This window comes from Streptomyces laurentii (assembly GCF_040635425.1).
Lineage (GTDB): Bacteria > Actinomycetota > Actinomycetes > Streptomycetales > Streptomycetaceae > Streptomyces > Streptomyces laurentii.
Genome location: NZ_JBEYHT010000045.1, coordinates 1 through 56,901 on the forward strand (window position 1 = coordinate 1; position 56,901 = coordinate 56,901).

A 56,901-nucleotide genomic window follows, 5' to 3' on the forward strand; every position below is an offset into this window, starting at 1 on the left:
CGGCGTTCCCGGGTTGTCGGTGCGCGCCTATAACCTCGTATACGTGTCGTCTCTCGCGCTGTACCGCCGCTACCGCCCCGAGTCCTTCGCCGAGGGCAGTTCGAACCACACCACCTTGCCGCCCGACAGACGCGTCGCGCCCCACCGGCGGGCCAGCCGGTTCACCAGGAACAGCCCCCGGCCGCCCTCGTCGGTGTCCCGTGCCCGCCGCTGCCGGGGCAGCTGCGGCGAGTCGTCGCCGACCTCGCAGCGCAGCACGTCGGTCCGCAGCAGCCGCAGTGTCACCGGCCGTTCCGCGTACCGCACGGCGTTCGTGACGACCTCGCTGACCAGCAGCTCGACCGAGTCGGTCAGCTCCTCCAGGCCCCAGCGGGTCAGCGCCCGCCGGGCGTGCCGCCGGGCCCGGCCCGGTGCCGAGTCCTCCGGCTCCAGGAACCAGTACGCCACGTCGCTCGGCGCGATCCCGTCGAAGCGGGCCGCGAGCAGCGCGATGTCGTCGTCCCGGTCGCCCGGACCCAGCATGTCGAGCACGTCGTCGCACAGCGCCTCCAGCGGAGGCGCGTGGTCCGGCCCGGTGAGCTGCGCCGTCGCCGCGAGGCGCTCCCGCAGCAGCTCGATGCCGCTCGACACGTCCCGCAGCCGCGACTCGACCAGACCGTCCGTGTACAGCAGCAGCGTGGCCCCGGCCGGCGCGTCCAGCTCCACCGCCTCGAAGTCCACCCCGCCCACGCCGATCGGCGCGCCCGAGGGCACCCGCAGGACCTCCGCCTGGCCGCCCAGGTGCAGCAGTATGGGCGGCGGATGCCCCGCGTTGGCGATGGTGATCCGGTGCGCGACCGGGTCGTACACCGCGTACATGCACGTCGCCATGCGGTTCTCGCCGAGCCGCTGCGCCTGCTCGTCCAGGTGGTGCAGCACCTCCTGCGGCGGCAGGTCGAGCCCGGCGAGGGTCTGCGCCGTGGTCCGCAGCTGGCCCATGATCGCCGCCGACGTCATGGAATGGCCCATGACGTCGCCCACGACCAGCGCCACCCGGCTGCCGGGCAGCGGGATCGCGTCGTACCAGTCGCCGCCGACCCGCGCCGTCTCGGCCGCCGGAAGGTAGCGCGAGGCGAGCCGTACGCCGGTCGGCTGCGGCAGCGAGTCCGGCAGCATGGTGCGCTGGAGCTCGTCCGCGATGTACGCCTCCCGCCCGTACAGCACCGCCTTGTCGATGCCGAGCGCCGTGTGCGTCGCCAGCTGCGCCGCGACGAGCAGGTCGTTCGGCTCGAAACCGGCCCGCTCCGGGCGTCGCAGGAACACGGCGGCACCGATCACCCGGCGCCGCCCGCGCAGCGGCGCGAGGATGGCCCGCTGACCGCCGGGCAGCGGATGGTCCGGGCCGAGGAGTTCGGGCAGCGCGGTTCTGGCCGCGTCCGTGTCGCCGGACACCGGCCGTACCCCGCGCAGCACTTCGGCGAGCGCGCCGCCGGAGCGGACCTCGCACAGCTCCGCCGCGGGCGTCGGGTCCGGGTCGGGGACCAGGACCAGCTCCTCGCCTTCCAGATCCGTTAACCGCAGCCGGTCCGTGCGCCGCAGCCGCAACACGAACGGCTCGGCCGGCCGTTCGTCGCCGACCGGCAGCGGATCTCTCAGATAGACCAGGATCGCGTCGGAGAACGTCGGTACCGTCGCCCGGCACAGCCCGAGCACGATCTCGTCGAGATCGAGGCCGCGTGCGATGCGCCGCGTCGCGGCGCCCACGAACCGCAGCCGGTCGCCCTCGCGGCGCGCGCCGCCGCCGGCGGCACCGGCTCCGTCGGGGCCGGACCGGGAGCCGTCACCGGCGCCGCCGGGCGCGGGCACGGAAGCGGACACGGCGACGCCGGCCGCCGCGGCCGCCGTCGCGCTCGACACCGCACTCTGCGCGACGCCGTGCGCCGCGCCCTGCCCCGGTGCCGTCTCCTGGCGGGGGCGGGTGCGTTCCTGCGGCCGTTCGGCCATCGCCTTGCGGCCTTCGTGGGAGGTGGGATGCTCCGTCACGCCTGGGATTCCGTCCGTCCGGGCCGGTGGTGCGTTGCACGCGCTCTTCTCGCCGATGCCGCTCCATCGGCAGGGCTAAACCCCCGGCACGAGGTCGATGTGGGGAAGGCGGTGAGGGCACCCGCGCACGGCTTCGGCACTGCTCTCCCCCTCGGGTGGCCTTCATGGAGGACCGGTGGCCGGCCGACGGCCGGTCAGTGGTCCGGTACTGCTCGGTTCCTGCGGTGCTGCTCTTCGGTTTCGGTTCGTGACCGGGTCTGTGACGTGCGGTTCAGTCGCCGAAGGCCTGCGGAGGACGATCCTACGGTTGCCCCCCGGGTGCGCATCAAGGGGCACGTGGTGCCGTGTGGACGGCGACCCGGTCCCAGTCGTCGGGCAGGACGGGAACCGGCCAGCCCGGGTCGGGCCGCCACGCCTCCCAGCCCGCCGAGAACGGCGCGCCCCACTCCCGGATCAGCTCGACGGCCGCCCGGCCCGCCCGCCGGACCCGCTCCGCCTGCGCGGTGTCGAGCAGTCCGGTGCGCTGGGCCTCGGCGAACTCGTCCTCGTCCCGCCACAGCCAGCTGTGGTCAGGGAAGACGGAGATGTCGAGGTAGTGGTCCTCGGAGTCGACGCCGCCGGCCCAACGGGTGCGGGGCGTCTCCAGGTTCACGTACCAGCTGCGGAACAGCCAGTCGCCCTCCCAGAACAGCCACACCGACCACGGCTCGTCCGGCCGGGCCAGCTTGAGCACGCCCGTGCCGTGCCAGGGCGCCCGGACCGTGGTACGGGGCGCGGTGTAACGGGTGGCCAGCGGTTCCTCGTGTATCGGGGTGCCGTCGGCCAGCACCGGTTTGACGCATTCGGTGCCGGGCGCCATCCAGACCGCGAGCAGCTCCGGGGTGTCCTGGACCACGGTCACCGGACGGCAGATGTGCACGTCGCCGGTGCCGTTGTCGCGGTAACGCCAGAGGATGTGGTCCCCCGGCGCCCAGCGCGGTGGGCGGCCGGATGAGCCGGATGCTGTCATGGGCAGAGTTTAGGGGGTGCCGGGCCGATCGGAACCCCGTGCCGACCGGCGCGCCACCCTCCGCGCCACCACGCGCGCCACCCCGGTCCGGGGGCGCGGACCGGGGTGGGAGCACGGCCCGCCGGCCCGGTACGCGGGCCCGGACCTCGCACGTCAGAGGCCGGTCAGGGGCGGGTCATCCGGAGCACGTCGAGGGCCTCGTCGAGCTGAGCCAGGGTCAGGTCGCCCCGCTCCACGTACCCGCCCTCCAGGACCACCTCGCGGATCGTCCGGCGCTCGGCGAGCGCCTTCTTGGCGACCTTGGCGGCCTCCTCATAGCCGATGTAACGGTTCAGCGGAGTCACCACGGACGGCGAGGACTCGGCGAATTCGCGGGCCCGTTCGACGTTCGCGGTGATGCCGTCGACCGTGCGGTCCGCGAGCAGCCGGGAGGCGTTCGCGAGCAGCCGTACGGACTCCAGCAGGTTCTTCGCCATCACCGGCAGCATCACGTTGAGCTCGAAGTTCCCGGCCGCGCCGGCCACCGCGACGGTGGTGTCGTTGCCGGTGACCTGGGCCGCGACCATCAGTACCGCCTCCGGGATCACCGGGTTGACCTTGCCCGGCATGATCGACGAGCCGGGCTGGAGGTCCGGCAGGTTGATCTCGCCGAGGCCGGTGCGCGGGCCGCTGGCCATCCAGCGCAGGTCGTTGGCGATCTTCGTGAGCGACACCGCGATGGTCCTGAGCTGGCCCGATGTCTCCACCAGGCCGTCCCGCGCGCCCTGCGCCTCGAAGTGGTCGCGGGCCTCGGTCAGCGGCAGTCCGGTGGTCCGCGCCACCTCGGCGATGACGGCGGCGGAGAAGCCGTGCGGGGTGTTGATGCCGGTGCCGACGGCGGTGCCGCCGAGGGGGAGTTCGGCGAGTCGCGGCAGGGCCGCGCGCAGCCGCTCCGCGCCGTACCTGATCTGGGCCGCGTATCCCCCGAATTCCTGCCCGAGGGTGACGGGTGTGGCGTCCATCAAATGGGTGCGACCCGATTTGACGACCCTCACGAATTCGGCTGATTTCCGTTCCAGCGCCGACGCCAGGTGTTCCAGCGCCGGGACCAGGTCCTGGCTGACCGCGGCGGTGGCGGCGATGTGGATCGAGGACGGGAAGACGTCGTTGGACGACTGCGAGGCGTTGACGTGGTCGTTCGGATGCACGTCACGGCCCAGCCGCTCGGCGGCGAGGGTGGCGAGGACCTCGTTGGTGTTCATGTTGGACGAGGTGCCGGACCCGGTCTGGAAGACGTCCACCGGGAACTGGGCGTCCCAGCGGCCCTCCGCGACCTCGGCCGCCGCCTCCTGGATCGCCTCGGCCACGTCCTTGTCGAGCACCCCCAGCTCCGCGTTCACCTTGGCGGCGGCGCCCTTGATCCGGGCCAGGGCCGCGATGTGGGCCCGCTCCAGGCGCTGGCCGCTCACGGGGAAGTTCTCCACCGCGCGCTGGGTCTGAGCCCGCCATTTGGCGTCGGCCGGCACGCGGACCTCGCCCATGGAGTCGTGCTCGACGCGGTAGCCGCCGGCCGGGGCCTCGTGATTGCTCTCGTTCATCATCCTCAACCTCCTGCAAAAGTTGAGCACTTGTCGTGTTCGACCTATTCCCAAGTCGCTTACCGGCCAGTAAAAACCGTGGGTAACCCCACTTCCAGGAGGCGCAATGCAGCGCACCGGGTACAGACTCCGCTGGCCCATCGCCGTCGCCGCCGCGGCGGCCGCCGCACTCGGCTCGTTCTCCGCCGCCACCCCCGCCGGAGCGGCCGACACGACCACGGTCACGGCGAGGACGGTCACGGCCGCGGCCGGCCAGGCCGTCGTCCCGCTCTCGCCCGAACTGGAGGCGATCCGGGCGGCCGAGGCCACCAAGATCTACGGCAGCCCCGAGGAGCGCCCGCTCACCCAGCGCAAGACCGGCCTGATCTCCCTCGGCGACAGCGAGATCTCCGGCGAGGGCGTCGGCACCTACGAATCGCCGACCAACGGCCCTGACAACTGGTGCCACCGCTCACCCGACGCCGCCATCCACCGCACCGGAATCCCCGCGGACCTCACGTTCAACGTGGCCTGCTCCGGCGCGTACACCGGCAACATCCGCGTCGGCGGCTCGAAGCAGTACGCCGACGAACTCGTCCAGAGCGACAGCCTGGCCGTCAAGGCCCGCAACACCCGCATCAAGATGGTGCTCCTGGTCGCCGGAGCCAACGACGACCTCCAGTTCGGCCCCGTCATGACCGACTGCGTCGAGCGCTACCTGCTCTCCCAGGGCGCCTGCAAGGACAAGTACTCGCCCGGCTGGCAGGCCCGCGTCGACGGGCTCGTACCCAAGGTCGAACAGACCGTGGGCGACCTGCGCGGCGTGATGCGCGACGCCGGATACGCCGACGCCGACTACAAGCTCGTCCTCATGGGCTACCCGAGCCCGATCGGCCCCGACTTCCGCGACAACCCGGACTTCCCCGGCAAGCTGATCTGCGGCGGCATGGGCTACGACGCCGACACCCAGTGGGGCCGCGACGTCGCCGTACCCGCCTTCGAACGCGGCATGCGCAAGGCCGCCGCCGACACCGGCGCCGTCTTCCTCGACAACTCGCGCCTCTTCCACGGCCACGAGGTCTGCACCGAGAACACCTGGGCCCGCGGCCTCTACATCGACCTCTCCAAGCCCGGACTGCCGGACGCCAACTCCGTACGCCAGTCCTTCCACCCCAACGCCCGCGGCCACGCCGCCTTCGCGTCCTGCCTCACCCAGATCTACAACGCCGGCGTGCGCGAGGCCGGCTGCGCGGACGTGAACTCCTCCGGCAGCCCGGTGCTCTTCCCGCTCGCCTGGGACGACGTCTATCAGCCGCTGAAGAACGCCGCCACCGGCAACTGCCTCGACGTCGACGGCTCCAGCTCCGCCAACGACACCGCCGTCCTCGGCTGGGACTGCCACGGCGGCCGCAACCAGAACTGGTGGTACGACACCGCCCGCGCCACCCTGCACACCGGGCTCACCCAGGACCGCTGCCTGGACGTGCGCGGCGGGACGTACGCGGCCGGCACCCCGCTCGTCATCTGGAACTGCCATGGCGGCGCCAACCAGAAGTTCGTCCGCGACGGCGCCACCCTGCGCCCGGCCTCGGCGACCGGCCTGTGCCTGACCCAGGGCGCGGCCAAGGAGCCGGTGCGGTTGCGGAACTGCGACGGCTCGGCGAACCAGCGCTTCGTCTGAGCCGGTGAGCCGCTGAGCCGCCTGATCCGTCTGAACCATCTGATGCGTGTGGTACGCCTCGCCCCTGCCCCTGCCCCTGCCCCTCGCCCCTGCCCGCGCCGTGTCGTCGGCGTGGGTGCGGGGGTACGTGTCGTGGCGGGCCGTCAGGGGAGCGTGACGCTCGTCCGCGCCAGCTCGTACGCGGGAAGCGTCTCCCGGTGCTCCTGGGCGTCGAGGCCGCCCAGGTGGACGATGACCGCGCCCTGCGGGGAGTCGACCGCGAAGGCCCGCCTCGGCATGGTGCCGTCGTCGAGGTCGGGGAGGGCGTACGTGACCTCCACGGCGGGCAGCGCACCACCCTTGACGTCGCGGTAGACGATGTCCGAGGGCTTCTGCTCCGCGCCCACGAATCCTTCGAGGGCCGCGCGCGCCGTCGTGCCCTTGGGGGCGGTCCACACCCGCAGGAAGCCGATGTGCCCGGCGGGCTTGGCGTCCACCTCGCAGCGCATGGTGGCCGGGCCCTTGCGCGCGAGCTCCGCGAACTCGGAGTCCTCGGGCACCTCGACGGCCTTCGGCTCCCAGTCGGTGGCGAGGGTGAAGGACACGGGCAGCTCGCACGCGGTCTTGGGGCCGCCGAGGGAGCCCGCGGCCTTGACGGCGGGCGCGGCCGGGGCGGCGGAGGCGGGCGCCTTGGTGGTGGCGGGCGTCCCGGCGGCGGGTGTGTCCGCGGCGGTGTCCGTCCCGCAGGCGGTCAGCAGACCAGCCGTGAGCAGGGCGAACGCGGCGGGAGCCACGGCCGCCCGGATGGATCTGTCTGGCATATGCCCATCATCCCCGAACGCCCCGGGAGCGCCTTCCGGTTTGTTCGGGGACTCATCGGGGAGCATCGGGGACGCGTCCGGGATGCTCGGCGCCGGCCGGGTCAGGACAGCTTGCCGCCGTAGTCCGGCAGCTTGAAGGTGCGCTCGGCGTGGCCGCCCTCCAGGTCGGTCGTGTTGTTGCCGATGTTCGCGACGATCGTGTAGCCCTTGGCCTCGATCTCCGCGCGCTTGGCCGTCTTGTACGCGCCGACCCCGGTGAACAGGTCGGGCAGCGAGCGCACGTACAGCCCGTCGACCGGGTAGCCGACCTCCTTCAGGTTCCACTCCGTCAGGGACTGGATGATGCCGGGCCGCGCGGTCACGAAGAAGACCGCCGTCCCGCGCGCGTCCGCCTCCCGCACCAGCTCGCGGATCTCCGGGATGGCCGGCGTCGGCAGCTCCCAGAAGGGGTGGAAGTCCGTCTCCAGGGAGGAGTTGTCGATGTCGAGGACGATCGCCTGCTTCTCGCCGGCCTTGGCGTTCTCGGCGCGCTGCTTCAGGTACGGACGCGCCTGCGCGGTCACGGCGGCCACGTCCTGGCGCCAGGACGTGTAGTCGATGTCCGCGAGGGCGGCGGTCGTGGCCACGTGGGTGTCGGGCGCGGAGGTGGTGGCGGCGGACGCGGACTGCGCCGGGACGACGAGCAGGAGGGCGGTGATGCCGAGTGCGGCGGCCGCTTTGGCCTTGACGGCGGTGGAGGGCATGGAGGGCATGGGGGGCTCCCGGGAGTCGACCGGCTCGGTGCGGACACGTGCTTGTCATGCTCGCGCCCTATCCTGGCCACCAGGCGACGGGAGGGCTACCGGTCGGTAGCGACTTTCTGAGCGATCATCGACGACGCCCCCCGGTCCGGTGACGGAACGAGGGGCGTACACGCGCTCCCGACCGCCCCGCCGGGGAGGTCGGGAGCGCGGAACGGGCAGAGCCCCGGCGAGGCGCCGGGGCTCTGGACGGATCAGGGGGTGTCGCAAGCGAGACCCGGACCCCGCACCGGTATGTGAGTGCGGCGATCCTCGGCCACCCGAAGGCAGCCGCCCGGCGTGGATCAGCCGAGGTTGGGGCCCCGGACCGGGATGGTCGTGAACGTCGGCTCCGGGGCCGGGTTCTGGAAGAAGTCGTTGCCCTTGTCGTCCACGACGATGAACGCCGGGAAGTCCTCGACCTCGATCTTCCAGACCGCCTCCATGCCGAGCTCCTCGTACTCGACGACCTCGACCTTCTTGATGCAGTCCTGCGCGAGGCGCGCCGCCGGGCCGCCGATCGAGCCGAGGTAGAAGCCGCCGTGCGCGTCGCACGCGTCGGTGACCTGCTTGCTGCGGTTGCCCTTGGCCAGCATGACCTTCGAGCCGCCCGCCGCCTGGAACTGCTCCACGTACGAGTCCATCCGGCCGGCCGTCGTCGGGCCGAAGGAGCCGGACGCGTAGCCCTCGGGGGTCTTCGCCGGGCCCGCGTAGTAGACCGGGTGGTCCTTCAGGTACTGCGGCATCTCCTCGCCCGCGTCCAGGCGCTCCTTGATCTTGGCGTGCGCGATGTCGCGCGCCACGACCAGCGGGCCGGTCAGCGAGAGGCGGGTCTTCACCGGGTACTTGGTCAGCTCGGCGAGGATGTCGTCCATCGGCTGGTTGAGGTCGATCTTCACGACCTCGCCCGCGTCCAGGTGGGAGTCCTCGGTGTCCGGCAGGAAGCGCGCCGGGTCTGTCTCCAGCCGCTCCAGGAAGACGCCCTCGGCGGTGATCTTCGCGACGGCCTGGCGGTCGGCCGAGCAGGACACGGCGATCGCGACGGGCAGCGAGGCGCCGTGCCGGGGCAGGCGCACCACGCGCACGTCGTGGCAGAAGTACTTGCCGCCGAACTGCGCGCCGATGCCGATCTTCTGCGTCAGCTCGAAGACCTTCTCCTCCAGCTCCTTGTCGCGGAAGCCGTGGCCGGTCTCGGCGGAGCCCTCGGTGGGCAGCTCGTCCAGGTAGTGCGCGGAGGCGTACTTGGCGGTCTTCAGCGCGAACTCGGCGCTGGTGCCGCCGACCACGATCGCCAGGTGGTACGGCGGGCAGGCCGCCGTGCCGAGCGAACGGATCTTCTCCTCCAGGAACTTCATCATGGAGGCCTCGTTGAGGACCGCCTTGGTCTCCTGGTAGAGGAACGACTTGTTGGCCGAGCCGCCGCCCTTGGCCATGAAGAGGAACTTGTACGCGCCGCCGTCGGTCGCGTACAGCTCGATCTGCGCGGGCAGGTTCGAGCCGGTGTTCTTCTCCTCCCACATGGTCACCGGGGCCATCTGCGAGTAGCGCAGGTTGAGCTTGGTGTACGCGTCGTAGATGCCGCGCGAGAGGGCTTCCTCGTCGCCGCCCTGGGTGAGCACGTTCTGGCCGCGCTTGCCCATGACGATCGCGGTGCCGGTGTCCTGGCACATGGGCAGCACGCCGGCGGCGGCGATGTTGGCGTTCTTGAGGAGGTCGAGCGCCACGAACTTGTCGTTCGCCGACGCCTCCGGGTCGTCGATGATCCGCCGCAGCTGGGCCAGGTGGGCCGGGCGCAGGTAGTGCTGGATGTCGTGGATCGCCTCGGCGGCGAGCGTGCGCAGGGCCTCCGGCTCGACCTTGAGGAACGTCCGGCCGTCGGCCTCGAAGGCGGAGACGCCTTCGGAGGTCACCAGGCGGTACGGCGTGGTGTCCTCTCCGACCGGGAGCAGATCGGAGTACGCAAACTCGGGCATGGGGTGGCCATTCCTCACTCGGCGACAGCTGCGCCGCCTCCGTTGGCGGCGCGCCCTCCAGCGTATGCCGCGCCGGCGGCGGGCGAGGGCGCGGCCCCGGTGCGGTGTGCGGCAGCTCACGGGGAGAGCAGGTGGGGGAGTCTCAAGGACAAGGCGTCACGGGATCGTCCGTACCAGGGGCGGCTTCCCTCTGGTCGCGATCTATCGCGTTTCGCTAGGCTGGGTCCGTGGACCTCGAAAAGCAGCCCCAGCAGCCGGCCGCCCCCGCCGAATCCGCGCCCGCGGCCCGGCCCGACTACGCCGATCCGCAGGGGGCGTTGCGGGCCTCGGACGCCGACCGCGACCGGATCGCGGACATCCTCCGGGAGGCCCTGGCGGAGGGGCGGCTCGACGCGGAGGAGCACTCCGAGCGGGTCGAGGCCGTCTACCGGGCCAAGACCGTCGGCGAGCTGGAGCCGATCGTGCGCGATCTGCCCGCCGCCCATCCGCCGCGGCCGGACGCCGCGTCCTCGGCCGCGTACGGCTACGGGACCGGTACGGACCTGGAGGAGGGCGACGGCCCGGCGGAGACCATGGTCGCGATCTTCTCCGCCTCCACCCGCAAGGGCCGCTGGCGGGTCAGCCGCCGCACCAACGCCTTCGCGCTCTTCGGCAACATCGAGATCGACCTGACCGAGGCGCTCTTCGAGCAGCGGCTCACCACCATCAACGCCACCTCGGTCTTCGGCAACGTCGAGGTCCGCGTCCCGGAGAACGTGACCCTGCGCGGCAGCGGCACCGGCGTCTTCGGCAACTTCGAGGTGACCACGCTGGAGGGCGCCGACCCGCAGGCCCCGGTGATCGTGGTCAACGGGTGGTCGGTCTTCGGCAATGTCGAGGCCCGGCCCAAGCGCGGCAAGTGGATCACCGACCTCCAGGCTCAGGTTCAGGACAAGCTGCGGAAACATCTCGGCCACTGACGCCCGCGATCCGCTTCTGACGGTGACCGGATTTCGCCATCGCCTGTCCGTGCTCCGGAACGCCGGCGCACGCAGTGCATAGGCGCGCGCACAGCGGGTAGGCCTCGTTGCATCGTCGCTCGCCCGCTCGCGGAAGCCGTCGTCAGGAGTAGACCGTGCTGCAGATGCCGCATCAGCCCCTCCGGGTCGCCGCCGTGCCGACCCAGCGCGCCCCCGTCCGGGAGGACGAGGCGGGGCCCTGGCACGCGGAGGCGGTCTGCCGCAGGGACGAGGCCGGTCTCTTCTTCGCTCCCTCCAAGGAGCCCACCGCGGCCCGGCTGTCGCGCGAGGAGGCCGCCAAGCGGGTCTGCGCCCGCTGCCCCGTGATGGTCGAGTGCCGCGAGCACGCCCTGCTGCAGCCGGAGCCGTACGGCGTGTGGGGCGGGCTCACCGCCGCCGAGCGCCGGGTCGTGCTCGCCCGGCGGCGCCGCCGCGAGGTCGAGCTGCGCAAGGCCGCGGCGGCCGAGCGCGTCGCACAGGCCGGCTGACGGTCTGGCCATCTGACCGTCTGAGCAGCCACCCGACGGACCGTACGGGCCGAACGCGCCGTACGGTCCGAACGCGCCGAACAGGCCGTACGGGCAGGGCCTTCGAACACGCGAAGGGCGCCCCACCGCACAGGGGGCGCCCTTCCTCGTACCGCCGCGCGCCGTCCCGAGGGGGTCCGGCGGCCGGGCGGGTGGTGCTACTTCGCCCGGTCGAAGTCCAGGTTGCTGTACGCGCGCAGCTTCGACAGGCGGTGCGTGGAGTCGATCTGGCGGATCGTGCCCGACTTCGAGCGCATGACGAGCGACTGGGTGGTCGCCGTCTCGCCGCGGTAGCGCACGCCGCGCAGCAGCTCGCCGTCGGTGATGCCGGTGGCGACGAAGAACACGTTCTCGCCGGAGACCAGGTCGCTCGTGGTGAGCACCCGGTCCAGGTCGTGGCCGGCGTCGAGGGCGCGCTGGCGCTCCGCGTCGTCCTTGGGCCACAGCTTGCCCTGGATCACACCGCCCATGCACTTTATGGCGCAGGCCGAGATGATGCCCTCGGGCGTGCCGCCGATGCCCATCAGCAGGTCGACGCCGGTGCCCTCGCGGGCGGCCATGATCGAGCCGGCCACGTCGCCGTCCGAGATGAACTTGATCCGGGCGCCGGTCTCGCGGATCTCCTTGACGATGCCCTCGTGGCGCGGGCGGTCCAGGATGACCACGGTGACGTCCTCGGCCGTCATGCCCTTGGCCTTGGCGACCCGGCGGATGTTGACCGAGACGGGGGCGTTGATGTCGACGAAGTCGGCGGCCTCGGGGCCGGTGACCAGCTTGTCCATGTAGAAGACCGCGGACGGGTCGAACATGGTGCCGCGGTCGGCGGCGGCGAGGACGGCGATCGCGTTCGGCATGCCCTTGGCGTTGAGCGTGGTGCCGTCGATCGGGTCCACCGCGATGTCGACCTCGGCGCTGGTGCCGTCGCCGACGTGCTCCCCGTTGAAGAGCATCGGGGCTTCGTCCTTCTCGCCCTCGCCGATGACGACGACGCCGTTCATCGAGACGGTGGAGATCAGGGTGCGCATGGCGTTCACCGCCGCGCCGTCCGCGCCGTTCTTGTCACCGCGGCCGACCCAGCGGCCCGCGGCCATGGCGGCGGCCTCGGTGACGCGGACCAGTTCGAGGGCCAGGTTGCGGTCGGGGGCCTCCGGGGAGACCTCCAGCTCGGGCGGAAGGTGGTGGTGCTCGGACATCGAAGCGCACCTTTCTGTACGGCGACGGCGACGGCCGGAAAACAAGAGGGTTCCTGTGACTCTATCGTCAGGTCGACAGAATGAGCAGAGGGGCCCACGTATGAGCACGCGGTCGTGATGCGACCATGGGGGCGTGGCAGGTAAGCGAGGCAGGCAGACGGTACGCGGGATGTTCCAGTCCCTCGGGGTGATCGCGATCGCCGCGGGTGTGATGTATCTCTTCATTCCGCACGATGAGGCAGCGACCCCGGTGAAGGCGAAGGACTACCGGGTGGAGCTGCTGACGGCCCAGCGCGCGGCGCCGTATCCGGTGCTCGCGCCCCAGGGGCTCGGCAAGGACTGGAAGGCGACGGTCGTCTCGTACAAGCGTGAGGACGGCAACGCCTGGCGGCTCGGCTTCCTGGACCCGGACACGCAGTACGTGGCCGTGAACCAGTCCACGAAGGACCCGCGGAAGTACGTCCCCGAGGTCACGCTGAAGGCCACGGACACCGGCAAGACGCAGCGGGTCGGCGGCCAGGAGTGGCAGCGCTGGGAGGGCCCGAAGTACGACGCGCTCGTGCGCACCGAGAACGGCGCGACGACGGTCGTGGCCGGCACGGCGTCGTTCGAGCGGCTGGCCGAGATGGCGGGCTCGCTGGAGGCCCAGGAGACGAGGGCGTAATCCCCGCGAAGGCGTAGTACCCGCGATGCGGCGCGGCCCCGTGCGTACGAGGAAGCGCCTCTGCTCGCACGAGGCGACGCCTCTGTTCGTGCGAGGAAGTCCCCATTTGTACGAGGAAGCCCCCGGCGCGTCCAGCGCACCGGGGGCTTCCTCACGTACGGGCGGCTCAGACGGTGGTGATGACCTCGTCGAGCTCCAGGCGCGGGGAGCGCGGGAACCAGGCGTCCTCGCCCGGCTTGCCGATGTTGATGACCATCAGCGGGGTGTGGTCCTCGTCCAGGAACTCCTTCTGGACACCGGCGAAGTCGAGGCCGGTCATCGGGCCGGCGGCCAGGCCGGCGGCGCGCACGCCGATGATGAAGTACGCGGCCTGGAGGGCGGCGTTCAGCTGCGCGGAGCCCTCACGGACCGGGCGCTCGGCGAAGAACATGTCCTTGGCCTGCGGGAAGTGCGGGAGCAGGGCCGGCAGCTCCTCGTGGAACTCGTTGTCCGCGGAGAGGATCGCGACCAGCGGGGCGGTGCGGGTCTTGGCCTGGTTGCCCTCGGCCATGTGCCGCACCAGGCGCTCGCGGGCCTCGTCGGAGCGGACCAGGGTGATGCGCAGCGGCGACTGGTTGAACGCGGTCGGGCCGAACTTGACCAGGTCGTAGATGGCCTGGACCTGCTCGTCGGTCACCGGCTCGTCGGTGAAGGTGTTGGCGGTCCGGGCCTCGCGGAAGAGGAGGTCCTGGGCGGCGGCGTCAAGGACGAGGGACATGCTGCGTACTCCAAGCAGAGGGGGCCGCCCGGCGGGGATCCGGGCGTTGGGTCGACGGTACGCCCAAGGTAGGTGAAGTTTCAACTACCCCTCCCCAAGTGAAGCGGATAGTGATCCGGTTCACATCGCCGCAGGCTCGCTCGCCCTCTCGCTCACTCGGTGCCGTTCCCGTCGCCTTCCTCCGCCCGCTCGGCGGCCAGCGACGCGTCCAGCCGCGCCCGGGCCCCTTCGAGCCGGCGCCGGCACACCTTCGCCAGCTCCTCGCCGCGCTCCCAGAGCGCCAGCGACTCCTCCAGCGTCGTCCCGCCCGCCTCCAGGCGGCGGACGACCTCGATGAGCTCGTCGCGGGCCTGCTCGTAGCCGAGCGTGTTCTCTTCGGTGTCCGCTTCTGCTGCCATCGATCCGTTCCTTCTGCTGTCTGCTGTCTGCTGTCTGCTGTCCTGTGCCGGGCTTCTGCCGTGCCCGGGTTGTCTGTCTGTGGCGTTACGGCGTGACGGCGCTACGGCGCGGGTCGGGCGGGGTCGTCCGCCCGGCGTACCCGGAACTCGCCCGCCGCCACCCGCGCCCGCAGCTCCTCGCCGTCCGCGACCTCCGCCGGGTCCCGTACCACCGCGCCGTCCGCCCGCTGGAGCACCGCGTACCCCCGCTCCAGCGTCGCCGCCGGCGACAGCGCCCGGACCCGCGCCCGGGTGTGGGACAGCTCCGAGTCGGCCCGGTCGAGCAGATGCCCGAGGGTCCGCCGGCTGCGGGCGAGCAGTGCGTCGACCTCGTCCGCGCGCACCTCGACCATCCGCTGCGGATGCTCCATCACCGGCCGGGCCAGCGCGTGCGCCAGGCCCCGCTCCTCGCGCTCCACCAGACCCCGTACGGTCCGCAGCGCCCGGTCCCGCAGCAGCCGCACCCGCTCCAGCTCCTCGCCCACGTCCGGCACCACCTTCTTGGCGGCGTCCGTCGGCGTCGACGCCCGCAGGTCCGCGACCAGGTCGAGCAGCGGGGAGTCCGGCTCGTGGCCGATCGCGGAGACCACCGGCGTACGGCAGTCGGCGACCGTCCGCACCAGCTGCTCGTCCGAGAACGGCAGCAGGTCCTCGACGCTGCCGCCGCCCCGGGCCACGATGATCACGTCCACGTCGCCGTGCGCGTCCAGCTCCTTCACGGCCTGGACCACCTGCGGTACGGCGCGGACGCCCTGCACCGCCACGTTGCGCACCTCGAAGCGGACGGCGGGCCAGCGGCGCCGCGCGTTCTCCAGGACGTCGCGCTCGGCCGCCGACGCCCGCCCGCAGACCAGGCCGATCAGGCGCGGCAGGAACGGCAGCGGCTTCTTGCGGTTCTGGGCGAACAGGCCCTCGGCGGCGAGCGCGCGCTTGAGCTGTTCGAGCCGGGCCAGCAGCTCGCCGACGCCGACCGGGCGGATCTCCGCCGCGCGCAGCGACAGCTGCCCCCGGGGCGCGTACCACTCCGGCTTGGCGTGCACGACGACCCGCGCGCCCTCCGAGACGACGTCGGCGACGGCGTCGAAGACCTGGCGGTAGCAGGTGACGTTGATGGAGATGTCGTGCGAGGGGTCGCGCAGCGTCAGGAACACCACCCCGGCGCCCGGGCGCCGCGACAACTGCGTGATCTGCCCCTCGACCCAGACCGCCCCGAGCCGGTCGATCCACCCGCCGATGAGCCGGGAGACCTCCCCGACGGGCAGCGGCGTGTCGGCGGACGTGTTCAGAGCCATGCGCCGAGCGTAACGGCCGTCTCGGACAGCGGGGCGGGGTCGGCGGGATCGCCCTCCACGGGTAGGGGCGGCTCGGCCTCCGCGAGCCGGGGGCGGGGAGCTCGGAGCCCGGAGCCTCGGCGTCCGGGAGCCGGTGTCCGGTGTCCGGTGTCCGGCGTACGGGGTCCGCGAGCCGGGGTCCGCGAGCCGGGGTCCGGTGGGCCTCCGGACCCTCACACCTCCCGCCGCGCCCCCTGCACCGCCAGGATCACCAGCCCCACGCCCAGCCACACCACGCCCACCACCTGCGCCGACGGCGACGCCTCCACGATCACCGCGATCAGGATCGCCGCGCCTACCACCGGCGCCACCACGTGCGGCAGCCAGCGCGGCGGCCCCTCCATCCGGCGCACCGCGAACCACCCCACCACGCTCGCGTGCAGCAGGACGAAGGCGGTGAGCGCCCCGACGTTGACCACCGACACCAGCTCGTCGAGCCCGTTGTCCCGGCGCGCCGCCCACACCGCGGCGACCAGCGTGATCGTCGCCGCCACCAGCAGCGCGACCCGTGGCACGCCCCCGTCCGTACGGGCCAGCGCCCGCGGCAGCCGCCGGCCGCGGCCCATCGCGAACAGCAGCCGCGCGCCCGCCGCCTGCCCGGCGAGCGCCGCGAAGGCCGCGCCGATCGCCTTGGACACCGCGACCAGATCGTGCAGCCAGCCGCCCACCGACACGTCGACCGCGTCGTAGAACGCCGCGCCCTGGAGCGCCGGGTTCGCGGCCAGTTCCGCCGAGGTCACCGGTTCGAGCAGCGCCACCAGCCAGGTCTGCGCCACGAACAGCACACCGGCCAGCGCCAGGCAGAACAGCACCGCCCGCGCCACCTTCGCCGAGCCGCCGGTCACCTCCTCGGCGAAGGTCGCGATCGCGTCGAAGCCGAGGTACGACAGGACCGCCACCGACACCGCGCCCAGGACCGCGACCGCCGAGAACCCGTGGTCCCCGACGAGCGGCGACCACCACTCGCGGCGCGCCCCGTCCCGGGCGAGCACGACGACCGCGGACACCATGAAGACCAGCAGCACCACGATCTCCATCGCGAGGACCGCGAAGCCGACCCGGGCCGCCGCCCGTACGCCCCACAGATTGAGCAGCGTGGTGACGACGACCGCGATCCCGGTCCAGATCCACCGGTCCACCTGCGGCACCAGCGCCTCCATCGCGATGCCCGCGAAGAGATACGCGACGGCCGGGATGAGCAGATAGTCGAGCATCGCCATCCAGCCCGCGACGAAACCGGTGCCCTCGCCCAGCGCCCTCCGCGCATACGCGAAGACCGACCCGGCCTGCGGCACGACCCGCACCATCTGCGCGTAACTGAACGCCGTGAACGCCATCGCGACCGTCGCCACCAGGTAGACCAGCGCCACCGCGCCGCGCGACTTCGCGTCCAGCGTGCCGAAGACGCCGACCGGGGCCATGGGCGCGATGAAGAGGAGCCCGTAGACGACCAGATCGCGGAATCCGAGCGCGCGCCGCAGCTGCTCGTGCTCGGCCGCCGGGGTGTTCGGAGCGTCCGGGGTGTCCGGGGCCAGGGGGTCCGCCATGGGGTCAGTCTCGGCCACGCCGCCGGGCAATCGGCTGACCAAAACGCCGACCGGCGCGGCCTTACGATGGGACGCATGACTGCTACGCCCGCGTCGACGCCCGCGTCCGCCAGCCCGAAGCGTGTCCTGCTCGCCGCCCCCCGCGGCTACTGCGCGGGTGTGGACCGTGCCGTGATCGCCGTGGAGAAGGCCCTGGAGCAGTACGGCGCCCCGATCTACGTCCGGCACGAGATCGTCCACAACAAGTACGTCGTACAGACCCTGGAGCGGAAGGGCGCGATCTTCGTCGACCAGGCGACCGAGGTCCCGCCGGGCAACATCGTGATGTTCTCCGCGCACGGTGTCGCCCCGACCGTCCACGAGGAGGCCCGCCTCGGCCGCCTCGCCACCATCGACGCCACCTGCCCGCTGGTCACCAAGGTCCACAAGGAGGCCGTGCGGTTCGCGAAGGACGACTTCGACATCCTCCTCATCGGCCACGAGGGCCACGAGGAAGTCGTCGGCACCTCCGGCGAGGCCCCCGACCACATCCAGCTCGTCGACGGCCCCGCGGATGTCGCGAAGGTCGAGGTCCGCGACCCGTCCCGGGTCGTCTGGCTCTCCCAGACCACGCTCTCCGTCGACGAGACCATGGAGACGGTCGACGCGCTCAAGGAGCGCTTCCCCGGGCTGATCTCCCCGCCGTCCGACGACATCTGCTACGCGACGCAGAACCGCCAGACCGCCATCAAGGAGCTGGCCGGCGACTCCGATCTGGTGATCGTCGTCGGCTCGAAGAACTCCTCGAACTCGCAGCGCATGGTCGACGTCGCCCTGCAGGCCGGCGCCCCCGCCGCCTATCTTGTCGACTTCGCGAGCGAGATCGACGAGAGCTGGCTGGAGGGCGTCACCACGGTCGGCCTGTCCTCGGGCGCGTCGGTGCCGGACGTGCTGGTCCAGGAGGTCCTGGAGTGGCTGTCGCGGCGCGACTACCTGGACGTGGAGCTGGTCAAGACGGCCGACGAGTCGCTGACCTTCTCGCTGCCGAAGGAACTGCGCGACAAGGACCTGCGGGCCGTCGCGGAGACGCTCGGCAAGGAGTGACGGACCGGGGCGCGGGCGCCGGTGCCGAAGCCGGTGCCGGCGCCTCGCCCGCCCGGGAGTTTCGGGGCGTGACGGAGCGCTCCTGCCCGTAACGTGGAGTCCATGAACGTCTTCGGAGTGGACATCGGCGGCTCGGGCATCAAGGGCGCCCCCGTGGACCTGACCCGCGGCGACCTGGCCCAGGCCCGCCACAAGGTACTCACCCCGCAGCCCGCGACGCCCGACGACGTCGCGGGCCGCGTCGTCGAGGTGGTCAGCCACTTCGGCTGGTCCGGGCCGATCGGCGTCACCTTCCCCGGCGTCGTGACCGGTTCCACGATCCGTACCGCCGCCAACGTCGACAAGCGCTGGATCGGCGTCGACGCCGGCAAGCTCCTCGGCGACCGGCTCGGCGGCCTGCCCGTCACCGTCCTCAACGACGCCGACGCCGCCGGCATCGCCGAGATGTCCTTCGGCGCCGGCCGGGGCCGCGAGGGCACCGTCATCCTGCTCACCCTCGGCACCGGCATCGGCTCCGCCCTCTTCCGCGGCGGCGTCCTCGTCCCCAACACCGAGCTGGGGCACCTGGAGCTCAAGGGCCACGACGCCGAGAAGCGCGCCTCGTCGAAGGCGCGCGAGGACGAGGACCTGAGCTGGGAACACTGGGCGACCCGGCGGCTCCAGAAGTACCTGGAGCACGTGGAGATGCTGTTCTCGCCGGAGTTGTTCATCATCGGCGGCGGTGTCAGCCGGAAGGCCGACAAGTTCCTGCCGCTGATCGAGGGCATCACGGCGGAGATCGTGCCGGCGCAGCTCCAGAACAACGCGGGGATCGTCGGCGCGGCGATGTCGGCGCGGGTCGGTTAGTCGCCTTTTCGCCGAGGGCGAGGGCAGTCCGGGGGCTAGCTCCGCTCGGGGGCGGGGCGGCGCACCGGCCGTACGGGAGGCTGCCCGCCCGGGCCGGCGGGGCCGCGCTGGCGGCGGTTCATGGCCCGTACCTTCCGTACGCTCGCGACGAGACCGGCGACGAGGGTGCCGCCGTACAGCCACCCGGCGTGCACGGCCAGCGCCGTCACCAGCGCCATGGCCTGGCCGCCGATCCCGCCCGTACCGCCCGAGACGGGCACGACGCCGACGGCGAACGCGATCGGCACCCCGATGGGGGCGGTGACCAGGTCGGCGGTCCGTACCCAGGCCGCGGTCAGGGCGCTGACCGGCAGGAACAGCAGGCCGTAGACGGCGGGGGAGCCGCCGAACAGCAGCCAGTCGAGGAACCCGATCACCAGCATCACGGCCGAGGCGAAGAGCCCGGCGCCGAGCCCGGTGAGCCGGGGGTTGGGCAGCCGGCGCAGCGCCGCGACCACCGGCGGCGCGGGCCGCTGGACCCGGGGGCGGCCGGGGCGCGGTTTCGCGGCGACCCGGTAGACCGCCGCGCCCTCGACGAGCGCGCCGGGCGGGGCCGGGGGGCTCTGCGGCCGGCCCGCGGCGGGGCGGCGGGCCTGCGGTTCGCGTGTTCTGTGCTGCTGCTCCACCCCACCAACGTAGGTCGGAACGGGCCGGGAACCAGGTTCGGGACACGCCCTTTGGGTGACCTTGGCGCGAAGAGCACCGTCCGGGCCCGGTTCCGTGCCCCCGTAAACTGGGGACATTCGCATCCACTGCTTCTAGGGAAGTCGCCACCGTGTCGCTCACGATCGGAATCGTCGGCCTGCCGAATGTCGGCAAGTCGACCCTGTTCAACGCCCTGACCAAGAACGACGTGCTGGCGGCCAACTACCCGTTCGCCACGATCGAGCCCAACGTCGGCGTCGTCGGCGTCCCCGACCCGCGTCTCGCCCAGCTCGCCGGGATCTTCGGCTCGCAGCGCCTCCTCCCGGCGACCGTCGACTTCGTCGACATCGCGGGCATCGTGCGCGGCGCGAGCGAGGGCGAGGGCCTGGGCAACAAGTTCCTCGCGAACATCCGCGAGTCCGACGCGATCTGCCAGGTCATCCGCGCCTTCAAGGACGAGAACGTCGTCCACGTCGACGGCAAGGTCTCGCCGAAGGACGACATCGAGACGATCAACACCGAGCTGATCCTCGCCGACCTCCAGACCATCGAGAAGGTCCTCCCGCGCCTCCAGAAGGAGTCCCGGATCAAGAAGGACGTCGGCCCGAAGGTCGCGGCCGTCGAGGCGGCCAAGGAGATCCTCGAGCGCGGCGACACCCTCTTCTCGCAGGGCGTCCTCCAGGGCTCGGAGAAGGCCGAGCTGCTGCACGACCTGCACCTGCTCACCACCAAGCCCTTCCTCTACGTCTTCAACGTCGACGAGGACGAGCTGACGGACGACGCCTTCAAGGACGAGCAGCGCGCCCTGGTCGCCCCCGCCGAGGCGATCTTCCTCAACGCCAAGCTGGAGGCCGACCTGGCCGAGCTGGACGAGGAGGACGCCATGGAGCTCCTCCAGTCCGTGGGCGCCGAGGAGCCGGGCCTGGCCACCCTCGCCCGCGTCGGCTTCGACACCCTGGGCCTGCAGACCTACCTGACGGCCGGCCCGAAGGAATCCCGCGCCTGGACCATCAAGAAGGGCGCCACCGCCCCCGAGGCCGCCGGTGTCATCCACACCGACTTCCAGAAGGGCTTCATCAAGGCCGAGGTCATCTCCTTCGCCGACCTCCTCGCCGCCGGCTCGGTCGCCGACGCCCGCTCCCAGGGCAAGGCCCGCATGGAGGGCAAGGAGTACGTGATGCAGGACGGCGACGTGGTGGAGTTCCGCTTCAACGTGTGACCAACCTGTTGCTGCACGCTAGGTGATCCGTCAAGTGTGCAGGTCGGAAGGGGTCGACTCCTCCCGGAGCCGGCCCCTTCGTCGTTACCGTGCTGGATGGGTGCTGGATATTCTGACGTCGGATCAGCTGAGTTCACGTGTCGTAAACGGTGGAGCGATGCCCGACGTGTACCACCCAGACCACGAGCTCCCCGTTGTCGATCGTGCAGACGACTCGGTAGTCGCCGACTCGCAGTCGACGGCGTTCCGGCTGCGACACGAGCGCGGTCGTGTTGAAGCCGAGGGGGTCGCTCTCCAGCTCGGTCAGCTTGGCGAGGATGCGTAGTGCCATGTCGCGAGGGAACTTCCGGAGCTCGGCCTGCGTCTCGGGGCGGAAGACGGTTCGGTACTCACTCACCGCGCGCCAGCGTCTCCCTCATGATGTCCTCGATCGGGATGCCAGGTGCCGGATTGGCCATGCGCTCGTCGATGATCCGGTTGATCTCGCGCTCTTCCCACTCCTGGTACTTGCGCAGAACCTCGATGGAGACGACCGCGGCCACTTCCTTGCCCCGGCGTGTGATCACTGTGGGGACGTCGTCCCGATCGGCTCGCTCAACCACCTCGGCCAGGTGTGCGCGCACATCGCGAATGGACTCTATGGGCAGTGGCTGCGTCATGCGCTCAAGCGTACCGAGTGTGCCATGTGTACACCACTGCCGAAATGGGGGCGGTCATGTGGTGCTGGATGTGCTGGATAAGTGCGCACCGTGCTGGACGGGTGCTGGATAGCCGCGTTCGGAGCCGCGTTTTCGCAGGTCACAGCTCTGCGCTGAACGTTCCGCTTCAACGTCTGATCCCTCGGGGATCGCGCCACGTCGCCGACGTGGCACACCGGTGACGCCGAAGGGGCCGGGCTCTCGGGCGGTTTCTAGGGGTCGTTGCAACACGTGGTCGGTTGTTTAGGCCGCGATGAGTTTATGCAGGCGCTCGGCTGGGGTTTCCCAGCCGAGCGTTTTGCGTGGGCGGCGGTTGAGCTGGTCGGCGACGGCGGCCAGGTGTTCGGGGTCGTGGACGGACAGGTCGGTGCCCTTGGGGAAGTACTGCCGCAGCAGACCGTTGGTGTTCTCGTTCGAGCCGCGCTGCCAGGGACTGGCCGGGTCGCAGAAGTAGACCGGGATGTCGGTGGCGAGGGTGAACTCGCCGTGCCGGGCCATCTCCGATCCCTGGTCCCAGGTCAAAGACCGCTTCAGATGGCCGGGCAGCGTCCGGGCGGTCGCCGTCAGAGCGGCGAGGACGGCTTCGGCGCCGTGATCGCCGGGCAGGTGCAGCAGCATGACGTAGCGGGTCGCGCGCTCGACCAGGGTGCCGATCGCGGACTTGCCGTCCTTGCCGATGATCAGATCGCCCTCCCAGTGACCGGGCACGGCCCGGTCCTCGATCTCGGCGGGGCGTTCGCTGATCATGACCATCGGTGTGGTGAAGCGGGGCTGGCGGCAGTTGGCCTGCCGCTGGGGCCTGCGACGGGCCCGCCCGGAGCGCAGGGCGGCGGCGAGCTCGCGCCGCAGCTGGCCTCTGCCCTGGACGTAGAGCGCCTGGTAGACGGTCTCGTGGACCACGTGCATCTCCGGACGGTCGGGAAACTGGACCCGCAGAGCGTGACAGATCTGCTCGGGGCTCCACTTCTCGTCCAGCATCGCCTGGACGGCCTCGCGCAGCTCCGGGTTCTTAAGGATCTTGCGGGGCTTGGGGCGGGGCCGGCGGGCGTCCGCCCGGACCTGGGCCGCGTGCGGGCGGTAGGCACCGCTCGCCTGGTGGCGGTTGCGGCGGATCTCACGGCTGACCGTGGACGGACTGCGGCCCAGCTCGGCCGCGATCGCCCTCACCGTCGCCTTCTCCCGCAAGCGGTCCGCGATATGGATCCGATCGTCCTCGGACAGATACCGGGACGGACCCGAAGGCACTGCCACCATGCTGATCGGTGGCAGTGCCTTCCGGTTTCCCTGCGCGTGACGTCCGTTGCGCCACTTCCGGCCGGTCCGCCGGTCGATTCCGACGATCCGGCACGCTTCCCGGTTGCTCACGCCCTGCCGCATGAGTCGGGAGTATGCCTCCCGCTCACGCGACAACTTCTTACGCCCCTGCGGCTGCCGATTCTCACGGATCTCGAAGTCCATGCCACCCCTTGAACTGGGGTGTTGCAACGACCGCTAGAACTCAAGCGGGAGCCCGGCCCCTTCGGCGTTTCCGCGTCGGGTGGTCCGACCTGGCGACGGGGTGTTTCAGGTGCGTGGACGGTGGAGCGATGTCCGAGGTGCACCACCCGCACCACCGGTTCGCCGTCGTCGATCGTGTAGATCACGCGGTAGTCGCCCACCTGTAGGCGGCGGTCGTCGCGCCGGGCCGGGGGACGAGGGTGGTACTCACTCAGCGCGTGCCGGCGTCTCCCTCATGATGTCCTCGACCGGGATGCCGGGTACATCGTCGCCGTGTCGGATCGTTGCTGGATGGGGGCTCCGTAACCGCGTTCTCGGAGGTGTCGCAGGCGGGTGGGAGGATGCGGGGACTGTGAGAGAGGGGCGGCGCGTGGGGCGTGGGGAGCGGGGGGTTGTCGCCGCCGGGGCGCGGCTGTACGAGGCCGCGCAGGGTGCGGTCGGGGATCACGGGCGGGCCGTCGAGGCGGTACGGGCCGCGCTGAAGCCGATCCACGACGCGGCGGTCGCGCGGGAGCTCGACGCCATTCCCGTCGCCCGGCTGCAGGACGTCACCGAGGGGCGGCTGCGGCTGGGGTACGTCGAGAAGAACGGGTTCGGCACGGTCGGCCGGGTGCTGGACGCAGGGCCCTACCGGCTGCGGCAGATCCCCGGCGTCGGGCAGCGCACCGCCGACCAGATGCTCGCCGCCGCGCGCCGGCTGGCCGAGGCCGTGCACGACGTGGTGGCCGTGCACATCGACGTGGACCGGCCGACGCCGGACACCACCGCGCTCGTCACGGCCCTGCACGTGCTGGTGGAGGCCGGCCCGGACGCCCGGCGCGCGGTGGACCGGGCCACGGCCCTGGCCGAACGGCTCGGCCCGCTGCTCGCCGACGCGAAGCCCGCCGCCGGGCGCCTCGGGATGCTGCTGGCCGGGCGGGAGAAGCGGGACCGCGCCCTGGCGGCGGTCGACGGGCTCCGTGCGCTGACGGACGAGGCGGTGGACGCGGGCCTGCCCGGGCTGTTCGCCCAGGCCTCGGTGGATCTGCTGCGCGGGCCCTCGGCCGATGACGGGGGCGTCGCGGCCTGGGTGGACTTCGAGCTGCGCTCCGCCGAGTACTACAGCCTGCTCGCCGAGATCTCCGGGCGGCTGCCGGACGCCGCGGCCGCCGAGGGCTTCCTGCCGGAAGGGATCGCCGAGCGGGTACGGGACCAACGGCTCGACGACACGCACCGGCGGGTTTCGCTGCGCGGCTACCAGGCGTTCGGCGCGCGGTTCGCGCTCGCCCAGCGCAAGGTGATACTCGGCGACGAGATGGGGCTCGGGAAGACCATCCAGGCGATCGCCGTCCTCGCGCACCTCGCCGCCCAAGGACGGAGCCACTTCCTCGTCGTCTGCCCGGCGAGCGTCCTCGTCAACTGGACCCGGGAGATCGAGGCCCGCAGCGCCCTGCGCGTCCTGGTGCTCCACGGCCCCGACCGCCACGACGCGTTCGCCGACTGGAAGGGCCGGGGCGGGGTCGGGGTGACCACGTACGAGGCGCTGCGCGGGTTTCCGGCGCCGGCCGGCGGGGAGGTCGGGCTCATCGTCGTCGACGAGGCGCACGCGGTGAAGAACCCGCAGGCCAAGCGGTCCCAGGCGGTCGCGCTGTGGGCGGAGCGCTGCGAGCGCGCCCTGTTCATGACCGGCACCCCGATGGAGAACCGGGTCGCGGAGTTCCGCAACCTGGTCCGGATGCTCGACACCGGCGTCGCGGACACCCTCGGCGGGCCCGGCGGGCAGGGCACGCCGGTGGGGTCGGTCGCCTTCCGCAAGGCCGTCGCGCCCGTCTATCTCCGGCGCAACCAGGACGACGTGCTCACCGAACTCCCCAGCCTCCAGCGCACCGACGAGTGGGAGGAGCCGAGCGCGTCGGACGAGGAGGCCTACCGCGAGGCCGTGAGCGCCGGCAACTTCATGGCGATGCGCAGGGCCGGCTATCTGCGCCCCGAAAAGTCGGCCAAGCTGGAGCGGCTGCGCGAGATCGTCCGCGAGGCCGGCGAGAACGGGCAGAAGACGGTGGTCTTCTCGTACTTCCGTGACGTGCTGAGCATGGTGCGGGACGAACTCGCCGCGGACCCCGCCCTCGGAGACCGCGTCCCCGTGTTCGGCCCGCTCGACGGCGGTGTCCCGGCCGCGCGTCGGCAGGGAATCGTGGACGACTTCGCCGCCGTGCCCGGTCCTGCGGTGCTCCTGGCGCAGATCCAGGCGGCCGGCGTCGGACTCAACATGCAGGCCGCCTCCGTCGTCATCCTCTGCGAACCGCAGATCAAGCCGACCATCGAGCACCAGGCGGTGGCCCGGGCCCACCGGATGGGCCAGGTCAGGCCCGTACGCGTGCACCGGCTGCTCACCACCGGGGGCGTGGACGAGCGCCTGGTCGCGATGCTGGAGAAGAAGGACCGTCTCTTCGACGCGTACGCCCGCCGCAGCGCCGTCGCCGAGGCCGATCCCGACGCGGTCGACGTGTCGGACACCGAACTGGCCCGCCTGATCGTCGAGGAGGAGCAGGCGCGGCTGGGCGTCGCGGAGGCCACGGGCCAGGGCGCCGGCTGACCACCCGGGACTCGGGGCGACCGCCGGCCGACCGCTTGGGCCTCGGGTCGGCCGCTCCGCCGACATGTGCGGAAAGCCGCAGGTAGGCGGGCGGTAAGAGGGCGTTAGCGGTACGCAAGCCGGACGGCAAGGGTGGGCGCGACAGTAGTGACGGCACCGAGTGCGGGGCCGTCCGAACTGAACCGGGGGAAGAAGGACCATGCGTACCCACCGTAGGAACTCCAAGAACACCGTCCTCGCCGTTGCCGCCGTCGCCGCGCTGTCGCTGGGACTCACCGCCTGCGGCGGCACGGACGACAAGGGCCGGGACGAGGGTGCCGCGGCCGTCTCCTCTTCCTCCGCCTCCGCGCCCGCCGACGCCCCGGCCGCCCCCGCCGGGCAGGCGTCCGGCACCACGGGCACGACCGGTGCCACCACCGCCGGCACCACCACGACCTCCGGCGGCGCGGCCACCGGCGGCAAGGGCGCGGCCCAGGCCGCCGCCAAGCCCGCGGGCGCGACCGCCGGCAAGACCCCGAGCTGCACCTTCAAGGACGTGAAGGTCACGATGCGGAAGGCCGACGAGGTCCCGACCGAGCACATCGAGCTCACCGCGACCAACACCTCCGGCCGCACCTGCCGCCTCGACGGCTACCCGCTGCTCGCCTTCGGCCAGATCCAGACCGCGAAGGACATCCCGCCGGTCGCGAAGAGCAAGCCGGGCGCGCCGGTCGTCCTGCGGTCCGGCACGGCGGCGTACGCCAACGTGCGGGTCGCCAACGGCGGTGCCCACGAGGACAACAAGGTCGTCACCTCCTTCAGCGTCAACTTCTTCACCGGCAGCGAGCCCACCGAGGGCAGCGTCGACGTCAAGGCCCCGGCCGGCGGTCTCGCCGTGGACGAGGCCGTCGCGAAGACCGGCTACTGGACGTACGAGCTCCGCAACGGCGCCGACGAGTTCTGAGCCGACGAGTTCTGAGCCGACGAGTTCTGAGCCGACGAGTCCTGAGCCGGCACGTCGTGGGCGACGGGTCCGAGCCCCGCGGGCCGGAACCCGAACGGCCTCCCGTACGTCCCCCACGTCATGAAGGACGGAATCGGTTGTCTCGCCCTCCTGGGCGGCTTCCTGACCGGACTCCTGGCCTGGGGGAGCGGCGCTGGTCCCGCCCTGGCCGGGGGGTTCGAGGGGGAAGGGCGGGACCTCAGCGTGTTCTGGGTGCAGTTGCCGGTGCTGCTGTTCGGTACGCCCGCGCTCGCGCTCGTCGTCTGGGCGCTGCTGCGCGGCCGCCGGCCCGCGCTGCTGGCCCTGGGCCTGGCCGTGACCCTGATCGCGGCCGGCCGGCTGGGCTCGGAGTGGATGGCGACGGCGGGGCCGGCCGTGGTGTACGAACAAGGGGCTTGACGATCTTCGACGCAACGGAGCGAGCCCATGTCGTACCCCGAAGTCCGCTATCAGGGTGAGAGCGGCGAGATCAACGCCTCCTTCCGCCCGGCCGGCACCCCGCCCGAGTTCGTCTCGCCGCGCGGCCAGCGGACGCACTATCTCGCCACCACCGCCTCCACCGACGGGGAGTTCGGGCTCTACAAGGTCGACATGCCGCCGAAGGCGGGCGGGCCGGCCACCCACTTCCACCGCACGATCTCCGAGAGCTTCTTCATCCTCGACGGCACCGTCCGGCTCTACGACGGCGACCGCTGGGTCGACGCGAAGAAGGGCGACTTCCTGTACGTGCCGGTCGGCGGCCTGCACGGCTTCCGCAACGACGCCGACGAACCCGCCTCCATGCTCCTGCTGTTCGCGCCGGGCGCGCCGCGCGAGGAGTACTTCGAGAAGGTGTCGACGGTCGGTGAGATGACGGACGAGGAGCGGGCCGCGTTCTTCGCCGAGCACGACACCTACTGGACCGACTGAGGCCGGTTCCCCTCTTCCGGCGCGGCCGCGAGGCCCGTCTTCGCGCCGGCCCCGCACAGCGGTACGACCGTGGTGCCGGGGCGCGGCGCGGTGGCGCGTACGGCGGCCCAGCAGGCGACGCCGGTCGGCTCCACGTACAGCCCGCGCCGGGCCAAGTCGAGCTGAGCCGACCTGATCTGAGCCTCCGTCACCGTGTGGAAGGTGCCGCCGGTGGCGCGGACCGCGCGGAGGATCTGCGCGGCACGCGGCGGGTTCGGGATGGCGATGCCCTCGGCCAGGGTGGGCCGGGCCGCGGCCGGTTCGGGCAGGTCGTCGGCGCCCGCGTGGAAGGCGGCGGCCAGCGGCGCGACCGCCTCGGCCTGCACCGCGACGAGCGCGGGGCGGCGTTCGACGAGCCCGTGGCCGTACAACTCCTCGACGGCGAGGGCCGATCCGAGCAGCAGGGTGCCGTTGCCGACGGGGACGACCAGCGTGTCCGGGAGCCGGCCGCCGAGTTCCTCCCACAGCTCGTACACGTAGGTCTTCGTGCCGTGCAGGAAGTGCGGGTTGTAGACGTGCGAGGCGTAGAACACCCCGGTTGTGTCGGCGGCTTGGCGTGCCGCGTGCGCCGTCGCCTCGCGGTCGCCGGGGACGACCACGACATGGGCGCCGTGTGCGCGGATCTGCTCCAGCTTCTTCGGCGACGTGCCCTCGGGGACGTACACGGAGCAGTCGAGGCCGGCGCGGGCGCAGTAAGCGGCCACCGCCGTACCGGCGTTGCCGCTGCTGTCGGCGACGACCGCGTCGGGCTGGAGCCGCCGGGCCAGTTCGGCCAGCATGACGGCGCCGCGGTCCATGAAGGACAACGTCGGGGAGAGGAAGTCGAGTTTGGCCGCGACCGTGTCGGTCAGCGGGACCAGGGGTGTGCGGCCCTCGCCGAGGCTGATGTGCGGGATCTCGGTGGCGAGCGGGAGTGCCTCGGCGTAACGCCACAGTGAATTCACGCGGGACGCAAGGGACGTGAGGTCCACGGGAGCACTGGTGAAGTCGAGGTCCCAGGGGCCCCGGCAGCGCGGGCAGCACCAGGTGAGAGCGGACGCGGGGGAGTGGACCTGGCAGCGGGAGCACACGTAGGTCGTCATGATCGCGAGTCTGTCAGCCGTGTGACGGACGTGTGGCGCGACGCTCGGGACCCTTGTGCGATTCCTATGAATCGGTCAATCTTTCGTCAGCACCCCGGACGTGATGAGCGGCGCGGATCTCTCTGCGCAGGCTTGTCATGTTCATGAAGATTTGTTGTCGTCCGTCAATCCGGCACGACCCCGGCACCACCCCAGCCCCGCCCCCGGTGCCGTACCCCCACAGCAGCGCACCACCTATGAGGAGGACCCCTCGCATGTCCGTGATGCGTGACTCGCGCCGCAGGCTCGCCGCGGCCGGCGCCATAGCCGTCGCCGCCCTCGCCCTCGGCTCCCTCTCCGCCGTCCCGGCCACCGCCGCCGGCGGTCCCGCCGAAGGCGTCGTCCTGAACGCCGGCGCGGAAGGGACCGTCGCCGACAGCTACATCGTCACCCTCCGCGACTCCGCCGCCCGCGCGGACTCGCCGCAGGGCCGGGCCGTCGCGACGAAGTTCGGCGCCAAGATCAAGCGGACCTACCGCGCCGCGCTCAACGGCTACTCCGTCGAACTCTCCGAAGCGCAGGCCAAGAAGCTCGCCGCCGACCCGGCCGTGGCCTCCGTCAGCCAGAACCGCCGCTTCACCATCGACGGCACGCAGCCCTCGCCGCCGTCCTGGGGCCTCGACCGGATCGACCAGAAGGCGCTGCCGCTCAACCAGAGTTACGCGTACCCGGACACCGCCGGGCAGGGCGTCACCGCGTACATCATCGACACCGGCGTCCGCATCACGCACAGCGACCTCGGCGGCCGCGCCTCCTACGGCTACGACGCGATCGACAACGACAACACCGCCCAGGACGGCCACGGCCACGGCACGCACGTCGCCGGCACCGTCGCGGGCAACTCGTACGGCGTCGCCAAGAAGGCGAAGATCGTCGGCGTCCGCGTCCTCGACAACTCCGGCTCCGGTACCACCGAGCAGGTCGTCGCCGGCATCGACTGGGTGACCGCGAACGCCGTGAAGCCGGCCGTCGCCAACATGAGCCTCGGCGGCGGGGTCGACACCGTCCTCGACGACGCCGTCCGCCGCTCGATCGCCTCCGGTGTCACGTACGCGGTCGCCGCCGGCAACGAGACCGACAACGCCGCCAACCACTCGCCTGCGCGCGTCGCCGAGGCCATCACCGTCGGCGCGACGACGTCCACCGACGCCAAGGCCAGCTACTCCAACTACGGTGCCGGCCTGGACCTGTTCGCGCCCGGCTCGTCCATCACCTCGTCCTGGAACACCAGCGACACGGCCACCAACACCATCTCCGGTACGTCGATGGCCACCCCGCACGTCGCGGGCGCCGCCGCGCTGTACCTGGCGGCCAACCCGACCGCCAGCCCGGCCCAGGTCTCGACGGCCCTCACCACGGCCGCCACTCCGAACGTGGTGACCAGCCCCGGCACCGGCTCCCCGAACCGGCTGCTCTACACGGGCACCGGCGACACCACGCCGCCCGCCGGCAAGCGCTTCGAGAACAACACGGCCTACACGATCAACGACAACGCGACCGTGGAGTCCCCGATCTCCGTCACCGGGGTCACCGGCAACGCCCCGGCCACCCTCCAGGTCCCGGTGAACATCACCCACACCTACATCGGTGACCTCCAGGTCCAGCTGATCGCCCCCGACGGCTCGGCCTACACGCTGAAGGCGTTCGGCACCGGCGGCAGCACCGACGACATCAACACCACGTACACCGTCAACGCCTCCTCCGAGGTCGCGAACGGCACGTGGAAGCTGCGGGTCACGGACAACTACACGTACGACAACGGCCGGATCAACTCCTGGGCGCTGCAGTTCTGACAGCCCTGAGTGCCTGAGTGCCTGAGTGGCTGAGCGGCCGAGTGGCCGAGTGGCCGAGTGGCCGAGTGGCCGAGTGCATGACGAGGGCGGTCGCCGTGACGGCGACCGCCCTCACTCTTCTTCGTCTTCGTCGAAGGTGTACGGCACCGGCTCGTGCACCCAGCCCGCCGTCAGGACCAGCCGCGACGTGCGGTGTACGGCGAGGAAGCCGAAGGGCCGGTCGAAGTCCACGTCGACCGCCCGGACCAGGTACGGCCGCATCGGCATTCCCGCGCCGACGAGGCCGAACGCCGTCACCGTGGCGGCTTCGAAGCCCTGCGCGCCGAACCGGGCCATCGCCGCCTGGCGGGCCTGCCCCACGGAAAGCGGCGGGTGGTCGGCGACGCCTGGGAAGTGGCCGCGGGTGGCGTCCAGCGCGCTCGACAGGCCGAACACCCCGGGCAGCTCGGTCAGATCGTGGTCGCCGGTGAGCGCGAACGGCGAGGTCGTGACCGAGAGGTACGGCTCGCGCGTCGTGCTGCGGACGGTGCGGACCGTGACGCCCGGGCCGGGCTCGCCCGGCGGCAGCGCCCCGCCCGGAACGGCCCGGTGCACCCCGGCCAGGACGTCGAGCCCGGCGCGCAGCACCGCGCCGCGTTCCGTCTCCTCGGGGCCGAGCAGCAGATGCACGTCCACGCCCGTGTCGCCCAGCACCTTCAGGACGGTCAGCGGGCCGGCACCGGTCTCGGCCACGCCGACCCGGTCGAGCAGGCCGGTGGTGCGATAGAGCCCCACGAGTTCGCGCCCGGCCCACGGGCCGGACTCGGGGAACAGGCCGCCCTCCCGGAAGGGCCGCAGCCAGCTCGTCCGCACCGCCAGCGCGGCGGCAAGCACCAGCTCCGTGGCCGGGTCGACGGCGACGGGCATCGCCGGGATCAGACCGCCCGTGCGCTCGGCCGCCCACGCGTCCAGGAGTTCCTGGTTCGCGGCGTCGTCCGCGCCGAGCCGCCCGAGGGTCGCGTCGGGCAGGCCGGCGGCCCACTCCTGGCGCAGGGTCACCGTCGGCCGGGTCCACAGACCGACGGCCGTGCCGGTGCGGGGGATCCGGCCGAGTCCGGCGAGCAGATCACGGCCCGCGTCCGCCGCGTCCTCGGCGGGCAGGCCGAGGGCGTCGGCCAGTTCGGCGCGGGCGGGACCGGCCGCGCCGTCCGCGAGGAAGGCCAGCAGCGGCCAGACGCCGGCCGCCGACAGGACCGTGTCACCGCCGGGCGGCAGGGCACCGGCCCAACGCGCCGTCAGCCGGTTGACCGCTCGCACCGTCGTACCCCGCAACCCGATCGCCCCCTTGTCCCCGAAACGCGTACGATGCGCGCGCCCGTTCGAATTCGAATTCCCGCCCCTGATGAGGAGCACCGTACTCGTGGACCCCTCCCAGCCGCCGCAGGATTCCCCGGCCCCGCAGCCGCCCCAGCAGCCGGGGCAGTCCTCCCCGGAACCCGCGTCCGGCGCCTCGCCCTGGGCCACGCCCGGGGCTGGTCAGGGTTCCGCCCCGGAGGCCGGGTCCGGGGTCGGGGCGGACCCCGGGGCCGGGGCCGGGTCCGGGGCCGGGCCGGGAGCTGGAGCCGTGCCGGGGGCCGGTCAGGGTCCGGTGCCCGGCTTGTACGGGAGCCCGCCGCCCGGCCCGTACGGGGCGCCGGGCCCGTACACCTCGCCGATGCCCGGCCCGTACGGCCCCTACGGGCCCGGCGTGGGCCCGTACGGGACGCCGCCTCCGGCCGCACCCCAGACCAGCGGGCTCGCGATCGCCTCGCTCGTCAGCGGCGCCGTGTGCTGTCTGCCGCCGCTCGGACTGGTCCTCGGCCTGATAGCGCTGCCCCGGATGAAGAAGAAGCGGCAGCGCGGCAAGGGCCTCGCCATCACCGGCATCGCCCTGTCCGCGGTCTCCAGCCTGCTGATGGTGCTGGCCTTCGCGACGGGCGCGTTCGCCGACTTCTGGCGGGGCTTCCGGGACGGCATGGAGGACGCCTCCTCCTCGGCGTACACCCTGAACCTGGAGAAGGGCGACTGCTTCCTCGCGGACCTCGACTCGCAGGAGCCCGTCGACAAGGTCGACACGGTGCCCTGCACCCGGCCGCACGAGGGCGAGGTCACGGGGCGCTTCAAGGTGAAGGAATTCACCACGTGGCCGGGCGTGAACGTGATCGACCAGATCGCCGAGGAGCGCTGCGGGCAGCTCAACGACGCGTACGCGATGGACACCTGGGACCTGCCCGAATCCGTGGGCATCTACTACTTCGCCCCCGTCAAGGAGAGCTGGCGGGACGGGGACCGCACGGTGATCTGCGCGCTCGTCTCCGACGGGGAGCTCCTCGAACGTTCCGTACGCCAGGACGCGAGCACGCTCGACTCCCAGCAGCTGCACTACCTCAAGACCATGAACGCGGTCGACCAGGCGCTCATGACGGAGCCGGAAGAGGACGCGGACGAGGACCTGGACGTCAACAAGAAGTGGGCCCGCGCGGTGCACAGCGCGGTCACGACGGCGTCCGCCGATCTGCGCGGGCAGGACTGGTCCGACCCCGCCGACTCGCGGATCGCACTGCTGACGAAGGACCTGGACACGGCCGCGCGCAGCTGGCACCGGATGGCCACGGCGGATGACGCGGACGTCTTCTGGGAGGCATATGACGAGGCGTTCGAAGCGCTGTCGATGGAGAAGGAAGTGGCCTCGCGCTCCGCGCTCCACCTCCAGACGGTGCCGCCGGGGGCCGACAGCGAGAGCGACAGTGACAGCGGTAGCGATAGTGGCAGTGGCAGTGGCGACGCCGGCAGCGCGGAGAAGGTCTGACGGCCGGTCCGGGAATTCCGACGGGAGTTCGGTGGCTATACCCGCGGTAAGGGCCCGCGTAAAGGTGAATCATCACTTCGAGTGAAACTTTGGCCCATGCTTGCGGGTGCGCACCCTCGGTTGCAACGCTGTGGCTCACAGTCAAGCTGAGGGGAGTGTCCAGTGACGTTCGGTGACCAGCCCGCTTATCTACGCGTGGCGAGCGATCTCCGGGAGAAGATCGCCAACGGCGCGCTTCCCCCGCACGCCCGACTCCCCTCGCAGGCCCGCATCCGCGAGGAATACGGGGTGTCGGACACCGTCGCACTGGAGGCGCGCAAGGTCCTCATGGCCGAGGGGCTCGTCGAGGGGCGCTCCGGTTCGGGGACGTACGTGCGCGAGCGGCCCGTGCCGCGCCCGATCGCCCGCTCCGGATACCGCCCCGCCGGCGGGGCCAGCCCCTTCCGCCAGGAGCAGGCGGTCGAGGGGGTGCGCGGCACCTGGGAGTCGGCCAGCGAGCAGGAGCCGGCGACGGCGGAGACCGCCGAGCGGCTCGGCGTCGAGGTGGGGGAGCGCGTGATGCGCACCCGGTACGTGTACCGGGACGGAGGCGAGCCGATGATGCTCTCCACCTCCTGGGAGCCGCTCGCCGTCACCGGCCGGACGCCGGTGATGCTGCCCGAGGAAGGGCCGTTGGGCGGCTGCGGCGTCGTCGAGCGGATGGCCGCGATCGACGTCGTCGTGGACAACGTGGTGGAGGAGGTCTCCGCCAGACCCGGGGTCGCGGGGGAGCTGATGGCCCTCGGCGGGGTGCCGGGCCATGTGGTGCTGGTGATCGAGCGGACGTACTACGCCTCGGGGCGCGCGGTCGAGACCGCCGACGTCGTCGTCCCGGCCGACCGCTACAAGCTGGCGTACCATCTGCCGGTCCGCTGACCGCACCACCCGGAATCCTGGCCGGATACTTTCCTCTTCGTAAAAATCCGTATCCGCTGAGTAAAGGTCGGGCGTAAGCTCGGGCATATGCGGATCGCGATTTCCGGGGCTCGTGGCGTGCGACCGGAGCGGTGGAGGGGGAAGTCCGATGACTGACAGCGGCTCCGACCTGGCCTGGCTGGTCATCCGGCAGGACGACAACGGCAACCGCTACCGCGTCGGCCGGTACGCGACTCAGGACGAGGCGCAGCGGATCGCCGACAGCTTCGACGACCGCGGCCACAAGCAGACCTACTGGGTCGAGCGCATCGGGCAGCCCGCCCTCTGATCCGCCCGAGGTCTACGCTCCGTCCATGACAGAACAGCGCACCGACCCCGTCGTGGTGGTCGCCGGGGCCCTCGTCGACGAGGGCCGGCTGCTCGCCGCGCGCCGCAGCACCCCCGCCGAACTCGCGGGCCGCTGGGAACTGCCCGGCGGCAAGCGCGAACCGGGGGAGAGCTCCGAGGAAGCCCTGGTCCGGGAGCTGCGCGAAGAGCTGGGCGTCGAGACCGAGATCGGCGAGCGCGTCCCCGGTGAGTGGGTGCTCAAGCCCGGCTACGTCCTGTGGGTGTGGGCCGTCCGTCTCCGCTCCGGCCGGCCGGCGCCGCAGCAGGAGCACGACGAGCTGCGCTGGCTGACCCGCGACGAACTGGACTCCGTCGACTGGCTCGACCAGGACCGTCCCGCCGTCGCCGAGGCCGCCGCCCGGCTGCTGCCCGCGAACTCCCCGGCGTCCTGACCCGCGGGCGTAAGGAGTCGCGCCGTCCCGGCATCCCGTACGCCGTTCGTGCCACCCCGTCCCACCCCTGGCGTCGCCGTCGCGATATCCCTTTCCAGATTCGGGTATGTCGGTAGTAACCCCCGAAATAGGACGTGGGTCTCGTGATCGACACCGAAGGCGATTGTGCCGAGTGGCATTTCCCGGCCGAAGCCAATGCCGTGCGCACAGCCCGCCACGCGGTGCGGGACACCCTGCGGACCTGGCGGCTCGACGGCGCGTTCGGGGATGTGACCGTCCTCCTGGTCAGCGAACTGGTGACCAACTCGCTGCGTTATGCCTCCGGCCCCATCGGCGTCCGTCTGGTGCGCCGTCACTCCGACGGGAACGGGTCCGGGAACGGGCATGGATCCGGGAATGGGTCCGGGAACGGGTCCGGGAACGGGTCCGGTGGCGGGTCCGGGAACGGATCCGGGGACGCCCCCACCCTCCGTGTGGAGGTCTCCGATCCGCTCCCGGAATGGCCCACCACCCGCCTGGCCGGACCCGACGACGAGGGTGGCCGGGGCCTCCAGCTCGTCGCCCGTTCCGCCCGCCGCTGGGGTACACGTGTAGGCGGGACCGGGAAAACCGTGTGGTTCGAGCTCGCCCTCCCTGGTGAGTAAAAAGGGTGGGACGACGATCAGGGGGCCTCGGCCGAAGGCGAACGAGATCACCCTGTGATCGTGAACGTCGTGCCGACCAGGGCCATCGTGCTGAATACTGCGCACATGGCCGGTCCGGTGCGGTGAGCTGGAGGGGACGGTCGCGTGAGCGAGATACCTGAGACGGTGAGCGGGGCGACGCGGGGCGTCGTGTGGCAGAGCAGCCCGCCCGGGTCGATCTATGACTACATCCGGGTCGCGTCCTTCTCGATCGGCCCCGACGGGCTGGTCGACCAGTGGAGCAGACGTGCCGTCGAGCTCTTCGGAGTGAGCGCCGAGGAGGCCCGGGGCAAGGACCCGGTCGAGGTGTTCATGCCCGCGAACCTCCGCGAGCGCGGCCACCGGCGGGTCCGGGAGATCCTGGACGGCAAGGAGTGGACGGGCCTCGTCCCCTTCCGTCAGCCGGGCGAGGAGCAGCCGCACGGCATCGCCGAGATGTACGTGATGCCGAGTGAGACCGAGAACGGCGAGCGGACCGCGCTGTGCATCGTCGTCGACGTCCGCGCCCTGCGCCGGATCGAGACCGACCTCGCCGCCTCGCAGGCGATTTTCGGCCAATCCCCCTTCGGCTTCCTGCTCTTCGGTACCGACCTCACCGTGAAACGGACAAACCGCCGCTTCGCCACGGTCTTCGGCGGCACCACCGACGACCACCGCGGCCGGACCGCGTACGACTATCTCCCCCACGCCGAGGCCGAGCGGCTGACCGCGGCCCTGCGCACGGTCCTGGAGACCGGCGAGGCCGTCACCGACCTGGAGATCGTCGGCGCCGCCCCCGGCACCCGGGACCGGCGCCACTGGTCCATCAACCTCTACCGCGTGCACAGCGGCAGCGGCCGCCCGGTCGGCGTCGCCGGCCTCGGCATCGACGTCACCCGCCGCTACAACGCGGCCCGCGAGGCCGCCAGCGCCCGGCGCAACCTCGCCCTGCTCAACGAGGCCGGCGCCCGCATCGGCACCACCCTGGACCTGCAGGCCACCGCCCGCGAGCTGCTCGACGTCGCCGTCCCCGGCTTCTGCGACTTCGCGGCCGTCGACCTCTACCAGGGACTGCTCACCGGCGACGAGGCCCCGCCCGGCCGCTGGGGCAGTTCGACCGACGTCGGGTACGGGGGGGCGGGCAGCGCCGAGGTGCGCCGGGTCGCGGTCGCCAGCGCGGTGCCCGACACCCCCGTACGCCTCGGCAGGCAGCGGCACCCCGGCGCGCCGGCACCGGACGTCCCGCCGTCGCGCGACGGACAGGCGGCCGAGACCACCACGGCCGCCCCGGGGCAGGTTGCCAAGGGCCGGGACGGCGCGGACCCGGCCGCCACAGGCCGGGAGGGCGGGGTCCAAGGCGCCGCGGCACCGGACCGTACGGACAACGCCGTCGCCCCGTTCGCCGGGGACGCGTGCGGCGACCCCGAGCCCATCAAGGTCGGCTCCGTCCACCGCTTCCCCTTCAACTCGCCCTGCGCCGGAGCCCTGCGCACCGGCCGTGTGCACACCGTCCCCGGCCCGGACGGCAGCATCGTCCAGTCCACCCTCGTCGTCCCGATGGTCGCCCACGACACCGTCGTCGGCCTCGCCCAGTTCTCGCGCGCCATGGGCAGCGAACCCTTCGGCACGCGCGACCGCGCCCTCGCCGTCGAACTCGCCGCCCGCGCCGCCGTCTGCATCGACAACGCCCGCCTCTACCGGCGCGAGCACGAACGCGCCCTCATCCTCCAGCGCAGCCTGCTGCCGCCCGGCGACCCCGAGGCCGCCGGCCTCGACATCGCCTGCCGCTACCTCCCCGGCACGGTCGGCTCCGAGGTCGGCGGCGACTGGTTCGACGTCATCGAACTCCCCGGCCACCGCACCGCCCTGGTCATCGGCGACGTCATGGGCCGCGGTCTGCGCGCCGCCGTCGCCATGGGCGAACTGCGCACCGCCGTCCGCACCCTCGCCCAGCTCGACCTCGAACCGGCCGAGGTGCTGTCCCACCTCGACGAGACCGCCCGCGGCCTCGGCGCCCCGGCCGGCGCCCAGCAGTCCGCCCGCGCGCACAAGGCCCGCGGTCCCGAACTGGCCGAGGTCTACCTCGCCACCTGCGTCTACGCCGTCTACGACCCGGTCACCCGCCGGTGTACGTTCGCCAACGCGGGCCATCTGCCGCCCGTCCTGGTCGAGCCCGGCGCGCCGGCCCGGCTGCTCGACGTGCCGCCGGGGATGCCGCTCGGCGTCGGCGGCGAGCCGTTCGAGGAGGTCACCGTCGAACTGCCCGAGGGCGCGCTGCTGGCCCTCTACACCGACGGGCTCGTCGAATCCCGTGACCATCCGCTCGACGAGGGACTGAACGCCTTCCGCAGCGCCCTCACCGGCCCCGACCGGCCGCTGGAGGACGTCTGCGACCACGTCCTGACCACCCTCGACACCGGGCACGGCGAGGACGACATCGCCCTGCTCATGGCCAGGATCCAGGGCCTGCCCAGCGAGGCCGTGGGGGACTGGCGGCTGCCCCGCGAGCCCCGTTCGGTCGGCCGTGCCCGCGAACTGGCCCGCGCCCAGCTCACCGCCTGGGAGCTGGAGCCGCTGGTGGACACCGTCGAACTGCTCGTCAGCGAACTCGTCACCAACGCCCTGCGCTACGGCGAGGGCGAGATCCGGCTGCGGCTGCTGCGCGAGCGCACCCTGGTCTGCGAGGTGTGGGACGCGGGCCTGGTGCAGCCCCGGCGGCGGCGCGCGAAGGACACCGACGAGGGCGGCCGCGGGCTGCAGCTGGTCGGTCTGCTCAGCGCGGCCTGGGGCTCGCGCCGTACGCCGCGCGGCAAGACGGTGTGGTTCGAACTGGCGCTGCCGGACGGGGAGGGATCGCCGGAGCCCACGGTCGACCAGCTGCTCAGCATGTTCTGAGAGGACGTGAGCAGGCGGGGGAGTGCGTGATACTCGGCCCGTGAAGTGGTTCGAACAGGCAGAGGAAGCGGAACGGCGTCAGGACGGGGACACGGCCATCACCTGGGTGAGCGCCCACGCGGAGTGCTCCTCCGATGCGTCGGACCGGCACGGCAGCCACCTCTGGCACCTGGATCTCCTCGCCCGCGCGGACCGGCTCCCGGAACTCGCCGAACGCGCCACGACGTGCGTCCACGCGCGGCGGAGGCTCAACAGGGCGCTGCGCGAGCGGGGAATGGAGGCGGCGCTGCGCGAGCGCGCCGACGACGGCGACCGTCACGCGCTGTACGTCCTCCTCCGGCTGCTGGGCGAGGCGGGCCGGATCGAGGAGGCCCGGCGGGTGGTGGAGGAGGTCGACCCGGACAACGCGTACGCGCGCAAGGTCGTGGCCGACCACGGGGCGCCGGAGAGCGGTACGCGGTAACGGCCGACGGGCGGAGCGCTCACCCGGTGCCGGTGCCGGTGCCGGTGCCGGTGCCAGGGCGGGGGCCGGGGCTCAGCAGTTCCCGGGCCGTGGATCTCACCTCCGGCAGGAAGAACGACGGCAGTTCACCCAGCTCCGAGAGGATCCCGACGAGTTCCGCGCGGAGCTCGGGCCACTCCTCCCGGACATCCGGACTTCTCTTCACCACCGCGGACAGCAGATCGCCCTCGTACATATGGCCCTCGGCCATCGGGTCGTCCCGCAGGATCTCCAGCGCGAGCGGCAGAAGAGAGGGGAGCAGGGATGACGTACGGGGATCAGAGCGGGCTCAGGGAGCCCAGCCGGCGCCGGGTGCCCTCGCCGCCGAAGGCCGCCACGACAGCGCCGGTGCCGGCGCCGTCACCGTCGCCGCCGGCCGTGAGGACGATGCCGGCGCGCACCGCTCCGCCGAGCCCCGCGCGGCCGGTGCCCGAGGTCCCGTCCGCCGCGCCGCCCAGGCCGTCGGGGTTCCCGTACCGTCGTACGTCCTGTTCGGCGAGGTCCTGCGCGCGTGCGGCGAAACGTTCCGCCTGCTGGGCGTGGGCGAGGGCGGACTCGGGTTCGGTGCCGGCGAGCTGTCCGGCCAGGTCGAGCCGGCGCCGGGCCTCGGCCAGCCGGGTGCGGGCCTCGACCCCGGCCGAGCCCCGGTGGGTGGCCATGTACGCGTCGGCCGCGTCGAGCGCGGAGCGGGCGGTCAGGATCGTCGGGCCGAGCGGCGTCCGGGTGCGCGGGGTGTTCCCGAGGGCCTGGTCGAGGGCGGCGCCCGCGGCCACGGTTCGGCGCAGCGCGTCGAGCGGGTCGTACCGGCCGGTGTCCACCGCCGCCCGTACGTCCGCGAGCGCGGCTGCGGCGCGCCGGATCCGGCCCCGGGGGTCGGCCGACGGCGCGCCGTCCGGCGGGTCCCGGAGCAGCGGGCGGGCCTCGGCCAGGGCCTTCTCGGCATCGGCGAGCGCGCCGGGCAGTTCGCCGTCGGCGGCCGTGAGCTCCGCGGCCCGCCGCTCCACCGTCCCGGTCAGCAGGGCCGCCTGGCCGACGGCGGCCTCGGCGGCCCGGACGTACACGGCGGCGGAGACGGGGTCGCCCGCGTCGAGGCGCTCGTGGGCCTGGCCGACGGTGAGGGTGGCGAACACCAGCCGGTCCTCGGCCTGCTCGGCGTGGTCGGAGACCGGGGCCGCGGCGGACGCGGGGTACCGCTCGCGCAGCGCGGCCAGCGTCGTCCGCGCCACGGCCACCGGCCCGGTCCGGGTGTGGAGCGCGTGTTCGGCGGCGGCGAGTGTTCCGGCGGCGGCGCGCTCCCGGTCGCGCAGCCGGTCGAAGGCGGTCGCCTGGGCGTCGAGGCGGGCGCCGGCGGCGGCGCAGCGCCGCAGGATCTCCTCCAGCAGGGCGCGGCGGGTCGCGTCGTCCTCGGGGACGTCGTCGTCGAGCTGCTGCCGCAGCCCGAACGCGGCCGTGACCTCGTCCCGGGCGAACACCACAGCCTCGGCGAAAGGTTGGAGAGCCGCCGCGTCGCACCGCTCGGTGACGACGTCCAGTTCCTCCTGGCTGGTGCGGACGGCGTCGTCGGCGTCGACGAGCGCCCGCCGGGTGCGGCGGCCGAGTGTGTCGAGCGCGGTGGTGGGAGGTTCCCGGGGCGTGCCCCAGCCCGCGCCCCCGGCGGCGGCGCCCCAGCCACCGCCGCCGGGGGTGGTCCGGGTCTCGGTACGGCGCCGGCGCTTGGTGTACGTGTACGCGGCCACGACGCCCGCGCCGCCGACGAGGGCCACGGGCAGGATCAGGTCGCCTCCCGGCGAGGGCGCGGCGACGACGGCGGGCTCCGCGCCGGTGGGTTCCGCGGCGGCGGCCAGGGCAGCGCCGGGCGCGGCGGGCACGAGCGGCCAGCCCATCGCCACCAGCGCCGAGAGCAGGGCCCCGCTGGCTCGTCGCGTCACAAAAAGGAGGCTATGTCCGGCACGGAGGGTCCGCGACCGGGCCGCGACCGGTATCGGAACCGGTATCGGAACCGGACGTCGTCCGGACCGTACGGCCCGCTGCTGAAACCAATCTCCACAGGCCCGCGTCACTGTCGGTAGTCGCCGCTACCGTGGTGGGAGTGAGTGACGGGGTGAACCGATGACTCCGGGGGGCCAAGGTGAGCGGAGAACAGCAGCGACGCCAGGGGCGGTGGCGGCGCGTGTGGCGGCGGGGGCGCTGGTGGGCCCTCGGGCTCGTCCTGGTACTGATCGTGCCGGTGCTGGTCGCGGGCACGGCGCTCCGGCTGAACTACACCGGGGACGTCCGGGCCGGCACCGCCAGCCGCGGCAAGGACGCCATCTGGCTCGGGCACGCCTGGGTCGACGGCCGTAAGAAGGACGCCGACCTGGCCGCCTTCGCGGCGCGGATCAAGGGCACGGGCATCCGCGACCTGTACGTGCACGCCGGACCGCTGGAGCACGACGGCACCCTGCCCGCCGACCGCCACCCCCGGGCGCGCCGGCTGACCGACGCCGTCCACCGCACGATGCCCGGCATCCGGGTGCACGCCTGGCTGGGCGACGTCCTCGCCACCGAGGGCCCCGACGGGCTGCGCATGGAGGACGCCGCGACCCGGACCGCCGTGACGCGCTCCACCCGGCAGATCCTGGACACCGGCTTCGACGGCGTCCACTTCGACTTCGAGCCGCTGCACTCCGGCGACCAGGACTATCTGTCGCTTCTCGACGACCTGCGCCGGCTCACCCGCTCCCGCCAGGCCCTGCTGTCCATCGCCGCGCACCAGATAGACCCGCTGCCGGGCGCCCACCGGGCCCTCGGCGTGGTGAGCGGCGGCAGCGAGAAGTGGTGGTCGCAGGAGTTCTTCGGGCAGGTCGCCCGGCGGGTCGACCAGATCGCGGTCATGTCGTACGACACCTGGATGCCGCTGGAGGGCCTGTACGGCGGGTACGTAGCCCAGCAGACCGCGCTCGCCCTGGAAGTGACCCCCGAGAGCACCGATCTCCTCATGGGCATGCCCTTCTTCCACGAGGACGATCTGGGGCACCACGAGTCCGCCGAGACGGTCAGCGCGGCGGTACGGGGCGTACGCCTCGGCCTGAGCCGCACCGATCCGGACCGCGAACGCTTCGGCCTCGCGCTCTACGTCGACTTCGCCGCGGAGGAGGGCGACTGGGCGGCGTACCGGGAGGACTGGCACTGACCGGACGCACCTGACGCCCCAGCGCACGCGGCACTGGCCCCGCGCCCCCGGCGTCTCCAGCCGAGTCGCCCTACGGGGCGTGACGGTCGCGCATGCCCAGGCCCTCGTCGTCGGAGGCGGAGTCGGCCCACATCGTGCCGTCGTACGGGGTGTCGGGGATGGTCACCATGCTCTCGGCGCGGCCCTCGACGGGCGTCACGGGCGCGCCCCGGTCCGCCGTGATGCTCCGTTCCAGCTGTCCGACCGTGCGGACCAGGTCCTCCAGGCAGCGCTTCACGGCCGCCAGATCGTCCTGAACGGACATGGTTGCCCTCACTTCCGCGAGGGCCCGCGGGGTGCCGCGGGCCGGCTTCGGCCTTCGTGGGCGCGGGCCGGTGCGGCGTCGTGCGTCCGCGCGGGGAAGTCCCGCGCGCGGCCCGGCCGTCGCCGTCCCGCGAGAAAGCCGTGCGCACGAGGACGCCGTTCGGCGTGTCCCGTGCCGTGCCACTCGTCCGGAGCGCCCCGACGCGGAGGCGATTGGGCCGCACGGGTGGGGTTGGCCGCGGGTGCCGCCGTGTCGCCGTCACCGGAACCGCTCCGTCCTCTTCAGTGTAGGAGCAATAGGTGTGATCATCTCCAAATGTCACAATCCGGATGAAGGGGTACAAGTCATGGCCCAGGTCGGCGCCCCTCGCGGGAGGACAGGCTTCCGGAGCCCCCGCTCCCGCACGCTCCGCTCCGTCGCCACCCTCGGCAGCGCGGTGCTCACCCTCTCCGTGCTCGCCGGCTGCAGTTCCGGCGGCAGTGACGACGACCAGCCCACCGCCGCCCAGGACAACGCCCCCGCGACCCGCGACCGGGTCGCCGACGGAGGAACCCTGCGCTGGGCCGTCGACGCGATGCCCACCACCCTCAACACCTTCCAGGCCGACGCCGACGGCGCCACCACCCGTATCGCCGGAGCCGTCCTGCCCGCGCTGCACACCCTCGACGAACGGGGCAGGCCCCGGCTCAACCCCGACTACCTGGAATCCGCCGAGGTCATCGAGACCGAACCCCGGCAGGTGGTCCTCTACAAGCTCCACCAGCAGGCCGTGTGGAGCAACGGCCGAGAGATCGGCGCCCCCGACTTCGTCGCCCAGTGGCGTGCCCTCAGCGGCCGCAACACCGCCTACTGGACCGCCCGCAACGCCGGCTACGACCGGATCGAGAAGATCGAACGCGGCAAGAGCGACCTGGAGGTACGGGTCACCTTCGCCAAGCCCTACGCCGACTGGCGCGCGCTGTTCACCCCGCTGTACCCCAAGGAGGTGATGGGCACCCCGGACAGCTTCAACGACGGGGCGCGCACCGCGCTCAAGGCGACGGCAGGACCGTTCCTGCTGAAGTCCGTCGACCACGACAGCGGACTCGTCACACTCGCCCGCAACCCGCGCTGGTGGGGACAGACCTCCAAGCTCGACAGCATCGTGCTGACCCCGGTGCCCCGCGTCGAGCGGGCCGCCGCGCTCGCCGCCGGGAAGCTGGACCTGGCGGACGTCGACCGGTCCGCCGCCGAGCGGATCGCCCTCGCGGTACGCGACGCCCGCTCCGGCCCCGCCGGGACGCGGGCGCTCGCCCACGGCCCCGGCGCCGGGATCAGCCCCGCCGCCGCGCTGCGCTCCTGGGCGCTGGCGCACGGCTCCGACGAGGAGCAGGCCGCCGAGGCGCAGGCCGCCCGGGAGCAGAACCAGGAGGCCATCGCGCGGTACGCGAAGGAGCAGAGCGGCCTCGGCCGCTTCGTCGTCCGCAAGTCCCTGGAGCCCGCCTACACCCAGCTCTCCCTCAACGGGGAGACCGGGCCGCTCTCCGACGACCGGGTCCGCCGGGCGGTGGCCCGCGCGCTCGACCGCAAGGAGCTGGCCGAGACCGTACTGAAGCCGCTCGGTCTGCCGGCCCAGCCCCTGGGCAGCCACCTCGCGCTGTCCGGCCAGGCCGCGTACGCCGACAGCAGCGACGCGCTCGGCGAGCAGGACACCAAGGAGGCGCGGGCGCTGCTCGCGGACGCCGGCTGGGTGCCGGGCGGCGCGCTGAAGAAGCCGAAGGCCGGGACGAAGGCGGGCAGCGAGGCCACCAAGAAGGACGCGGCGAAGGAGGAAAGCGCGGAGAAGAAGTCCGACGACAAGACGGCCCGCGCCGGCGCTGCCCGTACGGCCGAGGACGACACCCCCACCAACGACGGCCTCTACATCGTCGGCGACGACAAGCCCGGCGACCGCCCGGCCGCTCCCGCGGCCCCGGCCGCCGGCCGTCCCGCCCGCCGCGCCGACGTGCTCGCCCCGGCCCCCGCCGCCGACACCGCCTTCCAGAGCGCCGCCCTGCTCCGCCAGGCCGCGGCCCTCGACATGATCACGGACACCGAGACCGACACCGGCACCGGCCGCCTCGGGGGAGAGTCCGGTCGGCGCGAGGACGCCGCGACCGGCACCCAGGACAAGGGCGGCGCCCAGACGCAGGCCGAACCCCGGACGGAGCCCCAGGCCGGGGCCCGCCCCGGCCGTCCCGTCGCCGGTGCCTACGCCCCGCGCGGCACCGCCGCCCCGGCCCCGGGGTACGCGGTGGACACCGCGAACCAGGCGCTCGGCAAGGACGGCAAGGCCCTCAGCCTCCGCTTCGTCCTGCCCTCGGGGCCGGGCTCGGAGTCGCTGCGCGCGGTCGGCGACCGGATCGTCCGGATGCTCGACGCGGTCGGGATCCGTACCGAGGTCACCAAGGTCCCCGACGACAGCTTCTTCAAGGACCACATCGCCTCCGGCGACTACGACCTGGCCCTCTACTCCTGGCCCGCGACCGCCTACCCGGCCACCGACGCCCGTCCCATCTACGCCAAGCCCGAGCCCGCCTCGGACGGCTCGCTCCTCGTCGAGCAGAACTACGCGCGCGTGGGCACCGACCGGATCGACCAGCTCTTCGACCAGGCGGCGGCCACCCTCGACGAGGACGAGGCGCACGACCTGGTCCGCCAGGCCGACGCCCGGATCTGGGCCGCGGCCGGTTCCATCCCGCTCTACCAGCGCCCCCAGCTGGTGGTCGCCAAGCCGGACGTCGTGAACGCCGGCGCCTGGGGCCTCGCCGCCCCCCGGTACCAGGACATCGGGTACAAGAAGCCCGGATCGCCCGGTCCCGCCGGGGAACCTGACAAGAATTAGCCGACCTGGCGCCGGCCGACGCCCACCGGCCGGCGGCCGCCCACCGGCACGCGTCGGTGATTCCTCCGAAACGAACCCCGCCCACCGGCCCCCGAACCGGCCGAAAATCCAAGGCGCAAGCTCAGAAGCAGCTCAATTTCCTTGCCCGTCGGCGCCCCCGGCGGGCAGGATCGCGTCCGCCCCTTGACCCGGCAGCAAGACCCGGACGCGCACCCTTTTCTCTCGCCTCCGGCATACGGCGAACCCCTCAGTAGACCCTCTCGGATCCCCTCCCGGGAAGCCCCTTGCGCGTCAGCCCCGTACCATAGGGCATAGCCGTGGCGCGTCCGCCCGGCGGGCGTACGAGAGAAGAGACGCCGATTCCCACGATTCGAGAGAAGCGCAAGCCACCCATGCCCACGCGCCACGACATCCGTAACGTCGCCATCGTCGCCCACGTCGACCACGGCAAGACGACCATCGTCGACGCCATGCTCAAGCAGGCCGGTGCCTTCGCCGCCCACCAGCACCTCGACGACCGCATGATGGACTCGAACGACCTGGAGCGTGAGAAGGGCATCACGATCCTCGCCAAGAACACGGCGGTGAAGTACCACCCCAAGGCCGGCGGGGCGCCCATCACGATCAACATCATCGACACCCCCGGCCACGCCGACTTCGGTGGCGAGGTCGAGCGTGGTCTGTCGATGGTCGACGCCGTCGTGCTGCTCGTGGACGCCTCCGAGGGCCCGCTTCCGCAGACCCGCTTCGTGCTGCGCAAGGCCCTTCAGCAGCGCAAGCCCGTCATCCTCTGCATCAACAAGACGGACCGCCCGGACTCCCGGATCGACGAGGTCGTCAACGAGACCTACGACCTCTTCCTCGACCTGGACGCCGACGAGGACCAGATCGAGTTCCCGATCGTCTACGCGTGCGGCCGTGACGGCATCGCCTCGCTGACCAAGCCGGAGGACGGCACGGTCCCGCAGGACTCCGAGAACCTGGAGCCCTTCTTCTCCACGATCCTGGAGCACGTCCCGGCCCCGGCCTACGAGGAGGACGCGCCGCTCCAGGCCCACGTCACCAACCTCGACGCCGACAACTTCCTCGGCCGTATCGCGCTGCTCCGTGTCGAGCAGGGCGAGCTGCGCAAGGGCCAGACGGTCGCGTGGATCAAGCGTGACGGTTCGATCCACAACGTCCGCATCACCGAGCTGATGATGACCGAGGCGCTCACCCGCAAGCCGGCCGAGGTCGCCGGCCCCGGTGACATCTGCGCCGTCGCCGGTATCCCCGACATCATGATCGGCGAGACCCTGGCCGACCCGGAGAACCCGATCGCGCTGCCGCTGATCACGGTCGACCAGCCGGCCATCTCCATGACCATCGGCACGAACACCTCGCCGCTCGTCGGCCGCGGTGGCACGGGCAAGGGCGCGGACGCGAAGAACGCCGTCAAGGACCGCAAGGTCACCGCCCGCCAGGTGAAGGACCGCCTGGACCGCGAGCTCATCGGCAACGTCTCGCTCCGCGTCCTCGACACCGAGCGTCCGGACGCCTGGGAGGTCCAGGGCCGTGGTGAGCTGGCGCTCGCCATCCTGGTCGAGCAGATGCGCCGTGAGGGCTTCGAGCTGACCATCGGCAAGCCGCAGGTCGTCACCAAGGAGGTCGACGGCAAGGTCCACGAGCCCGTCGAGCGCCTCACGGTCGACGTCCCCGAGGAGCACATGGGCGCCGTCACCCAGCTCATGGGTGTCCGCAAGGGCCGCATGGACAACATGTCGAACCACGGCTCCGGCTGGGTCCGCATGGAGTTCGTCGTTCCGTCCCGTGGCCTCATCGGCTTCCGTACGGAGTTCCTCACCAACACCCGCGGTACGGGTATCGCCCACTCGATCCACGAGGGCCACGAGCCGTGGTTCGGCACCCTGACGACCCGTAACAACGGTTCGCTGGTCGCCGACCGCGCCGGTGCCGTCACCGCCTTCGCGATGACGAACCTCCAGGAGCGCGGCGTCCTGTTCACCGACCCCGGCACCGAGGTGTACGAGGGCATGATCGTCGGCGAGAACTCGCGCTCCGACGACATGGACGTGAACATCACCAAGGAGAAGAAGCTCACCAACATGCGCTCCTCCTCCGCCGACTCCTTCGAGGCGATCGTCCCGCCGCGCAAGCTCTCGCTGGAGCAGTCGCTGGAGTTCTGCCGCGACGACGAGTGCGTCGAGGTCACCCCGGAGGCCGTGCGCATCCGCAAGGTCGTCCTGGACCAGAAGGAGCGCGGCCGGTCCGCCTCGCGCGCCAAGAACGGCTGATAACAGGCCTCTTGGGTAAATCCGAACAAAAAGGGCTCGGCCTCCACGTCAAGTGGGGGTCGAGCCCTTTTCGCGAGCTCTTCCTCCAACCTTTCGTCAAGTTGGTTTCGACCGCCGAGTGTCCGGTTATCGGCCGTCGCTCTCCGGAACGTGTGTTAACGGTCCGTTTCGTCGCTGTCTGTCTGTGCTCACTTTGTCCGGATTTCGGTCGTCACGGTAGGCGCGATGTTGTCAAAACGAGACCGCTTAGCTGTGGTTTACAGCCCGGACGTACTTAATAGTTGGCTCCATTGAGCTCGGGTCAATGGGTCACGCACTGTGGGGAGTGCCGACTCACGAGCACACTCGGGGCATGTGTGTGGAACGTCGTCAGGGGTGTCGACGGACGCACGGGGTGTCCCACTTGTAGTGACAAAGTGGACTCATGAGGAGGAACCCATGCGCGGTGCCAAGAGCGCCAAGTGGGTAGCGGGCGCGATCGTCGTCGCCCTGGCAGCGACCGCCTGTGGCGGGGGCAAGAGCGATGGCGGCTCCGACGCCAAGGGCAAGGTGGACCCCAACGGGATCTTCTCGATGGACCTGGGCGAGCCGGAGAAGCCCCTGTTCACCGGTGACACGATGGAGTCCAACGGCTCCGCGGTCATGAAGTCCGTGTACTCGACCCTGGTCAAGTACAAGGCCGACGGCTCGCTCGAGATGCTGAACGCGGAGTCGCTCACCACGACCGACTCGAAGACCTGGACCGTCAAGCTCAAGCCGGGCTGGACCTTCCACGACGGCACCCCGGTGACCTCGAAGTCCTACGTGGACGCGTGGAACTGGAACGCCAACATCGCCAACGCGATGGGCCTGTCGAGCTGGTTCGCCGACATCAAGGGCTTCGACAAGGTCCACCCCGAGAAGGAAGGCGCCAAGCCGGCCTCGGACAAGATGGACGGCCTGAAGATCGTGGACGACACGACCTTCACGATCGAGCTCTCGAAGCCGGTCCCGTACTTCGGTCACAAGCTCGCGTACATCCCGTTCGCGCCGCTGGCCGCGTCCTTCTACAAGGACCCGAAGGCCGCCGGCCAGGCCCCCGTGGGCAACGGCCCGTACAAGTTCAAGAGCTGGGACCACAAGAAGCAGATCGAGGTCACCCGCTTCGACGGCTACAAGGGCCCGAACAAGGCGAAGAACGGCGGTGTGCTCTTCAAGAACTACACCACCGTCGAGGCCGCGTACGAGGACCTGAAGTCCGGCAACCTGGACATCATCCGCCAGATCGGTCCGAAGGACCTTCCGGTGTACCGCGACGACCTGGGCGACCGCGCTGTCGACCAGTCGTACTCCGCGATCCAGACCATCGCCGTGGCTTACTACGCCGACATGTGGAAGAAGCCGAAGCCGATCGACCCGAAGGTCCTCCAGGGCCTGTCGATGGCGATCGACCGCGCCACCATCACCAAGACGGTGCTGAACGGCACGCGTGAGCCCGCGACCGGCTGGGTCGCGAAGGGCGTCCTGGGCTACCAGGAGAACGCGGCGGGCGACGTCACCAAGTTCGACCCCGCCAAGGCCAAGCAGCTCATCAAGGACGGCGGCGGCGTCCCGAACAACAAGATCTTCATCCAGTACAACGCCGACTCCGGTCACAAGGAGTGGGTGGAGGCCGTCTGCAACTCCATCCAGCAGGCGGTGGGTGTCCAGTGCACGGGCGACGGCAAGCCGGACTTCCAGGCTGACCTGACGGCCCGTAAGAACAAGCAGGTCAAGTCGCTGTACCGGTCGGGCTGGGTGCTCGACTACCCGGTGAACGCGAACTTCATCTCCGACCTGTTCCGCACCGGTGCCGACGGCAACCAGGGCGACTTCTCCAACAAGGAGCTGGACGCCAAGATCGCGGCTGCCGACTCCGTCAAGACGCTCGACGAGTCGGTCAAGGCGTACCAGGCCATCGAGAAGGACCTGGTCAACTACATGCCGTCGATCCCGCTCTGGTACTACAAGACCAACGCGGGCTACTCCGAGAAGGTCTCCGGCGTGAAGTTCGGACAGGACGGCGACCCGATCCTGTACGGCGTCGAGGTCCACAAGTAAACCCAAGCGTAGTCCGCATGCCGCGAACGGAGCCGGCCGCCTGACGGCCGGCTCCCTCGGCGCCTTACGCAGTGGCTGGGGGGCCCTTCCGCGACCCGAGCATGCCCGGAAACGGGCAGTGCTCCGTGGAGGGCCCCGTCGGCTGCCGCTGTGACATCTCAACGGAGGCATAATGGGGCGTTATGTCGCACGACGACTGCTCCAGATGATCCCGGTTTTCTTCGGGACCACCCTGCTGATCTTCCTCATGGTCTACAGCCTGCCGGGCGACCCCGTGGCGGGTCTGTTCGGCGACAAGGGCGCAGACCCCGCGACCCTCGCGAAGATCAGGCACGAACTCGGCCTGGATCAGCACATTCTCAAGCAGTACTGGGACTACATGTCCAACATCATCCTGCACTTCGACTTCGGGAAGCAGATCCGCAACGGTCGCCCCGTCACCGAAGTCCTGGGTGATGCCTTCCCGGTGACGCTCCAGCTGGCCGCACTGGCCTTCGCCTTCGAGTTGGTCTTCGGTGTCAGCCTCGGCATCATCGCCGGCCTCAAGGCCGGCCGCCTGGCGGACAACATCATCCTGATCTTCACGCTGCTGATCATCTCGGTGCCGGTCTTCGTCCTGGGCTTCATCATCAAGATGGTGTTCGCCTTCCAGCTGGGCTGGATGGAACCGAACGTCAGCAACGACCAGCTGTTCTCCGAGATGATCGCCCCGGCGGTCGTGCTCGGTGGCCTCTCGCTCGCGTACGTGGCCCGGCTGACCCGTACCTCGATGGCCGAGAACCTGCGCGCCGACTACATGCGCACCGCCGTCGCGAAGGGCCTGCCGAAGCGCCGCATCGTCGGTGTCCACCTGATGCGCAACTCGATGATCCCGGTCATCACCTTCCTCGGCACCGACATCGGCGCCCTGATGGGCGGCGCGGTCGTCACCGAAGGCATCTTCAACATCAAGGGTGTCGGCGGTCTCATCTACGAGTCGATCTCCCGCCGCGAAGGCAGCACGCTCGTCGGACTCGTCACCGTCCTGGTGATCGTCTACCTCTTCACCAGCCTGCTCATCGACCTGCTGTACGCGGTCCTGGACCCGAGGATCCGTTATGCCTGACGTGACCAAGACCGCGGCCACCGCCGAGGACGCCGTCGCCTCCCCCTCGCTGACGGACCCCGCGGGCGAGCAGGTCAACGAGAAGGCGCGCTCCCTGTGGGGCGACGCCTGGCGGGACCTGCGCCGCAACCCGTACTTCCTCGTGTCGTCCGTGCTGATCTTCTTCCTGCTGCTGATCGCGGTCTTCCCGGGCCTGTTCACCAGCGCGTCCCCCACCGTGGGCGACCTGGTCAAGCACTACAAGGGCGAGCCCGAGCTGAGCAAGATCGGTTCCGAGGGCTGGCTGGGCTACGACATCCAGGGCCGTTCCGTCTACGCCCGCCTGATCCACGGCACCCGTGCCTCGATCACGGTCGGCATCGCGGTCACCCTGATCGTGACCGTCGTCGGCAGCCTGGTCGGCATGATCGCCGGTTACTTCGGCGGCCTCGTCGACGCGTTGCTGTCGCGGCTCACCGACATCTTCTTCGGCATCCCGTTCCTGCTGGGCGCCATGGTCATCCTGCAGTCCTTCACCGAGCGCACCACCTGGGTCGTCGTCTTCGCCCTGGCGTTCCTCGGCTGGACCCAGATCACCCGCGTCATGCGCGGTGCGGTCATCACGGTCAAGCAGGCCGACTACGTCCACGCCGCCAAGGCGCTGGGCGCCGGCACGACGCGGATCCTGTTCAAGCACATCCTGCCGAACGCCATGGCCCCGGTGATCGTCGTCGCGACCATCGCGCTCGGCGGCTACATCTCGGCCGAGGCCACCCTGTCGTACCTCGGTCTGGGCCTCGCGTCCCCGACCGTGTCGTGGGGTGTCGACATCTCCGCCGGTGTTCAGGCGATCCGTACGTCGCAGCACATCCTGCTGTACCCGTCGATCATGCTGAGCATCACCGTCCTGGCGTTCATCATGCTCGGCGAAGCCGTCCGCAACGCCCTCGACCCCAAGCTGCGCTGAGGAGGGCGTACACCGTGAGCACCATTTCCAAGACCACGAACGTCCCCGCGCCGCGCGACGGCGACGGACACACCGGGCCGCTGCTGGAAGTCCGCGACCTGCACGTGGAGTTCCACACCCGTGACGGTGTGGCCAAGGCCGTCAACGGCGTCAACTACTCGGTCGACGCCGGCGAGACCCTCGCCGTCCTCGGCGAGTCCGGCTCCGGCAAGTCCGTGACCGCCCAGGCGATCATGGGCATCCTCGACATGCCGCCCGGCAGGATCCCGCAGGGCGAGATCCTGTTCCGCGGCCAGGACATGCTGAAGATGTCCAACGAGGAGCGCCGGAAGATCCGCGGCCGGAAGATCGCGATGATCTTCCAGGACGCGCTGTCCTCCCTCAACCCGGTCCTCACCGTCGGCTACCAGCTCGGCGAGATGTTCCGGGTGCACCACGGCCTGTCCAAGAAGGAGTCGACGGCCAAGGCCATCGAGCTGATGGACAAGGTCAAGATCCCGGCCGCCAAGGCCCGGGTCAGCGACTACCCGCACCAGTTCTCCGGCGGTATGCGCCAGCGCATCATGATCGCCATGGCGCTGGCCCTGGAGCCCGACCTGATCATCGCGGACGAGCCCACCACGGCGCTCGACGTGACGGTCCAGGCGCAGGTCATGGACCTGCTCGCGGAGCTGCAGCGCGAGTACAACATGGGTCTGATCCTGATCACCCACGACCTCGGGGTCGTCGCCGACGTCGCGGACAAGATCGCCGTGATGTACGCGGGCCGGATCGTCGAGCAGGCGCCGGTGCACGAGCTGTACAAGCGCCCGGCCCACCCGTACACCCGGGGTCTGCTGGACTCGATCCCGCGCCTGGACCAGAAGGGCCAGGAGCTGTACGCGATCAAGGGTCTGCCGCCCAACCTGCTGAAGATCCCGTCGGGCTGCGCCTTCAACCCGCGCTGCCCCAAGGCCACGGACCTGTGCCACACCGAGGTCCCGGCCCTGGTGCCGGTGACCGAGCAGGACGGCGGCGAGCTGCCGGGCCGCAAGAGCGCCTGCCACTTCTGGAAGGAGACGATCCATGGCTGACCTCAGCAAGAACGACAACGCCGGGGGCGTGTCCGAGGACGCTGCCGTGGCGGCCATCGAGACGCCGGCCCAGCGCGGCGAGCCGATCCTCCAGGTGCGCAACCTGCAGAAGCACTTCCCGCTGACGCAGGGCATCCTCTTCAAGAAGAAGGTCGGCGCGGTCAAGGCCGTGGACGGGGTCTCCTTCGACCTCTTCCAGGGCGAGACCCTCGGCATCGTGGGCGAGTCCGGCTGTGGCAAGTCCACGGTCGCCAAGCTCCTGATGAACCTGGAGCGCGCCACCGCGGGCGAGGTCTTCTACAAGGGCCAGGACATCACCCGGCTGTCCGGCCGCGCGCTGAAGGCCGTGCGCCGCAACATCCAGATGGTGTTCCAGGACCCGTACACCTCGCTGAACCCGCGTATGACGGTCGGCGACATCATCGGCGAGACCTTCGACATCCACCCCGAGGTGGCCCCGAAGGGCGACCGGCGCCGCAAGGTGCAGGAGCTCCTCGACGTCGTGGGTCTGAACCCGGAGTACATCAACCGGTACCCGCACCAGTTCTCCGGCGGTCAGCGCCAGCGCATCGGCATCGCCCGCGGCCTCGCGCTCAACCCGGAGATCATCATCTGCGACGAGCCGGTCTCGGCCCTGGACGTGTCCGTCCAGGCCCAGGTCATCAACCTGATGGAGAAGCTCCAGGACGAGTTCAACCTGTCCTACATCTTCATCGCGCACGACCTGTCGATCGTCCGGCACATCTCGGACCGCGTCGGCGTCATGTACCTGGGCAAGATGGCGGAGATCGGCACGGACACGCAGATCTACGACCACCCGACCCACCCGTACACCCAGGCGCTGCTGTCCGCCGTGCCGGTGCCGGACCCGGACGCCCGCGCGAACCGCGAGCGGATCATCCTCACCGGTGACGTGCCCTCGCCGGCCAACCCGCCGTCGGGCTGCCGCTTCCGCACCCGCTGCTGGAAGGCGCAGGAGAAGTGCGCCGTCGAGATGCCGGTCCTCGCGGTGCCGGAGCGCTTCCGCGGGCAGGACACCCCGGCCGCGCACGAGTCGGCGTGCCACTTCGCCGAGGAGAAGTCGGTGCTCGCCGTCTGATCCGTTTCCGTCGAGGCCTGCGAGGGCCCGTACGGAAGGCTGGACGACCAGGCCCCCGCCACCCCATCCGGGTGGCGGGGGTTCGTCGTTGCCGGGGGCGGGGCGGGGGTCTGCCGAGGGGCGGCTGACGGGGCGGCTGACAGGGCCGTTCATCCGGGCGCCGTAGAGGTGCACTCCCTCTGATGTCGGGTGATATTGGTCTCCAAGCCGCATTCGGGACGATCGGGAGGCACTCCATGCGCGGAGCCAGGTACGCCACGTGGGTCGCCCCGGTCGCCGCCGTCGCCCTCACGGCGACCGCCTGCGGTGGCGGCGGGAGCAGCGGCGGCGGGGGAGCGAACGGCGTCGTGTCCTCCTCCTGGGGCGACCCGCAGAACCCCCTGGAGCCCGCGAACACCAACGAGGTGCAGGGCGGCAAGGTCCTCGACATGATCTTCCGCGGTCTCAAGAAGTACGACCCGAAGACCGGCGAGGCCAAGAACTGGCTGGCCGAGTCCATCACGTCGAGCGACTCCGCCCACTTCACGATCAAGGTCAAGAGCGGCTGGACCTTCTCCAACGGCGAGAAGGTGACCGCGAAGTCCTTCGTCGACGCCTGGAACTACGGCGCCGCCCTGAAGAACAACCAGAAGAACGCCTATTTCTTCGGCTACATCGAGGGGTACGGCAAGGTCCACCCCGACACCGGGGCGGCGACCGCGACCACTCTGTCCGGCCTCAAGGTCGTCGACGAGCAGACCTTCACCGTCACGCTGTCGCAGAAGTTCTCGACCTTCCCCGACACCCTCGGCTACGCGGCCTTCGCCCCGCTGCCCCGCGCCTTCTACGACGACCACGCGGGCTGGCTGGCCAAGCCGGTCGGCAACGGGCCCTACGCCGTCGACTCGTACACCAAGGGCTCGCAGATGGCCCTCAAGAAGTGGGACGGCTACCCCGGCGAGGACAAGGCGCAGAACGGCGGCATCACGCTCAAGGTCTACACCGACAACAACACCGCCTACACCGACCTGACCGCCGGCAACCTCGACCTCGTCGACGACATCCCCGCCGCACAGCTCAAGAACGTCGCGGCCGACCTCGGCTCCCGCTACATCAACACCCCGGCCGGCATCATCCAGACCATCGCGTTCCCCTTCTACGACCCGGCCTGGCACAAGCCCGGCCAGGAGAAGCTGCGCACCGGTCTGTCGATGGCCATCGACCGCAAGCAGATCACCGAGACGATCTTCCACAACACCCGTACCCCGGCCCAGGACTGGACCTCGCCGGTCCTCGGGCAGCAGGGCGGCTTCCGGAACGACCTGTGCGGCGCCGCCTGCGAGTACGACCCGGCGCAGGCCAAGAAGCTGGTCGCCGAGGGCGGCGGCATCCCCGGCGGCACCATGAAGATCACGTACAACGCCGACACCGGCTCCCACAAGGTGTGGGTCGACGCCGTCTGCAACTCCATCAACCGCTCGCTGGGCAACAACCGCGCCTGCGTCGGCAACCCCGTCGGCACCTTCGCCGACTACCGCAACCAGGTCACCCAGCACAAGCTCAGCGGACCGTTCCGGGCCGGCTGGCAGATGGACTACCCGCTCATCCAGAACTTCCTCCAGCCGCTGTACTACACGAACGCCTCCTCCAACGACGGCACGTACTCCAACCCGAAGTTCGACAAGCTCGTCGACCAGGCCAACGCCCAGACCGACCGCACCCAGGCCGTCAACACGTTCGTGGAGGCCGAGAAGGTACTGCGCGACGACATGGGCGCCATCCCGCTCTGGTACCAGAACGGCAGCGCCGGCTACTCGGACCGGATCGGGAACGTGGCCCTGAACCCCTTCAGCGTCCCGGTGTACGACCGGATCAAGGTCAAGTGACGCCGTAGCGGGGCCCGTGGCCCGCCGCGGCCCCCGTACCTCCAGGGCGGCCCGTACCGCCCGCCCGCCCCTCCCGGAGCCAACCCACCGGAGCCTCCCATGGGCCGTTACGTGATCCGGCGACTGCTGCAGATGATCCCGGTCTTCTTCGGCGCCACGCTGCTGATCTTCCTGATGGTGAACGTGATGGGCGACCCCATCGCCGGCCTGTGCGGCGAGCGCGCCTGCGACCCGGCCACCGCCGCCCAGCTGAAGCGGGAGTTCGGCCTCGACAAGCCGGTCTGGCAGCAATACCTGACCTACATGGGCAACGTCTTCACCGGGGACTTCGGCACCGCCTTCAACGGCCAGCCCGTCACCGAGCTGATGGCCTCGTCCTTCCCCGTCACCATCCGGCTCACGATCGTCGCCATCTTCTTCGAGATCGTCATCGGCATCACCCTCGGCGTCGTCACCGGGCTGCGCCGCGGCCGCCCCGTCGACACCACGGTCCTGCTGCTCACGCTGGTCGTGCTGTCCGTCCCCACCTTCGTCACCGGTCTGCTCGTCCAGCTGCTGTTCGGCGTCAAATGGGGCTGGATCAAGCCCGCCGTGTCACCCGAGGCCCCGTTCGACGAACTCATCGTCCCCGGGCTCGTCCTCGCCTCCGTGTCCCTCGCGTACGTCACCCGTCTGACCCGTACCTCGATCGCCGAGAACAAACGCGCCGACTACGTCCGTACCGCCATCGCCAAAGGCCTCCCACGGCACCGCGTCATCACCCGCCACCTGCTGCGCAACAGCCTCATCCCGGTGGTCACC

49 protein-coding genes and 1 pseudogene (1 of these 50 only partly in view) are annotated in these 56,901 nt (G+C 71.4%); 29 read left to right on the top strand and 21 right to left on the bottom strand.

Translation table 11 applies throughout. The annotated features are described in order from the left end of the window. Positions 1-69 precede the first annotated feature (69 nt). The 3 genes from ABZ693_RS24795 to ABZ693_RS24805 form a co-directional block, all read right to left on the bottom strand. Positions 70-2,022, bottom strand: coding sequence for a SpoIIE family protein phosphatase (locus tag ABZ693_RS24795; RefSeq protein ID WP_359881168.1), 1,953 nt, complete (start codon positions 2,020-2,022; stop codon positions 70-72). Positions 2,023-2,347: 325 nt separating this feature from the next. Next, positions 2,348-3,031, bottom strand: coding sequence for a cytidylyl-2-hydroxypropylphosphonate hydrolase (gene fomD, locus ABZ693_RS24800; RefSeq protein ID WP_359881171.1), 684 nt, complete (start codon positions 3,029-3,031; stop codon positions 2,348-2,350). A 164-nt stretch (positions 3,032-3,195) separates the two neighbouring features. Then, a complete protein-coding gene (locus ABZ693_RS24805; protein ID WP_359881173.1) occupies positions 3,196-4,608 on the bottom strand; it encodes a class II fumarate hydratase in 1,413 nt (470 codons plus the stop codon). Between the two features lie 106 nt (positions 4,609-4,714). On the opposite strand from ABZ693_RS24805, the gene ABZ693_RS24810 reads away from it, so the two are divergent. Further along, positions 4,715-6,268 carry a ricin-type beta-trefoil lectin domain protein gene (locus tag ABZ693_RS24810; protein ID WP_359881176.1) on the top strand — a complete coding sequence of 518 codons (1,554 nt, stop codon included), beginning with the start codon at positions 4,715-4,717 and terminating at the stop codon, positions 6,266-6,268. 143 nt (positions 6,269-6,411) lie between these two features. On the opposite strand, the gene ABZ693_RS24815 is transcribed toward ABZ693_RS24810, so the two are convergent. The 3 genes from ABZ693_RS24815 to ABZ693_RS24825 form a co-directional block, all read right to left on the bottom strand. Then, entirely contained in the window at positions 6,412-7,068 is a 657-nt protein-coding gene (locus ABZ693_RS24815; protein WP_359881178.1) for a lipoprotein, read from the bottom strand. A 101-nt stretch (positions 7,069-7,169) separates the two neighbouring features. Continuing rightward, a complete protein-coding gene (locus ABZ693_RS24820; protein WP_359881302.1) occupies positions 7,170-7,811 on the bottom strand; it encodes an HAD family acid phosphatase in 642 nt (213 codons plus the stop codon). A 341-nt stretch (positions 7,812-8,152) separates the two neighbouring features. Then, positions 8,153-9,820 (bottom strand): fumarate hydratase, encoded by a 1,668-nt coding sequence (locus ABZ693_RS24825; RefSeq protein ID WP_359881179.1) that lies wholly within the window; start codon positions 9,818-9,820, stop codon positions 8,153-8,155. 227 nt (positions 9,821-10,047) lie between these two features. On the opposite strand from ABZ693_RS24825, the gene ABZ693_RS24830 reads away from it, so the two are divergent. Together ABZ693_RS24830 and ABZ693_RS24835 are read left to right on the top strand one after the other, a co-directional pair. Beyond that, positions 10,048-10,779 carry a DUF1707 SHOCT-like domain-containing protein gene (locus tag ABZ693_RS24830; protein WP_359881182.1) on the top strand — a complete coding sequence of 244 codons (732 nt, stop codon included), beginning with the start codon at positions 10,048-10,050 and terminating at the stop codon, positions 10,777-10,779. Between the two features lie 155 nt (positions 10,780-10,934). Next, entirely contained in the window at positions 10,935-11,306 is a 372-nt protein-coding gene (locus tag ABZ693_RS24835; RefSeq protein ID WP_359881184.1) for a WhiB family transcriptional regulator, read from the top strand. 197 nt (positions 11,307-11,503) lie between these two features. Here ABZ693_RS24835 and glpX read toward each other — a convergent pair whose 3' ends face one another. Then, a complete protein-coding gene (gene glpX, locus ABZ693_RS24840) occupies positions 11,504-12,538 on the bottom strand; it encodes a class II fructose-bisphosphatase (RefSeq protein WP_359881187.1) in 1,035 nt (344 codons plus the stop codon). 133 nt (positions 12,539-12,671) lie between these two features. Here glpX and ABZ693_RS24845 point away from each other — a divergent pair, with 133 nt between their 5' ends. Then, complete coding sequence (locus tag ABZ693_RS24845) at positions 12,672-13,202, top strand: DUF4245 domain-containing protein (protein WP_359881190.1); 531 nt, start codon at positions 12,672-12,674, stop codon at positions 13,200-13,202. 166 nt (positions 13,203-13,368) lie between these two features. Here ABZ693_RS24845 and ABZ693_RS24850 read toward each other — a convergent pair whose 3' ends face one another. The 4 genes from ABZ693_RS24850 to ABZ693_RS24865 all read right to left on the bottom strand — a co-directional run bounded on the left by ABZ693_RS24850 (position 13,369) and on the right by ABZ693_RS24865 (position 17,274). Beyond that, a complete protein-coding gene (locus ABZ693_RS24850; RefSeq protein ID WP_359881193.1) occupies positions 13,369-13,959 on the bottom strand; it encodes a malonic semialdehyde reductase in 591 nt (196 codons plus the stop codon). 152 nt (positions 13,960-14,111) lie between these two features. Next, a complete protein-coding gene (locus ABZ693_RS24855; protein ID WP_359881196.1) occupies positions 14,112-14,357 on the bottom strand; it encodes an exodeoxyribonuclease VII small subunit in 246 nt (81 codons plus the stop codon). Positions 14,358-14,458: 101 nt separating this feature from the next. After that, positions 14,459-15,688 (bottom strand): exodeoxyribonuclease VII large subunit, encoded by a 1,230-nt coding sequence (gene xseA, locus ABZ693_RS24860; protein ID WP_359881197.1) that lies wholly within the window; start codon positions 15,686-15,688, stop codon positions 14,459-14,461. A 212-nt stretch (positions 15,689-15,900) separates the two neighbouring features. Continuing rightward, the gene (locus ABZ693_RS24865; protein WP_359881199.1) at positions 15,901-17,274 is read right to left on the bottom strand and encodes an APC family permease; all 1,374 of its coding nucleotides are present in this window, start codon (positions 17,272-17,274) and stop codon (positions 15,901-15,903) included. Between the two features lie 66 nt (positions 17,275-17,340). Between ABZ693_RS24865 and ABZ693_RS24870 the strand changes: the two genes are divergently transcribed. Both ABZ693_RS24870 and ppgK read left to right on the top strand, forming a co-directional pair. Beyond that, on the top strand, positions 17,341-18,357 hold the full coding sequence (locus ABZ693_RS24870) for a 4-hydroxy-3-methylbut-2-enyl diphosphate reductase (RefSeq protein WP_359881202.1): 1,017 nt from the start codon (positions 17,341-17,343) through the stop codon (positions 18,355-18,357). Positions 18,358-18,459: 102 nt separating this feature from the next. Next, positions 18,460-19,203: a polyphosphate--glucose phosphotransferase gene (gene ppgK / locus ABZ693_RS24875; RefSeq protein WP_359881205.1), complete on the top strand. Its 744-nt coding sequence runs from the start codon at positions 18,460-18,462 to the stop codon at positions 19,201-19,203. Between the two features lie 35 nt (positions 19,204-19,238). Here the strand turns inward: ppgK and ABZ693_RS24880 are convergent, their stop codons facing one another. Then, positions 19,239-19,868 (bottom strand): DUF6542 domain-containing protein, encoded by a 630-nt coding sequence (locus ABZ693_RS24880; protein WP_435842525.1) that lies wholly within the window; start codon positions 19,866-19,868, stop codon positions 19,239-19,241. A 149-nt stretch (positions 19,869-20,017) separates the two neighbouring features. Between ABZ693_RS24880 and ychF the strand changes: the two genes are divergently transcribed. Further along, positions 20,018-21,106: a redox-regulated ATPase YchF gene (gene ychF / locus ABZ693_RS24885; RefSeq protein WP_359881208.1), complete on the top strand. Its 1,089-nt coding sequence runs from the start codon at positions 20,018-20,020 to the stop codon at positions 21,104-21,106. Between the two features lie 133 nt (positions 21,107-21,239). Here the strand turns inward: ychF and ABZ693_RS24890 are convergent, their stop codons facing one another. From ABZ693_RS24890 to ABZ693_RS24905, 4 genes and pseudogenes are all read right to left on the bottom strand, one after another. Further along, positions 21,240-21,503 (bottom strand): type II toxin-antitoxin system RelE family toxin, encoded by a 264-nt coding sequence (locus tag ABZ693_RS24890; protein WP_359881210.1) that lies wholly within the window; start codon positions 21,501-21,503, stop codon positions 21,240-21,242. Further along, positions 21,496-21,765 (bottom strand): type II toxin-antitoxin system Phd/YefM family antitoxin, encoded by a 270-nt coding sequence (locus ABZ693_RS24895; protein WP_019434848.1) that lies wholly within the window; start codon positions 21,763-21,765, stop codon positions 21,496-21,498. The genes ABZ693_RS24890 and ABZ693_RS24895 overlap by 8 nt, the downstream gene beginning before the upstream one ends. Before the next feature lie 282 nt (positions 21,766-22,047). After that, positions 22,048-23,262 carry an IS30 family transposase gene (locus tag ABZ693_RS24900; protein WP_359881213.1) on the bottom strand — a complete coding sequence of 405 codons (1,215 nt, stop codon included), beginning with the start codon at positions 23,260-23,262 and terminating at the stop codon, positions 22,048-22,050. A 113-nt stretch (positions 23,263-23,375) separates the two neighbouring features. After that, positions 23,376-23,480: pseudogene (locus tag ABZ693_RS24905) on the bottom strand (type II toxin-antitoxin system RelE family toxin); the annotation flags it as partial. Positions 23,481-23,671: 191 nt separating this feature from the next. Between ABZ693_RS24905 and ABZ693_RS24910 the strand changes: the two are divergent. The 4 genes from ABZ693_RS24910 (at position 23,672) to ABZ693_RS24925 (ending at position 27,767) form a co-directional block, all read left to right on the top strand. Then, complete coding sequence (locus tag ABZ693_RS24910; RefSeq protein ID WP_359881215.1) at positions 23,672-25,876, top strand: DEAD/DEAH box helicase; 2,205 nt, start codon at positions 23,672-23,674, stop codon at positions 25,874-25,876. A 199-nt stretch (positions 25,877-26,075) separates the two neighbouring features. Further along, positions 26,076-26,819 carry a DUF4232 domain-containing protein gene (locus ABZ693_RS24915; RefSeq protein WP_359881217.1) on the top strand — a complete coding sequence of 248 codons (744 nt, stop codon included), beginning with the start codon at positions 26,076-26,078 and terminating at the stop codon, positions 26,817-26,819. A gap of 120 nt (positions 26,820-26,939) precedes the next feature. Continuing rightward, entirely contained in the window at positions 26,940-27,257 is a 318-nt protein-coding gene (locus ABZ693_RS24920) for a hypothetical protein (RefSeq protein ID WP_359881220.1), read from the top strand. A 27-nt stretch (positions 27,258-27,284) separates the two neighbouring features. Further along, entirely contained in the window at positions 27,285-27,767 is a 483-nt protein-coding gene (locus ABZ693_RS24925) for a cupin domain-containing protein (protein WP_359881223.1), read from the top strand. On the opposite strand, the gene ABZ693_RS24930 is transcribed toward ABZ693_RS24925, so the two are convergent. Continuing rightward, positions 27,752-28,888 carry a threonine synthase gene (locus tag ABZ693_RS24930; RefSeq protein WP_359881226.1) on the bottom strand — a complete coding sequence of 379 codons (1,137 nt, stop codon included), beginning with the start codon at positions 28,886-28,888 and terminating at the stop codon, positions 27,752-27,754. The genes ABZ693_RS24925 and ABZ693_RS24930 overlap by 16 nt on opposite strands. A gap of 254 nt (positions 28,889-29,142) precedes the next feature. Between ABZ693_RS24930 and ABZ693_RS24935 the strand changes: the two genes are divergently transcribed. Continuing rightward, positions 29,143-30,720: a S8 family peptidase gene (locus ABZ693_RS24935; RefSeq protein WP_359881229.1), complete on the top strand. Its 1,578-nt coding sequence runs from the start codon at positions 29,143-29,145 to the stop codon at positions 30,718-30,720. A gap of 111 nt (positions 30,721-30,831) precedes the next feature. Here the strand turns inward: ABZ693_RS24935 and ABZ693_RS24940 are convergent, their stop codons facing one another. Continuing rightward, positions 30,832-32,016, bottom strand: coding sequence for a serpin family protein (locus ABZ693_RS24940; RefSeq protein ID WP_359881232.1), 1,185 nt, complete (start codon positions 32,014-32,016; stop codon positions 30,832-30,834). A 340-nt stretch (positions 32,017-32,356) separates the two neighbouring features. On the opposite strand from ABZ693_RS24940, the gene ABZ693_RS24945 reads away from it, so the two are divergent. The 7 genes from ABZ693_RS24945 (at position 32,357) to ABZ693_RS24975 (ending at position 39,261) form a co-directional block, all read left to right on the top strand. After that, entirely contained in the window at positions 32,357-33,547 is a 1,191-nt protein-coding gene (locus ABZ693_RS24945) for a DUF4190 domain-containing protein (RefSeq protein ID WP_359881234.1), read from the top strand. 162 nt (positions 33,548-33,709) lie between these two features. Beyond that, a complete protein-coding gene (locus tag ABZ693_RS24950; RefSeq protein WP_359881237.1) occupies positions 33,710-34,462 on the top strand; it encodes a GntR family transcriptional regulator in 753 nt (250 codons plus the stop codon). 148 nt (positions 34,463-34,610) lie between these two features. Beyond that, on the top strand, positions 34,611-34,790 hold the full coding sequence (locus ABZ693_RS24955) for an SPOR domain-containing protein (RefSeq protein ID WP_359881239.1): 180 nt from the start codon (positions 34,611-34,613) through the stop codon (positions 34,788-34,790). A 25-nt stretch (positions 34,791-34,815) separates the two neighbouring features. Continuing rightward, positions 34,816-35,241 carry a (deoxy)nucleoside triphosphate pyrophosphohydrolase gene (locus ABZ693_RS24960; RefSeq protein ID WP_359881242.1) on the top strand — a complete coding sequence of 142 codons (426 nt, stop codon included), beginning with the start codon at positions 34,816-34,818 and terminating at the stop codon, positions 35,239-35,241. Between the two features lie 143 nt (positions 35,242-35,384). Further along, positions 35,385-35,885 (top strand): ATP-binding protein, encoded by a 501-nt coding sequence (locus tag ABZ693_RS24965; protein ID WP_359881245.1) that lies wholly within the window; start codon positions 35,385-35,387, stop codon positions 35,883-35,885. 189 nt (positions 35,886-36,074) lie between these two features. Next, positions 36,075-38,798: a SpoIIE family protein phosphatase gene (locus ABZ693_RS24970; RefSeq protein ID WP_359881305.1), complete on the top strand. Its 2,724-nt coding sequence runs from the start codon at positions 36,075-36,077 to the stop codon at positions 38,796-38,798. A gap of 40 nt (positions 38,799-38,838) precedes the next feature. Next, entirely contained in the window at positions 38,839-39,261 is a 423-nt protein-coding gene (locus ABZ693_RS24975) for a hypothetical protein (protein ID WP_359881247.1), read from the top strand. A 19-nt stretch (positions 39,262-39,280) separates the two neighbouring features. Here the strand turns inward: ABZ693_RS24975 and ABZ693_RS24980 are convergent, their stop codons facing one another. Together ABZ693_RS24980 and ABZ693_RS24985 are read right to left on the bottom strand one after the other, a co-directional pair. After that, positions 39,281-39,562, bottom strand: a complete 282-nt coding sequence (locus tag ABZ693_RS24980; protein ID WP_359881308.1) for a contact-dependent growth inhibition system immunity protein — start codon at positions 39,560-39,562, stop codon at positions 39,281-39,283. A gap of 16 nt (positions 39,563-39,578) precedes the next feature. Then, positions 39,579-41,228 (bottom strand): TPM domain-containing protein, encoded by a 1,650-nt coding sequence (locus ABZ693_RS24985; RefSeq protein WP_359881249.1) that lies wholly within the window; start codon positions 41,226-41,228, stop codon positions 39,579-39,581. Positions 41,229-41,428: 200 nt separating this feature from the next. Here ABZ693_RS24985 and ABZ693_RS24990 point away from each other — a divergent pair, with 200 nt between their 5' ends. Continuing rightward, on the top strand, positions 41,429-42,472 hold the full coding sequence (locus ABZ693_RS24990) for a glycoside hydrolase family 18 protein (RefSeq protein WP_435842527.1): 1,044 nt from the start codon (positions 41,429-41,431) through the stop codon (positions 42,470-42,472). A gap of 70 nt (positions 42,473-42,542) precedes the next feature. Here the strand turns inward: ABZ693_RS24990 and ABZ693_RS24995 are convergent, their stop codons facing one another. Next, positions 42,543-42,776, bottom strand: a complete 234-nt coding sequence (locus tag ABZ693_RS24995) for an Rv0250c family protein (protein ID WP_359881251.1) — start codon at positions 42,774-42,776, stop codon at positions 42,543-42,545. 346 nt (positions 42,777-43,122) lie between these two features. On the opposite strand from ABZ693_RS24995, the gene ABZ693_RS25000 reads away from it, so the two are divergent. The 9 genes from ABZ693_RS25000 to ABZ693_RS25040 all read left to right on the top strand — a co-directional run. Beyond that, entirely contained in the window at positions 43,123-45,639 is a 2,517-nt protein-coding gene (locus tag ABZ693_RS25000) for an ABC transporter family substrate-binding protein (protein WP_359881253.1), read from the top strand. A gap of 392 nt (positions 45,640-46,031) precedes the next feature. Further along, on the top strand, positions 46,032-47,933 hold the full coding sequence (gene typA, locus ABZ693_RS25005; RefSeq protein WP_359881257.1) for a translational GTPase TypA: 1,902 nt from the start codon (positions 46,032-46,034) through the stop codon (positions 47,931-47,933). A gap of 438 nt (positions 47,934-48,371) precedes the next feature. Beyond that, positions 48,372-50,012: a peptide ABC transporter substrate-binding protein gene (locus ABZ693_RS25010; RefSeq protein WP_359881260.1), complete on the top strand. Its 1,641-nt coding sequence runs from the start codon at positions 48,372-48,374 to the stop codon at positions 50,010-50,012. 172 nt (positions 50,013-50,184) lie between these two features. Next, positions 50,185-51,117 carry an ABC transporter permease gene (locus tag ABZ693_RS25015; protein WP_359881262.1) on the top strand — a complete coding sequence of 311 codons (933 nt, stop codon included), beginning with the start codon at positions 50,185-50,187 and terminating at the stop codon, positions 51,115-51,117. Then, positions 51,110-52,063, top strand: coding sequence for an ABC transporter permease (locus ABZ693_RS25020; protein WP_359881265.1), 954 nt, complete (start codon positions 51,110-51,112; stop codon positions 52,061-52,063). The genes ABZ693_RS25015 and ABZ693_RS25020 overlap by 8 nt, the downstream gene beginning before the upstream one ends. A gap of 14 nt (positions 52,064-52,077) precedes the next feature. Continuing rightward, entirely contained in the window at positions 52,078-53,136 is a 1,059-nt protein-coding gene (locus ABZ693_RS25025; protein ID WP_359881267.1) for an ABC transporter ATP-binding protein, read from the top strand. Then, positions 53,129-54,235: an ABC transporter ATP-binding protein gene (locus ABZ693_RS25030; RefSeq protein WP_359881270.1), complete on the top strand. Its 1,107-nt coding sequence runs from the start codon at positions 53,129-53,131 to the stop codon at positions 54,233-54,235. The genes ABZ693_RS25025 and ABZ693_RS25030 overlap by 8 nt, the downstream gene beginning before the upstream one ends. Before the next feature lie 236 nt (positions 54,236-54,471). Continuing rightward, positions 54,472-56,100, top strand: a complete 1,629-nt coding sequence (locus ABZ693_RS25035; RefSeq protein ID WP_359881271.1) for a peptide ABC transporter substrate-binding protein — start codon at positions 54,472-54,474, stop codon at positions 56,098-56,100. Between the two features lie 99 nt (positions 56,101-56,199). Further along, positions 56,200-56,901 carry the 5' portion of an ABC transporter permease gene (locus ABZ693_RS25040; protein WP_359881273.1) on the top strand. The gene runs 222 nt beyond the window's last position, so 702 of the gene's 924 nt are visible here — the first part of the coding sequence; the start codon lies at positions 56,200-56,202; the stop codon falls past the right edge of the window.

What these genes read in the sequence shown, in the direction of transcription:
- fomD (WP_359881171.1), bottom strand. Translation starts at nt 3,031, where the DNA reads ATGACAGCATCCGGCTCATCCGGCCGCCCACCGCGCTGGGCGCCGGGG.
- ABZ693_RS24805 (WP_359881173.1), bottom strand. Translation starts at nt 4,608, where the DNA reads ATGAACGAGAGCAATCACGAGGCCCCGGCCGGCGGCTACCGCGTCGAG.
- ABZ693_RS24810 (WP_359881176.1), top strand. Translation starts at nt 4,715, where the DNA reads ATGCAGCGCACCGGGTACAGACTCCGCTGGCCCATCGCCGTCGCCGCC.
- ABZ693_RS24815 (WP_359881178.1), bottom strand. Translation starts at nt 7,068, where the DNA reads ATGCCAGACAGATCCATCCGGGCGGCCGTGGCTCCCGCCGCGTTCGCC.
- ABZ693_RS24820 (WP_359881302.1), bottom strand. Translation starts at nt 7,811, where the DNA reads ATGCCCTCCACCGCCGTCAAGGCCAAAGCGGCCGCCGCACTCGGCATC.
- ABZ693_RS24825 (WP_359881179.1), bottom strand. Translation starts at nt 9,820, where the DNA reads ATGCCCGAGTTTGCGTACTCCGATCTGCTCCCGGTCGGAGAGGACACC.
- glpX (WP_359881187.1), bottom strand. Translation starts at nt 12,538, where the DNA reads ATGTCCGAGCACCACCACCTTCCGCCCGAGCTGGAGGTCTCCCCGGAG.
- ABZ693_RS24850 (WP_359881193.1), bottom strand. Translation starts at nt 13,959, where the DNA reads ATGTCCCTCGTCCTTGACGCCGCCGCCCAGGACCTCCTCTTCCGCGAG.
- ABZ693_RS24855 (WP_359881196.1), bottom strand. Translation starts at nt 14,357, where the DNA reads ATGGCAGCAGAAGCGGACACCGAAGAGAACACGCTCGGCTACGAGCAG.
- xseA (WP_359881197.1), bottom strand. Translation starts at nt 15,688, where the DNA reads ATGGCTCTGAACACGTCCGCCGACACGCCGCTGCCCGTCGGGGAGGTC.
- ABZ693_RS24865 (WP_359881199.1), bottom strand. Translation starts at nt 17,274, where the DNA reads ATGGCGGACCCCCTGGCCCCGGACACCCCGGACGCTCCGAACACCCCG.
- ABZ693_RS24870 (WP_359881202.1), top strand. Translation starts at nt 17,341, where the DNA reads ATGGGACGCATGACTGCTACGCCCGCGTCGACGCCCGCGTCCGCCAGC.
- ppgK (WP_359881205.1), top strand. Translation starts at nt 18,460, where the DNA reads ATGAACGTCTTCGGAGTGGACATCGGCGGCTCGGGCATCAAGGGCGCC.
- ABZ693_RS24895 (WP_019434848.1), bottom strand. Translation starts at nt 21,765, where the DNA reads ATGACGCAGCCACTGCCCATAGAGTCCATTCGCGATGTGCGCGCACAC.
- ABZ693_RS24900 (WP_359881213.1), bottom strand. Translation starts at nt 23,262, where the DNA reads ATGGACTTCGAGATCCGTGAGAATCGGCAGCCGCAGGGGCGTAAGAAG.
- ABZ693_RS24915 (WP_359881217.1), top strand. Translation starts at nt 26,076, where the DNA reads ATGCGTACCCACCGTAGGAACTCCAAGAACACCGTCCTCGCCGTTGCC.
- ABZ693_RS24920 (WP_359881220.1), top strand. Translation starts at nt 26,940, where the DNA reads ATGAAGGACGGAATCGGTTGTCTCGCCCTCCTGGGCGGCTTCCTGACC.
- ABZ693_RS24925 (WP_359881223.1), top strand. Translation starts at nt 27,285, where the DNA reads ATGTCGTACCCCGAAGTCCGCTATCAGGGTGAGAGCGGCGAGATCAAC.
- ABZ693_RS24930 (WP_359881226.1), bottom strand. Translation starts at nt 28,888, where the DNA reads ATGACGACCTACGTGTGCTCCCGCTGCCAGGTCCACTCCCCCGCGTCC.
- ABZ693_RS24935 (WP_359881229.1), top strand. Translation starts at nt 29,143, where the DNA reads ATGTCCGTGATGCGTGACTCGCGCCGCAGGCTCGCCGCGGCCGGCGCC.
- ABZ693_RS24955 (WP_359881239.1), top strand. Translation starts at nt 34,611, where the DNA reads ATGACTGACAGCGGCTCCGACCTGGCCTGGCTGGTCATCCGGCAGGAC.
- ABZ693_RS24960 (WP_359881242.1), top strand. Translation starts at nt 34,816, where the DNA reads ATGACAGAACAGCGCACCGACCCCGTCGTGGTGGTCGCCGGGGCCCTC.
- ABZ693_RS24995 (WP_359881251.1), bottom strand. Translation starts at nt 42,776, where the DNA reads ATGTCCGTTCAGGACGATCTGGCGGCCGTGAAGCGCTGCCTGGAGGAC.
- ABZ693_RS25000 (WP_359881253.1), top strand. Translation starts at nt 43,123, where the DNA reads ATGGCCCAGGTCGGCGCCCCTCGCGGGAGGACAGGCTTCCGGAGCCCC.
- typA (WP_359881257.1), top strand. Translation starts at nt 46,032, where the DNA reads ATGCCCACGCGCCACGACATCCGTAACGTCGCCATCGTCGCCCACGTC.
- ABZ693_RS25010 (WP_359881260.1), top strand. Translation starts at nt 48,372, where the DNA reads ATGCGCGGTGCCAAGAGCGCCAAGTGGGTAGCGGGCGCGATCGTCGTC.
- ABZ693_RS25015 (WP_359881262.1), top strand. Translation starts at nt 50,185, where the DNA reads ATGGGGCGTTATGTCGCACGACGACTGCTCCAGATGATCCCGGTTTTC.
- ABZ693_RS25020 (WP_359881265.1), top strand. Translation starts at nt 51,110, where the DNA reads ATGCCTGACGTGACCAAGACCGCGGCCACCGCCGAGGACGCCGTCGCC.
- ABZ693_RS25030 (WP_359881270.1), top strand. Translation starts at nt 53,129, where the DNA reads ATGGCTGACCTCAGCAAGAACGACAACGCCGGGGGCGTGTCCGAGGAC.
- ABZ693_RS25035 (WP_359881271.1), top strand. Translation starts at nt 54,472, where the DNA reads ATGCGCGGAGCCAGGTACGCCACGTGGGTCGCCCCGGTCGCCGCCGTC.